General features: G+C 61.2%; 51 protein-coding genes and 2 pseudogenes (1 of these 53 only partly in view). 17 read left to right on the top strand and 36 right to left on the bottom strand.

Annotated elements, in window-relative coordinates; genetic code table 11:
• A protein-coding gene (locus tag E1N52_RS19530; RefSeq protein WP_133184375.1) for a VOC family protein crosses the window boundary here: on the bottom strand, window positions 1–359 show its 5' portion. Its footprint begins 34 nt before the window's first position; the window shows 359 of its 393 coding nt (coding positions 1–359); its start codon is at window positions 357–359; its stop codon lies off the left edge, out of view.
• Window positions 356–1,306, bottom strand: a complete 951-nt coding sequence (locus E1N52_RS19525; protein ID WP_133184374.1) for a ketopantoate reductase family protein — start codon at window positions 1,304–1,306, stop codon at window positions 356–358. The genes E1N52_RS19530 and E1N52_RS19525 overlap by 4 nt, the downstream gene beginning before the upstream one ends.
• A 106-nt stretch (window positions 1,307–1,412) precedes the next feature.
• On the opposite strand from E1N52_RS19525, the gene E1N52_RS19520 reads away from it, so the two are divergent.
• Window positions 1,413–2,318, top strand: coding sequence for a LysR family transcriptional regulator (locus tag E1N52_RS19520; protein WP_133184373.1), 906 nt, complete (start codon window positions 1,413–1,415; stop codon window positions 2,316–2,318).
• A 641-nt stretch (window positions 2,319–2,959) separates the two neighbouring features.
• Window positions 2,960–3,361, top strand: a complete 402-nt coding sequence (locus E1N52_RS19510; RefSeq protein ID WP_133184371.1) for a surface-adhesin E family protein — start codon at window positions 2,960–2,962, stop codon at window positions 3,359–3,361.
• A 167-nt stretch (window positions 3,362–3,528) separates the two neighbouring features.
• On the opposite strand, the gene gad is transcribed toward E1N52_RS19510, so the two are convergent.
• Together gad and aspT are read right to left on the bottom strand one after the other, a co-directional pair.
• Window positions 3,529–4,908 (bottom strand): glutamate decarboxylase, encoded by a 1,380-nt coding sequence (gene gad, locus E1N52_RS19505; protein WP_133184370.1) that lies wholly within the window; start codon window positions 4,906–4,908, stop codon window positions 3,529–3,531.
• An 86-nt stretch (window positions 4,909–4,994) separates the two neighbouring features.
• The gene (gene aspT, locus E1N52_RS19500) at window positions 4,995–6,743 is read right to left on the bottom strand and encodes an aspartate-alanine antiporter (RefSeq protein WP_133184369.1); all 1,749 of its coding nucleotides are present in this window, start codon (window positions 6,741–6,743) and stop codon (window positions 4,995–4,997) included.
• A gap of 928 nt (window positions 6,744–7,671) precedes the next feature.
• Between aspT and E1N52_RS19495 the strand changes: the two genes are divergently transcribed.
• From E1N52_RS19495 to E1N52_RS19485, 3 genes are all read left to right on the top strand, one after another.
• On the top strand, window positions 7,672–8,850 hold the full coding sequence (locus E1N52_RS19495) for an LssY C-terminal domain-containing protein (RefSeq protein ID WP_425468091.1): 1,179 nt from the start codon (window positions 7,672–7,674) through the stop codon (window positions 8,848–8,850).
• A 368-nt stretch (window positions 8,851–9,218) separates the two neighbouring features.
• Window positions 9,219–10,088, top strand: a complete 870-nt coding sequence (locus tag E1N52_RS19490; RefSeq protein WP_342777872.1) for an LssY C-terminal domain-containing protein — start codon at window positions 9,219–9,221, stop codon at window positions 10,086–10,088.
• A gap of 49 nt (window positions 10,089–10,137) precedes the next feature.
• Window positions 10,138–11,229, top strand: coding sequence for a lipase family protein (locus E1N52_RS19485; protein ID WP_133184530.1), 1,092 nt, complete (start codon window positions 10,138–10,140; stop codon window positions 11,227–11,229).
• Window positions 11,230–11,451: 222 nt separating this feature from the next.
• On the opposite strand, the gene E1N52_RS19480 is transcribed toward E1N52_RS19485, so the two are convergent.
• Window positions 11,452–12,366, bottom strand: a complete 915-nt coding sequence (locus E1N52_RS19480; protein ID WP_133184366.1) for a LysR substrate-binding domain-containing protein — start codon at window positions 12,364–12,366, stop codon at window positions 11,452–11,454.
• A 135-nt stretch (window positions 12,367–12,501) separates the two neighbouring features.
• Between E1N52_RS19480 and E1N52_RS19475 the strand changes: the two genes are divergently transcribed.
• Window positions 12,502–13,899 (top strand): FAD-binding oxidoreductase, encoded by a 1,398-nt coding sequence (locus tag E1N52_RS19475; RefSeq protein ID WP_133184365.1) that lies wholly within the window; start codon window positions 12,502–12,504, stop codon window positions 13,897–13,899.
• A gap of 15 nt (window positions 13,900–13,914) precedes the next feature.
• Here the strand turns inward: E1N52_RS19475 and E1N52_RS19470 are convergent, their stop codons facing one another.
• On the bottom strand, window positions 13,915–14,118 hold the full coding sequence (locus E1N52_RS19470; protein ID WP_133184364.1) for a hypothetical protein: 204 nt from the start codon (window positions 14,116–14,118) through the stop codon (window positions 13,915–13,917).
• A 550-nt stretch (window positions 14,119–14,668) separates the two neighbouring features.
• Here E1N52_RS19470 and E1N52_RS19465 point away from each other — a divergent pair.
• A complete protein-coding gene (locus tag E1N52_RS19465; RefSeq protein ID WP_133184363.1) occupies window positions 14,669–14,833 on the top strand; it encodes an FmdB family zinc ribbon protein in 165 nt (54 codons plus the stop codon).
• 15 nt (window positions 14,834–14,848) lie between these two features.
• Here the strand turns inward: E1N52_RS19465 and E1N52_RS19460 are convergent, their stop codons facing one another.
• Genes E1N52_RS19460 through E1N52_RS19450 form a run of 3 tightly spaced genes read right to left on the bottom strand, consistent with a single transcriptional unit; the run spans window position 14,849 to window position 20,680 of the window.
• The gene (locus E1N52_RS19460; protein ID WP_133184362.1) at window positions 14,849–17,902 is read right to left on the bottom strand and encodes an efflux RND transporter permease subunit; all 3,054 of its coding nucleotides are present in this window, start codon (window positions 17,900–17,902) and stop codon (window positions 14,849–14,851) included.
• A gap of 11 nt (window positions 17,903–17,913) precedes the next feature.
• The gene (locus E1N52_RS19455; protein ID WP_133184361.1) at window positions 17,914–19,065 is read right to left on the bottom strand and encodes an efflux RND transporter periplasmic adaptor subunit; all 1,152 of its coding nucleotides are present in this window, start codon (window positions 19,063–19,065) and stop codon (window positions 17,914–17,916) included.
• A 37-nt stretch (window positions 19,066–19,102) separates the two neighbouring features.
• Complete coding sequence (locus tag E1N52_RS19450) at window positions 19,103–20,680, bottom strand: efflux transporter outer membrane subunit (protein ID WP_425468090.1); 1,578 nt, start codon at window positions 20,678–20,680, stop codon at window positions 19,103–19,105.
• A gap of 172 nt (window positions 20,681–20,852) precedes the next feature.
• Between E1N52_RS19450 and E1N52_RS19445 the strand changes: the two genes are divergently transcribed.
• Window positions 20,853–22,379 carry an FAD-dependent oxidoreductase gene (locus tag E1N52_RS19445; protein WP_133184360.1) on the top strand — a complete coding sequence of 509 codons (1,527 nt, stop codon included), beginning with the start codon at window positions 20,853–20,855 and terminating at the stop codon, window positions 22,377–22,379.
• A gap of 77 nt (window positions 22,380–22,456) precedes the next feature.
• On the opposite strand, the gene E1N52_RS19440 is transcribed toward E1N52_RS19445, so the two are convergent.
• The 4 genes from E1N52_RS19440 to E1N52_RS19425 are packed head-to-tail and all read right to left on the bottom strand — an operon-like array spanning window position 22,457 to window position 23,905.
• Entirely contained in the window at window positions 22,457–22,792 is a 336-nt protein-coding gene (locus E1N52_RS19440) for a hypothetical protein (RefSeq protein ID WP_133184359.1), read from the bottom strand.
• A 6-nt stretch (window positions 22,793–22,798) separates the two neighbouring features.
• Window positions 22,799–23,203, bottom strand: coding sequence for an SRPBCC family protein (locus E1N52_RS19435; RefSeq protein WP_133184358.1), 405 nt, complete (start codon window positions 23,201–23,203; stop codon window positions 22,799–22,801).
• Window positions 23,200–23,514 (bottom strand): metalloregulator ArsR/SmtB family transcription factor, encoded by a 315-nt coding sequence (locus tag E1N52_RS19430; protein ID WP_133184357.1) that lies wholly within the window; start codon window positions 23,512–23,514, stop codon window positions 23,200–23,202. Before E1N52_RS19430 ends, E1N52_RS19435 begins: the two co-directional genes overlap by 4 nt.
• Before the next feature lie 52 nt (window positions 23,515–23,566).
• Window positions 23,567–23,905, bottom strand: a complete 339-nt coding sequence (locus tag E1N52_RS19425; protein WP_133184356.1) for an ArsR/SmtB family transcription factor — start codon at window positions 23,903–23,905, stop codon at window positions 23,567–23,569.
• Between the two features lie 90 nt (window positions 23,906–23,995).
• Between E1N52_RS19425 and E1N52_RS19420 the strand changes: the two genes are divergently transcribed.
• The gene (locus E1N52_RS19420; protein WP_165979416.1) at window positions 23,996–25,213 is read left to right on the top strand and encodes an MFS transporter; all 1,218 of its coding nucleotides are present in this window, start codon (window positions 23,996–23,998) and stop codon (window positions 25,211–25,213) included.
• Window positions 25,214–25,316: 103 nt separating this feature from the next.
• Here the strand turns inward: E1N52_RS19420 and E1N52_RS19415 are convergent, their stop codons facing one another.
• From E1N52_RS19415 to E1N52_RS19400, 4 genes are all read right to left on the bottom strand, one after another.
• Complete coding sequence (locus E1N52_RS19415) at window positions 25,317–26,069, bottom strand: hypothetical protein (RefSeq protein ID WP_133184354.1); 753 nt, start codon at window positions 26,067–26,069, stop codon at window positions 25,317–25,319.
• A 223-nt stretch (window positions 26,070–26,292) separates the two neighbouring features.
• Complete coding sequence (locus E1N52_RS19410) at window positions 26,293–28,635, bottom strand: TonB-dependent receptor (RefSeq protein ID WP_246089136.1); 2,343 nt, start codon at window positions 28,633–28,635, stop codon at window positions 26,293–26,295.
• A gap of 330 nt (window positions 28,636–28,965) precedes the next feature.
• On the bottom strand, window positions 28,966–29,952 hold the full coding sequence (locus E1N52_RS19405; RefSeq protein WP_246089135.1) for a FecR domain-containing protein: 987 nt from the start codon (window positions 29,950–29,952) through the stop codon (window positions 28,966–28,968).
• Window positions 29,953–29,979: 27 nt separating this feature from the next.
• Window positions 29,980–30,507, bottom strand: a complete 528-nt coding sequence (locus E1N52_RS19400; protein ID WP_133184528.1) for a sigma-70 family RNA polymerase sigma factor — start codon at window positions 30,505–30,507, stop codon at window positions 29,980–29,982.
• A 591-nt stretch (window positions 30,508–31,098) separates the two neighbouring features.
• Here E1N52_RS19400 and E1N52_RS19395 point away from each other — a divergent pair.
• A complete protein-coding gene (locus E1N52_RS19395) occupies window positions 31,099–33,330 on the top strand; it encodes a TonB-dependent receptor (protein WP_133184351.1) in 2,232 nt (743 codons plus the stop codon).
• A gap of 134 nt (window positions 33,331–33,464) precedes the next feature.
• Here E1N52_RS19395 and E1N52_RS19390 read toward each other — a convergent pair whose 3' ends face one another.
• On the bottom strand, window positions 33,465–33,653 hold the full coding sequence (locus tag E1N52_RS19390) for a hypothetical protein (protein ID WP_133184350.1): 189 nt from the start codon (window positions 33,651–33,653) through the stop codon (window positions 33,465–33,467).
• 171 nt (window positions 33,654–33,824) lie between these two features.
• Here E1N52_RS19390 and E1N52_RS19385 point away from each other — a divergent pair, with 171 nt between their 5' ends.
• Window positions 33,825–35,006, top strand: a complete 1,182-nt coding sequence (locus E1N52_RS19385; RefSeq protein WP_133184349.1) for a cation:proton antiporter — start codon at window positions 33,825–33,827, stop codon at window positions 35,004–35,006.
• A 25-nt stretch (window positions 35,007–35,031) separates the two neighbouring features.
• Here the strand turns inward: E1N52_RS19385 and E1N52_RS19380 are convergent, their stop codons facing one another.
• From E1N52_RS19380 to E1N52_RS19350, 7 genes are all read right to left on the bottom strand, one after another.
• Entirely contained in the window at window positions 35,032–35,448 is a 417-nt protein-coding gene (locus E1N52_RS19380; RefSeq protein WP_133184348.1) for a universal stress protein, read from the bottom strand.
• Between the two features lie 107 nt (window positions 35,449–35,555).
• Complete coding sequence (locus tag E1N52_RS19375) at window positions 35,556–36,254, bottom strand: response regulator (protein WP_133184347.1); 699 nt, start codon at window positions 36,252–36,254, stop codon at window positions 35,556–35,558.
• A 4-nt stretch (window positions 36,255–36,258) separates the two neighbouring features.
• On the bottom strand, window positions 36,259–39,069 hold the full coding sequence (locus E1N52_RS19370) for a sensor histidine kinase (protein ID WP_133184346.1): 2,811 nt from the start codon (window positions 39,067–39,069) through the stop codon (window positions 36,259–36,261).
• Window positions 39,070–39,151: 82 nt separating this feature from the next.
• Complete coding sequence (kdpC, locus tag E1N52_RS19365; protein ID WP_133184345.1) at window positions 39,152–39,733, bottom strand: potassium-transporting ATPase subunit KdpC; 582 nt, start codon at window positions 39,731–39,733, stop codon at window positions 39,152–39,154.
• Between the two features lie 3 nt (window positions 39,734–39,736).
• On the bottom strand, window positions 39,737–41,887 hold the full coding sequence (gene kdpB, locus E1N52_RS19360; protein WP_133184344.1) for a potassium-transporting ATPase subunit KdpB: 2,151 nt from the start codon (window positions 41,885–41,887) through the stop codon (window positions 39,737–39,739).
• 13 nt (window positions 41,888–41,900) lie between these two features.
• Entirely contained in the window at window positions 41,901–43,709 is a 1,809-nt protein-coding gene (kdpA, locus tag E1N52_RS19355) for a potassium-transporting ATPase subunit KdpA (protein ID WP_133184343.1), read from the bottom strand.
• Window positions 43,706–43,801 (bottom strand): potassium-transporting ATPase subunit F, encoded by a 96-nt coding sequence (locus E1N52_RS19350; RefSeq protein WP_069268979.1) that lies wholly within the window; start codon window positions 43,799–43,801, stop codon window positions 43,706–43,708. Before E1N52_RS19350 ends, kdpA begins: the two co-directional genes overlap by 4 nt.
• A gap of 432 nt (window positions 43,802–44,233) precedes the next feature.
• Here E1N52_RS19350 and E1N52_RS19345 point away from each other — a divergent pair, with 432 nt between their 5' ends.
• The gene (locus E1N52_RS19345; RefSeq protein WP_246089134.1) at window positions 44,234–46,201 is read left to right on the top strand and encodes a potassium transporter Kup; all 1,968 of its coding nucleotides are present in this window, start codon (window positions 44,234–44,236) and stop codon (window positions 46,199–46,201) included.
• A gap of 37 nt (window positions 46,202–46,238) precedes the next feature.
• Window positions 46,239–46,352, top strand: a pseudogene (locus tag E1N52_RS45765) (bestrophin-like domain); the annotation flags it as partial.
• 4 nt (window positions 46,353–46,356) lie between these two features.
• On the opposite strand, the gene E1N52_RS19340 reads toward E1N52_RS45765, so the two are convergent.
• Both E1N52_RS19340 and E1N52_RS19335 read right to left on the bottom strand, forming a co-directional pair.
• Entirely contained in the window at window positions 46,357–47,307 is a 951-nt protein-coding gene (locus E1N52_RS19340; protein ID WP_133184342.1) for an acetamidase/formamidase family protein, read from the bottom strand.
• Between the two features lie 1,210 nt (window positions 47,308–48,517).
• Entirely contained in the window at window positions 48,518–49,474 is a 957-nt protein-coding gene (locus E1N52_RS19335) for a LysR family transcriptional regulator (RefSeq protein ID WP_133184341.1), read from the bottom strand.
• Between the two features lie 169 nt (window positions 49,475–49,643).
• Between E1N52_RS19335 and E1N52_RS19330 the strand changes: the two genes are divergently transcribed.
• Both E1N52_RS19330 and E1N52_RS19325 read left to right on the top strand, forming a co-directional pair.
• Entirely contained in the window at window positions 49,644–50,204 is a 561-nt protein-coding gene (locus E1N52_RS19330; RefSeq protein ID WP_133184526.1) for a flavodoxin family protein, read from the top strand.
• A 55-nt stretch (window positions 50,205–50,259) separates the two neighbouring features.
• Window positions 50,260–50,559 carry a superoxide dismutase gene (locus E1N52_RS19325; protein ID WP_133184340.1) on the top strand — a complete coding sequence of 100 codons (300 nt, stop codon included), beginning with the start codon at window positions 50,260–50,262 and terminating at the stop codon, window positions 50,557–50,559.
• A 102-nt stretch (window positions 50,560–50,661) separates the two neighbouring features.
• Here the strand turns inward: E1N52_RS19325 and E1N52_RS19320 are convergent, their stop codons facing one another.
• The 5 genes and pseudogenes from E1N52_RS19320 to E1N52_RS19305 form a co-directional block, all read right to left on the bottom strand.
• A complete protein-coding gene (locus E1N52_RS19320; RefSeq protein ID WP_133184339.1) occupies window positions 50,662–50,889 on the bottom strand; it encodes a tautomerase family protein in 228 nt (75 codons plus the stop codon).
• A gap of 65 nt (window positions 50,890–50,954) precedes the next feature.
• A pseudogene (locus tag E1N52_RS19315) lies at window positions 50,955–51,197 on the bottom strand (SDR family oxidoreductase); the annotation flags it as partial.
• Window positions 51,198–51,671, bottom strand: coding sequence for a carboxymuconolactone decarboxylase family protein (locus E1N52_RS45440; protein ID WP_425468089.1), 474 nt, complete (start codon window positions 51,669–51,671; stop codon window positions 51,198–51,200).
• A complete protein-coding gene (locus E1N52_RS45435) occupies window positions 51,668–51,898 on the bottom strand; it encodes a carboxymuconolactone decarboxylase family protein (RefSeq protein ID WP_342777871.1) in 231 nt (76 codons plus the stop codon). The genes E1N52_RS45440 and E1N52_RS45435 overlap by 4 nt, the downstream gene beginning before the upstream one ends.
• Window positions 51,899–52,014: 116 nt before the next feature.
• On the bottom strand, window positions 52,015–52,425 hold the full coding sequence (locus E1N52_RS19305) for a (R)-mandelonitrile lyase (RefSeq protein ID WP_133184338.1): 411 nt from the start codon (window positions 52,423–52,425) through the stop codon (window positions 52,015–52,017).
• 115 nt (window positions 52,426–52,540) lie between these two features.
• On the opposite strand from E1N52_RS19305, the gene E1N52_RS19300 reads away from it, so the two are divergent.
• On the top strand, window positions 52,541–53,446 hold the full coding sequence (locus E1N52_RS19300) for a LysR family transcriptional regulator (RefSeq protein ID WP_133184337.1): 906 nt from the start codon (window positions 52,541–52,543) through the stop codon (window positions 53,444–53,446).
• Window positions 53,447–53,582: 136 nt separating this feature from the next.
• Here the strand turns inward: E1N52_RS19300 and E1N52_RS19295 are convergent, their stop codons facing one another.
• The 4 genes from E1N52_RS19295 to E1N52_RS45280 all read right to left on the bottom strand — a co-directional run bounded on the left by E1N52_RS19295 (window position 53,583) and on the right by E1N52_RS45280 (window position 56,524).
• The gene (locus E1N52_RS19295; RefSeq protein ID WP_133184336.1) at window positions 53,583–55,376 is read right to left on the bottom strand and encodes a B12-binding domain-containing radical SAM protein; all 1,794 of its coding nucleotides are present in this window, start codon (window positions 55,374–55,376) and stop codon (window positions 53,583–53,585) included.
• A gap of 157 nt (window positions 55,377–55,533) precedes the next feature.
• Window positions 55,534–55,953, bottom strand: a complete 420-nt coding sequence (locus E1N52_RS19290) for a hypothetical protein (protein WP_133184335.1) — start codon at window positions 55,951–55,953, stop codon at window positions 55,534–55,536.
• Complete coding sequence (locus tag E1N52_RS19285) at window positions 55,950–56,261, bottom strand: DUF4148 domain-containing protein (protein ID WP_133184334.1); 312 nt, start codon at window positions 56,259–56,261, stop codon at window positions 55,950–55,952. The genes E1N52_RS19290 and E1N52_RS19285 overlap by 4 nt, the downstream gene beginning before the upstream one ends.
• Window positions 56,258–56,524 carry a DUF2950 family protein gene (locus E1N52_RS45280; RefSeq protein ID WP_133184333.1) on the bottom strand — a complete coding sequence of 89 codons (267 nt, stop codon included), beginning with the start codon at window positions 56,522–56,524 and terminating at the stop codon, window positions 56,258–56,260. The genes E1N52_RS19285 and E1N52_RS45280 overlap by 4 nt, the downstream gene beginning before the upstream one ends.
• 551 nt (window positions 56,525–57,075) lie before the next feature.
• Here E1N52_RS45280 and E1N52_RS19275 point away from each other — a divergent pair.
• The coding region (locus E1N52_RS19275; RefSeq protein ID WP_133184332.1) for a transposase at window positions 57,076–57,303 on the top strand (228 nt) is incomplete at its 3' end.

Here is a 57,303-nt window from a genome sequence, read left to right as displayed (position 1 = left end):
TTCGCAACACAGGACGCGGGTCTGGCTTGAATCAGTTCGACGGCGAGGCCGTCGGGCAGACGCAGCCAGTTGCGCCCTTGCGGCATTTCGCTGACGCCAAAGGCATGGGCGGCTGCCAAAGCGGCTTCGAGGTCTTCGCACATGACGCCCAGATGCGCGAGGCGCCCTTCGGGGCCATCGTGTTGCGGCGCATGAATGAACTGAAGACCGCCGAGTGTCCAATACTGGCGCGGCGCGTCGACGGTGCCGTCGACTTCGCGCATGGTCATGCCGAGCACGTCTTCGAAGAAGCGGATATGCCACCGGATGTCCTTCACCCAGATCGCGACATGCTCCAGGTAAGCCTTCGAGCCGCTCATGCCGTCGTCTCCTTGCGCTGCTCGTCGGCCATCGCGCGCTCGATGCCCTTGATGCACGCCACCAGCGTCGCGTTGACGGGCGTCGGCACGCCGAGCCGTTGTCCCCAGCGCACCACCGAACCGTTGATGAAATCGATCTCGGTGACCGAGCCTTTTTCGAGGCTTTGCAGCATCGACGTCTTGAACGCGGGAGAGAGGCCTTCGGCCGCGAGTGTCCAGGCCTGCTCGGGGTCCGTCATCGAGAGCCTGATGCCGGCCGCCAGTGCCGCCGCGATTGCCTCGGATACGGCAGCGAGAGCCGTCGCTTTCAAGAGCGGCTCGTCATAGAGCTGGCCGTAAGTGAGGCGCGTAATGCCGGTAATCGCGCCCGTGGCGACGTTGACGAGCAGCTTGTCCCACATCGTGCCCATGATGTTGTCGCTGACTGTGGTCAGCAGCCCCGCTGCGTTGAAGGCCTCGGCGATCGTCTTCACACGGCGCGTGAGCTGGCCATCCAGTTCGCCGATGTACGTCGCCTTGCCGGTGACACCCGACTGGATATGCCCCGGACTGCGCAACACGCCGCCGACATAGGTCTTGCCCGCCAGCACACGCTCGCGGCCCACGATATCGGCGAGCACGTCTTCATGCCCGAGGCCGTTCTGCAGCGACAGCACGAGCGTTTCGGGCCCGATCAGCGCGAGTGCGCCGCGCATCGCCGCGTCGGTGTGGAAGGACTTGACGAGCACGATCACCACGTCGGCTGCACCGATTTCGCTCGCCTGGGTCGCGGCGCGCACCGCGATGCGCCGCGTGCCGTTGTCGTCGTCGACCAGCAGACCGTCGCGGCGCATCGTTTCGACATGGACGGGCGAACGGTCCAGCAGCCAGGTTTCGTGGCCGCCTTCCGTGAGCGCGGCGCCGATCGCGCAACCTAGTGCGCCGGCGCCGAGAATTGCAATCTTCACTGGGTTTCTCCTTGACGTGTAGGCACACGATAGGAGTCACCGCTCATATCGGCAATGCAATGACTACAATGGCATCATTGCGCCAGACAATAATGCCCGCTACGCCATGATGCCGACCGATTTGCCTGATCTGAAGCTGCTACAGCTGTTCGACCTTCTGTATGACACGCGCAGCGTCACGCGCGTTGCCGAGCAACTGGGGCAAAGCCAGCCCACCATCAGCATCTGGCTCGGCCGGCTGCGCGAGTGTTTGCAGGATCCGCTTTTCATCCGCACCCCCGGCGGCATGGCGCCGACGCCGCAGGCCGATGCGCTGATCGGGCCTTGCCGCGAGATTCTCGAATCACTCAGGCGCTTCGTCGCGTGGGAGATCGCGTTCGATCCTGCGACCGCGCAGCGGCGCTTTCGCATCTGCATGACGGACGCGAGCCACATCACGCTGCTGCCGAGACTGCTCGCGCACGTACGCGCCCAGGCGCCGGGCATCCGGCTCGAGGCAGCGGGAATCGACGGAAACACCGAACGGGCGCTGGAGTCGGGTGAGGCCGATCTGGCTATTGGCTACGTCCCCTGGCTGAGCGGCGGCGTCTACCAGCAGCAGCTTTATCAACAGGACTGGGTATGTCTGACGAACCGGCATCATCCGCGCGTTCGCGGGCGGCTCGGTTTGAAGCAGTATCGCTCGGCGGGACATGTCGCGATCGAATCGGGCACAGGTGCGCAATTGCTGGAACTGGCGCTTGCGCGCGAGCGGATCGAGCGTGACATCGTGCTGCAGCTGCCGGGCTTCCTGGGGCTCGGAACGATCGTCCAGACGACCGACCTGGTCGCTACGCTGCCACGCCATATTGGAGAAACGCTCGCGCAGGCCAACGATCTGGCAGTACATACCTGCCCAATCTCCGTGGATGGTTTCGCCGTCCGGCAACATTGGCATGCCCGATATCACCACGAGGCCGGGAATCGCTGGTTGCGTAGTGTGGTCCTCCAGCTGTTTGGCGTATCGCCGTGAAACTGACACTAAGGCGCCGTGCGCCATGTCACGGACAATATGACCGTTGTACCTCTGCAACCCGCCGTTGCCAGAGTCTATGAGCGAGCGTCCGGATTAACTCACATCGGACCTTGGTCCGATAGAGCAAACGTGCCCAAACGCCTAGTTTGGAAGTGGCGGCGTCGTTTCAATCGCGACAGATCCGAAGTGGCCCCTGAGGGAGTTCGTTATGAAACCTCTTTTCGCTACTGCACCGGCCGTATCATCCGCAGCGCGGCTCAGCAAAGGACACCCCGGTGATTGGGCCGTCGATAATCCAGCCGGAGACAGCCATGCCGGAATATAGGTATTTCGAAGAAAGCGGTTACTACTGCTTTTGTGAGGTACATGAAGCGACGCCTGGTGTGTGGCACGCGTCCGTGCGATTCGAACGAAAGATTTTTCATACCGAACAGAGAACCCGTATCCCTGGCATAAGGCACAAAATCAAACAAGATTTCGGCAGCAGCGACGAAGCGATGACTGCAGCTTCCGTATACGCGCTCGAGTGTGCTGCGGCGGACGAAACTGAACTGTAAATGAAGCGCGTCACCCGATCTTCGAATCGCGTGATTTCGGACAGACTATCTACGAGGTGGAAAAACATGTTACGAAACGCGATGGTCGTCGGTCTTCTGGCCAGCATCTATGCAAATGCATACGCTGCGAACTGGGACGAAATTTATTCCGGTCCGCCCGGGTCGATATGGGTCGATCGATCTACCATTTCAGAGGAACACCCGCTTGTTCATGCGTGGCTGCGCATGAAACTCAGCAAGCCCGATAACCCGGGAGATGTTACCTATGACGAACGCTCCGTCCACTTGATATTCGATTGTGAGAGTTGGCAGTACAGAGAAACTTCCGATTCAAAATGGCTTCACGGCAAACTCGTCAAGCAGTGGGAAGGTGAGACGGATTATATCGCGATAGACTCCGACAAACCGCTGGCGCAGGCCGCCAAAGCCCTGTGTCACAAAGCATATGGCTCCACGCATATTCTCGATTCACTGGAAAGTTGACGCAGCGGAACCAGCTCTTACTATCTGACGATACTCGAACAACTCAAGCCTCCAGTTGTCGATCGGCGCTCCGCCCAAAAGAACGGAGCGCAAACATGGCGTGAACCGGCGCGTCGCTGCTTGCCTCGGCCCCGCCAAATGCGGGATCATCGAATGGATGGTCTTCGTCAGCACTTAGTCAATGTCGTCTTCTCGGCCGCGTGCGCATGGAGCTTCGGCGGCGTCGCATTACCGCCATGCTCCTGGAGGAATTTGCACGCAGCGATAATATCGTCGCTCACCATCTCCGCCACATTGTGATTGACATGCGGGCGGACCACGACTCGCAGACTGCGCACAGATTCAGCGTTCGGTGGCATCGTGTACGCCGAGAGTACCCAGCCCTTTTCGCGGACCTTGTTCGAAACATCGAACTCGTTGAACTTCGTGATTTTCTTGTCGAGTGTGACTGCGACGACAGGAATACGCTGGCTCTCATTCATGATCGTAAAGTAGCCGCTGTCCACAAGCTTCTTTCGCAGCGCGATCGCATTGTCCAGCGTGTGCTGCATGATCCGCTTGTACCCCTCGAATCCGAGGCGCAGGAAAATATAGTATTGGCAGGCGATATTGAAACCGTTACGACTGAAGTTCAGCGTCGCGGTCGGCATTTCCCCACCCAGATAATTCACATAGAAAACCAGATCCTCGTTGAAGATCTTGCGCTCGCGGAAAACCACCCAGCCGCATCCGGGCGGGCACAGGCCGTACTTGTGCCCGGAGGCGTTGATCGACTGCACACGCGGCAGCCGAAAGTCCCATTTGTAATCGGGGTACAGGAACGGATTGACAAAGCCACCTGATGCGCCATCGATATGCATGGGAACCGAGATGCCCGTTCTCTTCTCGTAGTCGTCGAGCCAGTCGTGAATGCCCTGAATGTCATCGTCTTCGCCGGTAAAGGTCTGCCCGGCAATCGCCACTACCGAGATGGTGTTTTCATCCACATACTTTTCAAGCTCATCGGCGGTCAGCCGGTACTGGCCTGGGGACAGCGGCACGATCCGCGGTTCGACGTCGAAGTAGCGCAAGAACTTCTTCCACACGATCTGCACATTGCCGCCCGTCACCATGTTGGGCCGGCTCGCATCCTTGCCCTCTTTCTCCCGCTTCTGGCGCCAGTTCCATTTGTGAGCGAGGCCGGCCAGCATACACGCTTCGGACGAACCCACCGTTCCGGTACCGTACGGCTCCGCCTCCTTCGGTCCGTTCCACAGCTGATGCAACCACTTCACCATCCGCGTTTCCTGCGCATACAGCTGCGGATACATGTCGTGGTCGATATAGTTCTTGAACATGTTGCGCTTGGCAACTTCGATCACTTCCTCCTCTGCAAACGTGGTCAGGAACGACGACAAATTCTGCATCGGGTTGCAATCGGTCCACTCGTCGCTGATGACGACTGCGGCCGCAGCGCGTGCGCTCATGCCCTCCTTCGGGAACTCGTTCTCCGGAACCGGGTAGTTGAATTCGTCGTAGGGCGTGACTTTGTCGATTGGCGTGGCCATCTAAAACTCCTCGAGTTTGAAGAAACGTCACGTGAGTGAACAGCCTGCCTAACACTGCTTCGCAGGCCACGAACGGCGAGCGCCCACTAGGTCATGATCATCACGAGGACCATGCCCCAGATAGTCAGCAGGGTGTTGCCGACGGCATAGGTAACCGTGTAGCCGAGGCCGGGGATCTGACTCTTCGCGGCATCACAGATCATCCCAAGTGCGGCCGTCGTGGTTCTTGCGCCCGCACACACCCCGAGCAGAATGGCGGGATGGAACCGGAACACATACTTGGCGATCAGCATCCCGAGAATCAGCGGAACGCTCGTGGCGAAAATGCCCCACAGGAAAAGGCTCACGCCCAACTGCTGCAGACCCGAGACGAAACCAGGACCCGCGCTGATTCCGACGACGGCGATGAACATGTTCAGGCCGACGGAGTTCATGAACCAGACCGTGGGTTCGGGAATGCGGCCGAAAGTGGGGTGAATGGCGCGCAGCCAGCCAAAGATGATGCCCGCGATCAGCGCACCACCTGCAGTCGACAGCGTGATGGGAATGCCGGAGGCCTTGATGACGACCGCCCCCACAAGCGCGCCAACCGTGATCGCGAGGCTTACCCAGGCCACATCCGTCACATTGGATGGCCGGTCGAGGACGCCAAGCGCCTTCGCTGCCGCAGTCGTGTCCTGCGTACGGCCGACGATCGTTACCGTATCTCCGCGCAGCAGCCGGGTGTTCGGCAACACCGGAATCAGCGTTTCAGTCGGACCGCGCTTGATTTTCCTGAGGAAGACGCCCCGAGCCGCAGGGAGTTTCCCGAGTTCCTGCAAGGTCTTGCCGTCAACCGCCTTGTCGGTTACAAAAACGTCCACGCCTTCTGCCGGAACCGCCAGCAGTTCGGGATCGTCGACTTCCAGGGCCTTCACCCCGAGAGTCGATACGACCTGGCTGCCGCCGTTGCCGACTTCTGCGCCCTTCGCCCCGAGTAGCGACACGAGTTGTTCGCGGGGGCCGGAGACTGCCACCACGTCATCAGGCTTCAGGACGAAATCCAGCGTGGCTTCCTGTATGTTGCTACCGCGCCTGACGCGTTCGATAAATAGCCGCACGCCTTCGGGCTCGATTGCTTCCAGCTGGCTGACCGTCTTGCCGACAGCCTGCCCGTCCACAGGGATGCGAAACGCGCGCAATTCGTACCGGTGCCACGCCTGCCCCGGCCCGCCAAATTCCTTCGCGCCACCGAGAGTCGCTTCATACTCCTTGCACGCCGCGACGAGGTCGATGCGTAGCAATAGCGGCCCCAGGGTCGCGAGAATCACCGCCGAGCCGACCGTGCCAAAGATGTAGCTAACAGCGTACGCAGTCGGCATCGCATCCAGTAACGCCTTGGTCTGGTCAGCAGGTAGCCCCAGCCGGTTGATCGCGTCCGTGGCAAGACCCATCGAAGCGGAAATGGTTTGCGAACCGGCGAAGAGCCCGGCCGCTGATCCGACGCTGTAGCCGGCAAGCTTCGCAGCAACGATCGGCGCGGCGAGACACAGTACATTTAGAACGACGGTAAAGAGCGCCTGTGGCACGCCATCCTTGGCGATGCCGCGCACGAACTGCGGCCCGACGCCGTATCCCACCGCAAACAGGAACATCAGAAAGAAAACATGCTTGACGTCGGCCGAAATGATCAGGTGGGGGATCTGCCCGATCGCAACGGCTGCAAGCAACGTCGCCGTCACGGCGCCGAGGCTGAAGCCCTTGTAGCTGAAGCCTCCAACCCAGTAGCCGATGCCAAGCGCGAGAAATACGGCAATCTCAGGATATGCACGCAACGTGTCCGCAAGCCATGACATGGTGGAACCTCGCCTTGATTGATTCGCAAAACTAAATAATTTGCCATGCCTCATCAACCGAAGTAACAGTTGAAATCTTGAGGCTGCGGGCAGAAAGACGCCTGGCGTAGTGCGGTTGTTGGAGTTGTTGGAGTTGTTCCAAACACTTCGAATGCAAGCGGTGGCCGACGCAGGCCGCCGATGGCAGCATCATTGACAGCGTTGTGCGTAAGCTCGAGGGAACTGGTCGCGCGCTCCCGGTAACACAACAGCAAGCTCGATTTTTTTGTTGTTCACGCTGGGCCGTTGCTGCACGAGCGTGTTCGAAGTGGAATATCGATCACGTCGCCTCTTCCAGCAATAGGACTTTGGTCCGATGGCTACGCTACCAGCATGCAGCCAGGTACTTCAGGTAACCAACTAGTTAATTGCTATTAGCTGCTGGAAACCGAAGCGAAGACAGCGCGCGTCATCCGATTGCTGCTTGTCGATCCCGGTTTATGCGCCTGCAACCGCTTTCACCACACTATGCGCATCATCTCGACGATGGAGCATCACCACAACGATAATGGTCTAGACTCAATTCGGGCAGCGCGAGCTGGTATAGACGGAATGCTTGCCAGGCCCACGGCAGGCCCCGCACTCTACGCAGCGGCAAGCATGCCGCGACTTGCAGCCCATTTCTGAACCTGGCGGCGCTGCGCCATGAATCTGCCAGGCGCGCGACCCGAAGTCGCGCCGTTCCTGGCCCTGGCGATAGGCCACGCCATCGGCACCATCAAGTTCGGCCGGTAATCGGATACAACGCCTCCCTTGATCCCCGTGAAGAGGTGTCTCGGTGAACCGCATCGTGATGTTGATGCTGGTTGTCAGCTTCGCCGGCTGCGTACTGGCGAGCTGCACCACAACGCGGTCATCGGACTTCGTACCTGCATACAAGAATCGCGCAGTGACACGCACAGAGGGCGGCATGCAGGTGACGACGGCCGTGCTGTCGCCGGAGGAAAGCGCAGCGGTTTATGGCGTACCACTTGCCGACAGGAACATCCAGCCGGTATGGATCGAAGTCGAGAATCATGAGGATCGCAATTATTTTCTCCTGTCACCTGGTCTCGATCCGAACTTCTTTCCCGCGTCGGAGGCGGCCGAAGCATTTTCTGGCGCGCTTTCACATGATCAGCAGGCCGAACTGGATCGCCGGTTTCGTTCGCTTGCCTTTCATAATCCTGTCCACCCCGGAGAAAGAGTCGCAGGATTCGTGCTGACCAATCTCAATGAAGGCGCGAAGCTCGTACAGATCGACCTCGTCGCCCGGGAGCGCGCCCGGACGTTTTCGATTTTCGTAGCCGTGCCGGGATTCGAGGCCGACTACAAGCGCAGCCAGGTATTCAAACGTGCGGATGATCCCGACGCACCGGTCGTGAATTACACGGATGACGCGAGTTTTCGCGCCGCGCTCGAAGCCCTGCCGTGCTGCGCCACGAACGAGGACGGCTCGAAGCATGGCGATCCGCTCAACCTGGTGATCGTCGGCAGTCTCGACGACGCCTTTCCCGCGCTCGTTCGCCGGGGCTGGAGTCTGACTGAACAGAAATGGTCAGGCGCAATCAGGCACATGATCAGCGCCGCACTGTCCGGTGAACCCTATGTCAACGCACCCGTGAGTGACCTCTACCTCTTTGGCCGCGCACAGGACCTGGCGCTGCAAAAGGCGCGCGGCGACATCCACCAGCGCAACCACATGCGGCTCTGGCTCAGCAACATGCGCTACCACGACAAGCCTGTCTGGGTGGGACAGGTCAGCCGCGATATCGGTATCCGGCTGACATGGCATTCGTCGACGTTCACCACGCACAAGATCGACCCGGATGTGGATGAAGCGCGCACCGCGCTGACCGAGGACATGACATATTCGCAGAATCTCGCGAAGTTCGGTCTCGTAGCGGGTGTGGGCACTGCGCCGGAAAGCGCTCCGCGCCGCAACCTGACAACCGATCCATACTTCACGGATGGCTATCGCGTCGTGCTCGTGTTCGACCGCATGCCGACGGCGCTTTCGAATATCGAGGTCTTGCCGTGGGTCACGCCATACAGGGTCGTGCACGCTACACCTGGGGCCAAACCGTGAGCCTGTCGCCAACCGTTCATCGTGTGCGGGTGCGTGTGGGGGAATTGTTACTCGCGCTCGCACTCGCTGGCTGTACGACATGGCACGAGCCGCCCGAGGCCGACGAAACGGCGCTACGTGAGCGTGCGACCAGCACGACCAGTCATGACGTACGCGTCAGCGCGACGATACTCGACAGTGAGGATAGCAAACGAATCTATGGCGCAGATATCAACGGCACCAAAGTTCAGCCACTATGGATCGAAGTGCAGAACGGGACGTCGCAGGCGCTGTGGCTGTTGCGCTCGGGCACCGACCCGGACTACTTCTCGCCTCACGAAGTCGCCTGGTCCCACCATACGCTGTTTGGCGGCGCAACGAATTCGAGCATGGACGACTATTTCGCGAAGCTCGCATTCGGCAACCCGATCCCACCAGGCGAGACCCGCTCGGGCATCCTGTTCACCAACCCGGATCGGGGCATCAAGCTGGTCAATATCGATCTGCTCGGAAACCACACGCTGATTCCCGTCTCGCTTTTCGTGCGCGTGCCCGGTGGAACGATGGATCCGCATCTTGCACAGACGTTCCCCGAAACTGCAATCACGGACTACACCGACCTCGCGTCACTGCGCGCCGCGCTGGAACGCCTTCCGTGCTGCGCGACCGACGCAAGCGGGGCAGTGCAGGCCGATCCCCTGAACGCGGTCGGCATTGGCCAGCTCACTGACATCGGCGCGGCCCTGATACGGCGTAATTACCGGCGCGATGCACGGGCGCCCGATCTGGCGCAGCGCGTCTTCGGCCGGGAACCGGACTTCGTGATGCGCAAAGAGGCGCAAACGGGCGCACCCGCGACCTGGATACGCGGATGGCTCACCCCGATCCGCTTTCAGGGGCAACTCGTGTACATCGCGCAGGTTGGCCGACCGATAGGCGGCCGCTTTGCCCCACGCGGCAAGTCACACCTCGTCCTGCAGGGGAACGTCGATGAGGCGCGCAACTTCCTGATTCAGGACCTGATGTATTCAACCGGGCTCGACAAACTGGGATTTGTGAACGGGGTCGGCGCGGCGCCGTCGACCCACCCCCGAACCACACTCGATGGAGCGACCTACTACACGGACGGATTGCGCGCAGTCGTGTTCTTCGCGGTGAGACCGCGTAGTTTGTCGGACGTGGATTTTATCGACTGGGCGCCGTACCTCGAAAGGCGCGACACCGTTCAACGAGGAGCAACCGGCGATGCAGGTCGATGACCCGAGACTCATGGCATGGCCCTTCGCACCGAAACGCCACGACACCGTCATGGGTGTAGCGTGCCGGGCCCGCGTCGCGCTGGCGACGATAACGGCAGGAATTCTGCTGGTCGCATGCGCGACGAAACCGCTGACGCCGTATTCGACCGATACGCCACCACTGGCTCTCGTGCCCGCGTCCCAGGCCGGCGTAGTGGACAAGCGGGGGCGCTTCAGGGAGGTCTATTGCGCAGTGCTCGCAGCGCGCGGCCCGGCACTACCGGACTACCGGCCCTGTGAAGACGCACTGACCCGAGTGGGCAACGAGCCGGACGGCACCGGCAAGCCTGTCGATCTGGGGCAATCGCGACGTCACCTCATCGCAGTCGTCGTGCCGGGAATCGGCTACGGCTGTTTCAAACCGTGGCTGGATCCACCCAACTCCGTCGTGACGCATCTGCGCCAGTTCGGCTTCGACGCAACGCTGCTCGACGTCGATGCGCTGTCGAGTTCCACCCATAACGCCCGCCAGATTCGCGACGCGATCATGGCGATGCCAGCGCTCGAGGGTGCACCGCGCATCGTCCTGATTGGCTATTCAAAGGGGGCTCCCGACATTCTCGAAGCGCTGGTCGCCTACCCGGAAATTCGAAGCCGTATCGCGGCGATGGTGAGTGCAGCCGGTGCGATCGGCGGATCTCCGCTTGCCAACAACGCCAAACAATACGAGGCGGACCTGCTGCGATACTTTCCGGGGGCAACCTGCAACTCGGGCGATGGCGGCGGTGTGCAGAGCCTGAGGCCGGCCACGCGCAAGATGTGGCTCGCGCAACACCCTCTTCCAGGCGATCTGCGGTACTACTCGATCGTGACATTCCCGCAGCCGGAACGCGTCTCGTCCATCCTGAAATCGAGCTACAACAAGCTCTCACGCGTCGATTCGCGAAACGACAGCCAGGTCATCTTCTACGATGAGGTTGTACCCGGCAGCACGCTTCTCGCCTACGTGAATGCGGATCATTGGGCGCTAGCCGTGCCGGTTGCCCGCACGCATCCGACGATCGGGGCGCTCTTCGTGACACAGAATGCCTATCCACGCGAGGCGCTCGTCGAGGCGATCTTGCGCTTCGTGGAAGAGGATCTGGCAGAGCCCGCCCGGTGAGCCCTTGCCGTGCCCATGAAAGGATCGTTTGACCGCGAAGTGGTCGCTGAGTCGGTGCCGAGTCTTCTGGCTGAGTTGGGTCGATCTGGATACCCTGCAATTGATAGCAGCGGTGATGCTGACCTTGCTTTGCCATTTCGCCCAAATGGCAATCCGCCCTGATCGGCGACACGACGATGTGCAAACGGATGCACGTTGCCTTCCGCAAGAAACTGGCCGTTCCTAAGCGCGACGCGCGGCGGTGACCCACTCTACAAAGGTGCGAACTGCACTGGACGTCGCATGCTCCGCGAGATGGGCGACGTAGAAGCCATAGCCAGGCAACGCAACAGGAAGCACTTTCACGAGCGCTCCACTCAGCAATGCTCGCTCCAATACGATGTCGCTGCACAGAGCGATTCCCTGACCGGCGAGCACAGCGTCGATCGCATGGAGCTCTTCCCGAAAGCGCAAGTCACGCTTGCTGCGAAGAGGCGTGTATGCGGATACCGGCACACCCGAAGCAGAAAACCAGCGCGGCCAGGAAGGCGCTTCGGGATCTCCGTTCGTCCACTCGTAATGGATCAGGGGAAATCGAAGCAGGTCGATTGCCGCTATCGGGCGTGGATTTTCTGTCCCGAGGAGGCCGGGGCTAGCCACAGGGTAGAACGCGTCTCGCGCGATCTCTTTACAGACCAGACCTTTTGGCGCCGCGTGTGCGTAGCGTATCGCGACGTCGGCCTCGCCCGCGTCCAGGTCGAGGACCGCATCGGTGCCGATAATCTGCAGCGGAATGTCGGGGTGCAACTCGTGCCATTGTGACAACCGCGGAACCAGCCAACGGCTCGCGAAGGCGTTTGGGCTGGTGATCCGTAGCGCGACCGTGCCGCCCGTTTCGGCAACCGTCGAGAGCGCGTCTGCGAATGAATCGAATCCCCTGCGCAGCGCCGGATACAGAAGTTGTCCGGCAGTAGTGAGTCGAATGGGGCGCGGCCGACGCGCAAAGAGTTGACGGCCACACGCTTCTTCCAGCGTGCGGATCTGGTGACTCAGGGCCGTCGGCGTCACGTTCAGCTCTTGCGCGGCGTCCTTGAAACTGCGATGCCGCGCTACCGCCTCGAACGCCTGCAACGAGCGCAAGGGAGGCAACTTTCGCATCTGTTCAGTCTAGGTGAAATTTTCTCATCTGAAAGCTGAATTCTTTCATTTTGCTTCGACGCGTGGGGAGTGCAACGATCAAGCGACCGAACCTTGAATTTCGGCTTCAGCGCGAGCGAGCACGAAGGAGGCAAGATGAGCACCGAAACAAATTCGTCACCTGTCTTGAAGGGCGAAATCGACGCTGCCTCGCGTCAATGCGAGCAATTGCGTCGCACGCTTCACGGCACGCTGGTCATGCCTCGCGATCCGGACTACGACGAGGCGCGCCGGGTATGGAACGGGACAGTCGACAAGCGGCCGGCAATGATCGTCTACTGTGCTGACGCCGACGACGTGGTCGCAGCCGTGCGCTTTGCCAGGTCGATTGATGTGCGGGTTGCAGTGCGCAGCGGCGGTCACAACGTGGCGGGACTTTCAGTCTGCGATGCCGGTATTGTCATCGACCTCTCCCGCATGAAGCGGATTGACGTCGACGCTGATCGGCGCGTGGTGCGCGCGGAGGCGGGCCTGAACCTCGGAGAGTTCGATCGGGCCACAATGGCCCACGGCCTCGCGACGACAACGGGTGTGATCAGCGACACGGGCCTTGCCGGCCTGACGTTGGGTGGCGGATTCGGCAAGCTCGGCCGCAAATACGGACTGACTTGCGACAACCTCGTCGCCGTCGAAATGGTCACGGCCGACGGACAAAAACTGGTGGCCAGCGACCGCGAACATTCCGACCTGTTCTGGGCTGTCCGGGGCGGCGGAGGCAACTTCGGCATAGCGACAGCTTTTCATTTGCGGCTGCACCCGCTGGATCCCGAGTTGCTCGTCTGCTCTTTGCTGTACCCGTTCGAGCAGGCACGCGCCGCGTTGCGCTTTTACGATCAGTTTGCGCGGAGTGCACCGGATGAGGTCAGCGCAGACGCTGCGTTCGTCGCCAATCCTTCCGGAGAGCGATTCTTCAGCATATCGGCGTGCTATGTCGGCGCCCCCGATTCCGGTCGACAGGTTCTCGATGCACTGATGCAGTCAGGCTCTTCCGTCGACTGCCGCCTCGAGCGTGTGCCCTACCTGCAGATTCAATCGAACGGCGACAGCGTGTTTCCGCGAGGCCGGAGGTACTACTGGAAGGCGCAATTCCTGAGAGAGATCGAAGACGGAGCGATCGACGCTGTATTGGACGCCTATGAACGCTCGCCTTCGCCGTCATCGCTTTTGGTCTTTCAGCACGTAGGGGGCGCCATTGCCCGCGTCGCCGGGTCCGCGACCGCGTACCCGCATCGCAACGCGAGCTTTGACTGCTTTCCCGTCGCCATCTGGAACGATGCCGCCGAAGATGCGGCGAACGTCCAATGGGCGCGCAGCATATGGGACGCGCTAAGGCCGTATTCATCCGGAGGCGTCTATGCAAACAACCTCGGTGATGAAGGCGACGAACGCGTGAAGGAAGCCTACGGCAATAATTATGCGCGGCTGGCTTCCATCAAACGCCGGTACGATCCCGACAACGTCTTCCACATGAATCAGAACATTACACCCGCCTGAGTGGGCCCTGCGCAGTTACTGATCGTGTGCGAGCGCTTCGAGACGAGCATTGCCCGCGTCTCTCGCCGCGCGCTCCGTGGCGAAGGGTTCTTCGGCTACGAGCGAGCGCCGCACTTCACGCGCATCGAAGTCGACGAGCGAGATAACCCACACCCATCCGCCGATCTGTTCGGCCGTCTGCACGAATGCACGCACGTTGCCTTTGTCCTTGGTGTTCATTTGACCTCCTCGATAGGAAAACATCGGTAGCGTCGCCCGCGCAGCGCAGCGAGCGCTCATATGCCCTGATCAGTGAATTGTGCAAGCACTACATAACTCGCCACCATCACGGTAACGTTCGGGAGAGCCGCGTGGGGTACGGCCCTGCTGCCCCGGCCCTCGCAACACTTCATTTTAGGCAATGGGAATCGACATACCACTGGGTCCGGCGGACGCGATCCCTGCTGAGCGCCACAACAACTTTCGAGGCGAATTCCGCCGCCTCGGCACTAGAATTCAGGCATGGTCGCATTCCCGAAGGAGGCTGCCATGACTCAGTCAATGATCAGTTTTTGGGTTGGCCTTGTGGTTCTCGTTGTCGTTGCCATGGCCTTGTCCCGTCGCTACAGGCGCGAACACCAGGGAGAGAGCCTGAGCGAGTGGCTCGACACGCACCATATGAGCTGGATGCATCGCAAGCACTAGCTTGCGGCTCGGATTGACACCGAAGAGCGCTCCCATTTCCTGCACTAGAATGGGTTGTCGCCCGGATTCTCGTTAGAGGAATACCATGCCGACTTACCAGTACAGGTGCGAGAAATGTGGTGAGATGTTCGAGCATGCCGAGCATCTTGCTGAACATGCATCCGCTCATCCGCCTTGCCCGAAGTGTGGCAGCGAGAAGGTTCAGCACATCCCCACACCATTTGTGGCGAAAACGTCCAGAAAATCCTGAACTCTCTTCGGTTGCTCAGGCCTGCTCCGGATGCTCCCTGTCCCGATGATGGTCCGCGGCGAGGAACATATACATCGCGGGCACGACGAACAGCGTGAACAGCGTGCCGATCGACATCCCCGTGAAAATCACGAGTCCCATCGCGTTGCGGCCGGCCGCACCCGCACCCGATGCGATCACGAGCGGCACGACGCCCAGCACCATCGCGGCCGTCGTCATCAGGATCGGCCGCAAGCGCACGCCGGCCGCTTCTTCGAGTGCTTCGCGCTTGCCGCGTCCCGCACGTTGCAGTTCATTCGCGAACTGCACGATCAGAATGCCGTGTTTGCTGACGAGACCCATCAGCGTGACGAGGCCCACCTGCGTGTAAATGTTGAGCGTGGTGAGTCCCACGTTGATGAAGATCAGCGCGCCGAACAGCGCCATCGGCACCGACACGAGAATCACGACCGGATCGCGAAAGCTCTCGAACTGAGCGGCGAGCGCGAGAAACACGATGATCGTCGCCAACAGCAGCGTGGTCACGAAGCCGCCGGACTCCTGCACGAACTGTCGCGACAGACCCGAATAATCGGCCGTGTATCCCGCGGGCGCGACGTCCGTGGTGGCCTTGCGCAGGAAGTCGAGCACTTCGCCCTGAGAGATGCCCGGCGCGAGCACCCCGGAGATCGTGGCCGAATTCAGCTGCTGGAAGTGATTGATCGACTCGGGCACGACGTTGCGCTTCAGATGCGTAACCGTCGAAGCGGGAATCACACTGCCATCGGGCGTGCGCAAGTAATAGTCGAGCACTTGCGACGGATTCAGCCGGTCCGTTTGCAGCACCTGCGGAATCACCTTGTACGAGCGGCCGGCAATCGAAAAGTAGTTGACGAAGTTCCCACCGAGCGCCGCGCCCAACGTCTGCCCAACATCGCTCTGCGTGAGGCCGAGCGAAGCGACTTTGTCGCGGTCCACGAGCAGTACACTTTCCGGCTTGTCGATCTTCAGATCGCTGTCGACGAAGAAGAACATGCCGCTTTCGCGCGCCTTTTGCAGCACGGCTTGCGACACTTCGTTGAGGTTCTCGAACGGCTCCGTCGTGCTGATGACGAATTGCACGGGCAATCCTTGCGCGCCCGGCAGGGGCGGAAACTGAAATGCGGCGATACGCGCGCCCGCGATGCCGTTCCACTTCTGCTGCAATTCCTGCTGTAATTGCGTCGCCCCCTTCTTGCGCTTGTCCCACGTCTTGAAGAGCACGCCGCCGATGCCCTGGTTCAGCGTCGGCACGCCCGTGAGCTGGAACATCTGCGCGTATTCCGGCAACTGCTTCGAGATATCGAAGACCTGATCCGCGTAAGTCTGCATCTGCTGGATCGTCGCGTTCGGCGGCCCCTGGACCTGGGACAGCACGATGCCCTGATCCTCCTGAGGGGCAAGCTCCGTTTGCGACGTCATGAAGAGATAGACGGTGCCGCACAGGAGCAGCGCGCCCATCACGACGAACACGGGCCACGTGTCGAGCATCGCATGCAACAGACGCCGGTAGCCATGATGCACACGTTCGAACTGCCGGTCGACGAAGCGCGGGAAGCGGCCCGACTGCTGGTCCATGCGGAAAAAGCGCGAGCACATCATGGGCGAGAGCGTCAGCGCGATCACGCCCGACACGGTGACGGCGCCCGCGAGCGTGAACGCGAACTCGGTGAACAGCGCGCCGGTCAGTCCACCCTGAAAGCCGATCGGCACGTACACCGCGATCAGCACGACCGTCATCGCGAGAATCGGGCCACCGAGTTCGCGCGCCGCGATCAGTGCGGCTTCGAAAGGCTGCCTGCCCTCCTCCTTCATATGCCGGTCGACGTTCTCGACCACGATGATCGCATCGTCGACGACGAGGCCGATGGCGAGCACGAGCGCAAGCAGTGTCAGCAGATTGATCGAATAGCCGAGCACCTGCATCACGAAGAACGTGCCGATCAGCGAGAGCGGCATCGCGATCACGGGCACGATCACCGCACGCAGACTGCCAAGAAAAAGGAAGATCACAACAGTCACGATCAACAGCGCCTCGACTAACGTCTTCACTACTTCCACGATCGCCGTGTTGATGAAGTCGGTCGCGTCGTAGACGATGTCGCCCGTCATGCCCGTCGGGAACTGCCTCTGCAGATCCGGGAAGATCGTTTTCACGCGCTTCGCGACGTCGAGCACGTTCGCATCGGGCGCCACCTTGATGCCGATGAACACCGATCGCTTGCCGCTGAACGCGACGTTGAAGTCGTAATTGTCCGCGCCGAGCACGACGTTCGCGACGTCTTCGAGGCGCACGATCGCGCCGTTCTTCTGCGTGACGACGAGCTTCTTGAAGTCCTCGACGGAATGCAGGTCGGTGCCCGCATTGAGATCGACGCTTATCATCTGGCCTCTCGTTGTGCCAAGCGTCGCCAGATAGTTGTTGTTGCCGAGCGCCGTGAAGACGTCGGCGGCCGTCACGTTGTGTGCGGCGAGCCTGCTCGAGTCGAGCCATGCACGCAGCGCGAACTGACGGCCACCGAGCACTTCCGCCGTCTGCACGCCCTGGACCGAATCGAGCTTCGGCTTCACGACACGCAGCAGATAATCCGTGACGTTGTTGCTCGGCAGCACGTCGCTGTAAAAACCCATGTACATCGCGTCGGTGGTTTGCCCCACTTGCACGGTCAGCACGGGCTGTTGCGCCTGCGGCGGCAACTGGTTGCGCACCGATGCGATCTGCGTGTTGATCTCTGTGAGCGCGCGGTTGGAGTCGTAGTTGAGCCGCAGCGTCGCGGTGATCGTCGAGACACCCGTGGTGCTCGTCGACGACATGTAGTCTATTCCCTGTGCCTGTGCGATCGCGGCTTCGAGCGGCTGCGTGATGAAGCCCGCCATCGTGTCGGCGCTCGCGCCATAGTACGCGGTGGTGATCGTCACCACGCCGTTTTCGGTTTGCGGATACTCGCTGACCTTCAGCGCCGCGAGCGAGCGCAAGCCGAGCACGAGTATCAGCAGACTCACCACCGAAGCGAGGACCGGCCGTTCAATGAAGATGTCGGTGAATTTCATCGCGCGCTCTTCTATTGTTCCTGGGGCGTCGGATTCGGGCTGTTCGCAGGCAGCACGCGGTTGTCGATCACGAGGGGCGTGCCGTTTTTCAGTTTCAGCTGCCCGCTCGTCACGACCTGCGTACCTTCGCTGATGCCCTTGAGAATCGCGACCTGGTCGCCGCGCGTCGGCCCCGGCGTGACGAACACCTGTTGCGCGACGGGCATGATCTTGCCTTGTGCATTCTTATGTTCGCCGGGCTTCACGATGAACACGGTCGCGCCATACGGGTTATAGGTAATCGCCGTTTGCGGCAAGGTCAGATAGCGCTGCGCGCCACCCGCATCGATCTTCACGTTCGCATACATGCCAGGCAGCAGCTTGCGCTCGCTATTGTCGACAGTCGCCTCGATCTGGACGTTGCGCGTGCTACTGTCCACGCGCGGATTGATCGAGCGGATCTTGCCGTCGAACGTGCGGTTGCCGAATGCATCCGTATCGACGACGATGGCCTGGCCAACCTGCAATTGGCCGAGCTGCTGCTGCGGCAGAAAGAAGTCGGCGTAGATCGGGTCGATGGCTTGCAGCGTGACGATGGCATCGCCCGGATTGAGGTACTGGCCGGGATTGACCGTCGTGATGCCGACGCGTCCCGCGAACGGTGCGCGTATCGTCTTCTTTATGACGAGGGCGGCCTGTTGATCGACCTGGGCTCTTTTACTCTTGAGATCGGCGGCGTCGGCGTCGAGCTGCGCCTTGGCAATCGCCTGAATGTCGAACTGCGCCTTGTCGCGCTTGTAGACCGTTTGCGCAAGGTCCGCGGCTGCTTGCAACGACGCGAGCTGCGCGCGGTCCGAATCGTCGTTCAGGCGCACGAGCACCTGGCCAGTCTTCACCTCCTGCCCCGAGTTGAACGCGATCTCGCGCACGAGCCCGGCCACTTCCGTCGTCACGTCGACGCCGCGCACCGCGCGCAGGCTGCCCACTGCGACAAGCTGCGGCTGCCATGTTTGATAGCCTGCGATAGCGGCCGTGACGGTGGCGGGCGGCGCAGCGTTGCTCGCCATGAACTTCTGGATCATGTGCGCCCTGAACAGATTGAAGCCGACCAGCGCGGCGAGCAGTATGCCCACGCAGATCAGCATGATGATCATCCGCTTTGCCATCGGCTTTTTCGTCGTCATCGTCATGTCCTGGCCGGGGCGGCCACTGCAAAAGGATTCATTTCGGCGTAACCGGGGTCGGCTGGGCTGCCTGGCTCGTCGCCGTGTCGTTCCACCATCCGCCGCCGAGCGCCTGAAACAGCGCCGCCGTGTCCGCATAGCGCGCGGCCTGCGCCTGCGCGAGATTCACAACCGTCTGCTGGTATTGGCGCTGTGCATCGAGCAGCGCCAGATAGCTGACGCCGCCGATGCGAAACTGGCCGCGCGTGAGGTCGAGAGAATCGCCGGCAGCTCGCCATGCTTGCGTCTGTGCGCTCAGTCCGGTTGCATCGTGCTCGAGCGCGCGTAACGTATCGGCGACGTTCTGGAATGCGAGCAGCACTGTTTGACGGTATTGCGCGTTGGCCTCGTCGAACGCCGCTTCTGCCGCGCGCTTTTGCGCGCTCAACTGGCCGCCGTGAAAGATCGGCTGTGTGATGCCTGCGCCGATGCTCCAGATCATGTCGGCGTACTTAAGAAGGCCCGCGGGTGTCAGCGCCTGCGGGCCGTAACTCGCGGAGAGCGTGAGCTGCGGATACATGTTCGCCGTCGCGACGCCAACCTGGGCGCTCGCCTGATGCAGCGTGGCGTCGGCGGCGAGAATGTCGGGGCGCTGCCGCACGAGCGAAGACGGCACGCTGACGGGCAACGTTTGCGGCAGCGTGAACATCGACAGCCTGAACTCGGGCACGTCCGTATCGCTCGGCGGCTTGCCGGCCAGGACCGCGAGCTGGTGACGCGTCTGGTCGAGCGACTGATGCAACGGCGGCAAGGTCGCGCGCGTCTGCGCCACCAGCGTTTCCTGTGCAAGCACCGCTGCGCGACTCACGCCGCCCAGCGCGAGTTGCTTGCGCATGATGCCGAGCTGCGCGTCTTCGTCGTCGGCAATGCTTGCGGTCGCTTCGATTTGCTCCCGCAGCGAGGCTTCCTTGATGGCCGCCGTCACGATGTTCGCGGACAACGCGAGATACGCAGCCTGCAACTGATAGCCCTGATAATCGACCTGCGAGCGCAACGATTCGAGCTCTCGCCTTCCGCCTCCGAACACATCGAGGTTGTACGAGACGTTCACCGATGCGTTATAGAGGTTCAGCAGTTCCGTGAGCTGCGGCTCGCCGAACGTGACGCCGCTGAACTTCTCGCGCGTCGCATTGGCCGTCGCGTCGACGGACGGATACAGCGTGGTGCCCATTTGCGCACGAAGATTTTCGCCGGCCTGCCTGAGCGCCGCTTGCGCCGCGGCAACGTTGGGGCTGTTGGCAAGCGCTTCGCGGATCAGCACGTCGAGCGGCTCGCAATGAAAGAGCGTCCACCACTGGGCGGGAATGTCCAGGCCGGCGACGAATTGTTGCGGGACACCCGATGCGCCCGGCGCCGAGGCCGTTTGATCGGGTAGCGGCGTGGACGTGTACGTGCCGGTCGTGGGCGGCGTGGGCGTATGGTAGTTCGGTCCGACCGTGCAACCGGACAGGGCGATCAGGACAGTGCCCCATGCAGCACGCGTGAGCATCTCGCAGGCTGCATGGTGGCGCGCCGCACTGCGCGAATGCCAGTGCGAACGGCTGCGTCGGAAACCGTGGTTGACGTCATCGATCATCGATCCACCTTGTTTCAGCGGAATACGAACGAAACGGCAGATGCAGAGTTTGAAATCATGCCACAACATGTTCGCGTGACCCGCGAACGAAGACTAACATTGAAAGTAGCGGCCTCAGCCGAGGACGCCGGTGGTGATGCATTAGCTGGGTCACGTGCCCGTGGAGGTCGACATGAGTAGTGACGCATCGAATGAAAATGGTCCTGATCTGGCAAAAGGCGTGCCCATCGAATCTCTCGGCGAAGCTGGCCTGTTGTCGGGACACGTCGGTGATGATGCGGTGCTGATTGCACGGCTCGGTGATGAATTCGTCGCTATCGACGCTGCCTGTACTCACTACCACGGCCCGCTCGCCGAAGGGTTGATCGTCGGGGAGACGGTACGGTGCCCATGGCATCACGCGTGCTTCAGCCTGCGCACGGGCGAAGCGGTGCGGGCGCCTGCGCTCAGCCCTGTCGCCTGCTGGTCTACGGAGATCCGGGGCGACAAGATTGTCGTACTGCACAAAAAAGCGCCGGCCGCCGGTTCCGTGACCTCGCCGGCCGGCGCGCCACAGAAGATCGTGATCGTCGGCGCAGGCGCTGCAGGTTTCGCTGCTGCCGAGCGTCTGCGGCGCCTTGGCTACGCGGGCAGTCTCACGATGCTGAGCGACGACGCGGCGCCTCCTGTGGACCGTCCCAACCTCTCCAAAGACTATTTGGCCGGCAGCGCACCTGAGGAGTGGGTGCCGCTTCGAAATGATGCTTTTTACGCAGACCAGCGCATCGATCTGCGGCTGAACGTCGGCGTCTCGCGTCTTCACGTCGCCGCGCAGGAAGTGGAGCTCGCAGATGGGAGCAAGGTCCCCTACGACCGTCTACTTTTAGCCACGGGAGCCGAAGCGGTTCGCTTGCCTGGCCCCGGCATGGATTTGCCGCATGTGCATACCCTTCGCACGTTGGCCGATTCCCGCGCCATCATCGCTCGCGCAGAGAACTCGCGACGCGCGGTTGTCATCGGAGCCAGCTTCATCGGACTGGAAGTGGCCGCGTCGTTGCGCGCGCGTGGACTCGAAGTACACGTCGTAGCACCGGAGCAGCGCCCGATGGAGCGTGTGCTGGGGCCACAGATGGGGGAATTCGTGCAGCGGTTGCATGAAGAACATGGCGTCGTCTTCCACCTCGGGAACACCGCCAGCGCGATCGATGCGCAGCAGGTATCGCTCAAAGCGGGCGGCAGCCTGGAGGCCGATCTGGTGGTGGTCGGTGTCGGCGTGCGGCCGCGACTGGCACTGGCTGAGCAAGCCGGCCTCGCGATCGACCGTGGCGTGGTGGTCGACGCCTGCTTGCAGACCAGCGCACCTGGCGTCTTCGCTGCTGGCGACATTGCTCGCTGGCCCGATCCGCACAGTGGTACGGCAATTCGCGTGGAGCACTGGGTCGTCGCGCAGCGCCAGGGACAGACGGCGGCGATGAACTTGATTGGCGGACGTGAGCAGTTCGACGCCGTGCCATTCTTCTGGAGCCAGCACTACGATGTCCCGATCAACTATCTCGGGCACGCGGAGAGCTGGGACGAGATTTCAGTTGACGGCGATATTGCAGGACGCGACTGTTTCCTGCGCTACAAGCGCGACGGACGTGTCGTCGCCGTAGCCTCTATTTATCGCGATATCGAAAATCTGCGGGCAGAAGTCGAGATGGAACACGTCTTCCGTTGACGCGGGAACGAATCGCAAAGGGATGCCTCGCCAGGCCGGGATCGTTCGCAGCAGACAGCCGGGGATTGACGCACCGGTCACCGCCCGGTTAGACCCTTAAGGATTTTCCGAACGATGCGCTCGTGCCGCGCGAGCGCCTCTTCGAGCGTGCTGGCGCCATAGCTCTCGTTGTCATCCCCCACTTCCATTCCGGCGATTCGCGTCACGAAGAGCGCGGGTTCGCCGGCCCTCGTGTCGGCCACACCGCGAAAGCGTGTCGTGACCGTCACGCCGGATTCTTCGAGCAACGTGCGGCGAAAGATCAATTCGTTCTCTGCCATCCAGCGCGACCACTCGCTGCGGTCGAACACCTCGACAGGCCTGTTCTTCGCATCGAGGACGTAGAAGCGACTAGAGGTAGGCGCCGGTGCCATAGCGCCTCATGCGCCGAGGACGTCCTGAAGCCGCTGAACGACGTCCGGCCATCCTTTGCCCATGCCTTGGAATGCCGCCTTGCCGAGCGGCGAATCGAGATCGAAGCCCTTGTGCTCGAGTGACAGGCGCGTACCGCTTCCTTCGGCTTCGAGCCGCCACGTGATCGTCGTGTTCAGCGTGCCCGGTGCGAAGGAATAGGACAGCAGCCGTTCATGCTCGACGGCAACGACTTCACAGGGCTGCACGCCCCACGGTCCCATATCCAGCGTGAAGCGATGCCCGACGACCGCGCGTACGTCGCCAGCCGCCCACCATCTGGCGTGAATCGCAGGGTCGGTCAGGGCAGTCCAGACCCTGGCCGGCGGGTGCGGAATGAAACGCGTGAGCTGGATGAGTCCGGGTTCTGTCATTGCGTATCCTTGTCGAGTATTTCAGTGAGGGCATCGAGGCGCTGCTCCCAATACCCCTCGAACGGATGCAGCCACTCCGCGAGCTCTCTCAGCCTGCCTGCGTTCAATCCATAAAGGCGCTGACGTCCACTCGCCTGCTCTGTGACGAGGCCGGCAAGGCGCAAGACTTGCAGGTGCTCGGAAATCGCCGGGCGGTTCACGGCGAACGAGGACGCGATCTCCCCGGCTGCACGCGGGCCACCGCGCAGCATTTCGAGGATGCGCCTGCGCGTCGGGTTCGCAATCGCCCCAAAGACATCAGTCGTAGTCATACGCAGAGGATACGTCGGAAATCTCCGACGCGTCAAATGGCTTATGTGCTGATCAGGTAGGACGTAGCGCGCGATCCAGGTCGCCGAGCAAGCGGTCGATCACCGCGCGATCAGGCTTGTAGTACACCCAGTTTTTGATCTTCTTCGAGGTGACCAACCCTGCCGTTGCCAGCGTTTGCATATGCGTGGTTACCGTGGGCTGCGTCAGACCGATCTTCTCGGTGATGAAACTCACACAGACACCGTCCTTCACAAGGTCAGCGTCCCGCTGCGGCGGGAAATGCTTTTCCGGCTCCGTTAGCCAGATCAGTATCGTCAGGCGATGGCGGTTTGAGAGTGCATTCAGCGCGTCCTGCAGCCAGCTCTCGTAGAGGTTGTCGATTTTCGGCATGGCTCAAAATCCCCTTGACGTGAGCTAACTATATCGTATTCTTTCTATATAGACATTTCTCGATATAGGTCAGCTATGACGACAACCGCGATGGCTTCCACAACCACGCAGTCGATCACGCGCACGATGAGTGTTGCCGTCGTCTTCACGCTCTTCGTAGCGGTCGCGTTCGGTTTTGGGCTCTATCTTTTCGCCCTGATCGTGCCGGTGATGCGGCACAGTCTCGGGTTCGAATATACGGCGATTGGCATCGTCACCGGCGGAGCGCAGACCGCGTACCTCATTGCGGCGCTGGTTTGTCCGCGCCTCGTCAAGCGGTTCGGCGAGGGTCAGGTTATCGTGGGCGCCGTCGCTGCGGCGGCATTGTTGCTGCTGTTCTTTGCAGGGGTCCAGAGCGTCTTGTCAGTCGGCCTCGTTCTTGCGGGCCTTGGCGCCACTGCGGCTTTCATGATGGTCCCGACCGTCGGCGCAATTTCAGAGACGGTCCCATTTTGCTACCGGTCCCGCGTCAACGGTCTTGTATCCAGCGGTACGGCCTATGGGCAATTCGCGAACGGCATGCTGGTGACGTGGTTGTTGCCGAGGCACAGCTGGCAGTGGATATGGATCGTGGCAGGCTCGACATCGCTCGCCATTGCGCTTGGCGGACTGCTTGCGCTTCGGCGGTTCGCTCCACAGGTCTTCGTCCGTAAGGCGCCACAGCGCACAGAGACTCGCCGCCCATCCGGCAGCCGGTGGCATCTGGTGACGCGCAGCAATCTGACCGTCTGGACACTGCTGGCATTGAGCGGAATGGCGTGCGGGCCGTGGCAAAACTACCTGTCGAGCTTCCTGGTCGATGAGCAGGCGCACTCCCTGGAAACGATCGGGCAAGTCTGGTCGATCATCGGTGTGGTCGGGCTTTTCAGCGGATTTGCGGCGGGCATGGCTGCTGACAAGGCCGGCGTGCGGATTGCCCTCGCGCTCTCCTACGCTGCGCTCGCCGGCTCCGGCCTCCTGATCGCTTTCCATACGGCAGTCTGGCAATTGCGAGCGGCCGCCTTGTGTTTCGGCCTGTCGTTCTACGCAATCTACGGACTGATTCCCGCCTATATCAGCAAGACTGTCGACCCTCGCTCAGCGACTACGGTGTTTGCTGTTGCCAATGTCTTTTTGGGTCTTGGCACGACATTGGGCAACGTGACTGGAGGAAGTTTTCCAGGCTGGTTAGGATCGCTTAAGACTGTCTACATCACCGCATCGGCACTTGCATGCGTGGGGATGGTACTCACCACGGTCCTACGTGACGAACGAAGAGTCGGCTCCTGATACGCAAGGCAGGCCGCTGGCACCGACGACCTGGCAGCGGCGCGGCTTGAATTGCCCCGTTGGAAAGGGGCATCGCCACATAGTGCATGCCGTGCCCGTGATGTCATTGAGCAGATTTACGCGCTACCGGCAGCGCTGCCGGGCTGAGCGCCCAGTCCGTCGCCGCATCGAACAATGTCTCGCCGTCAGCACTCAACTTTTCGAATGACCGGTTACCAAGGAATAGCGCGACTCGACGAGCCGGCGCGATAAAGTCGTAATCCATGGTGGCGCCCTTCTCATAGGCGAACACGACGGCGTGCGACGGTTCACCGGGAACGGTCGCGATCACCGTCGCGCCGGGTCCAGGCTTGCCCCAGCCCATTTCGTCGTCGCGTGGATAGACCCAACGCTTTCCTGCGGGTACGCCACCGGCGATCGGGCTCGGCGCATTGACCACGTTGATGTAGTGCTCCTTCTCCAGTTCGCCGAAATCTTCGCCCTTCTTCTGGCCGGTGAACCGCAACGAATCGTAGAGATCGGATTCCCAGGTGAGAAGCGGAACCGGCACGTCGCGAAACGCCGTGCCCACCATGTCGCGGGCGCTGACCACCGAAGAGATGATCACCAGATCCATGCCATTCGCTGCGCTTGCCGGCGTGCTTTCGTCCACCATGGTGACCGACATGCCGCGAGATTCCAGGTGGGTTCGTACCTTGTCATCTTCCTCGCGATCACGGTGGGAAAGCCTGGTCACATAGAGAACACGCTTGTGTAGCGCGATGCCCGCCGACGAGTCTGCTGGAGCGGACTGCGCCATGACGTCATGCGAAAAGCCCGCCGCACCCACAGCAAACACAAGCGCGGCAACCAGCATGCCCCGATGAAGAGACGTCGTTGAAGTGTGGGAACTGCGAGTCGCAGCGGACCGGGCACGAAGAGCGAAAGTGAACATGATGAACAGGAGCAGGTTTATGCCGGCACGTTGGCCAGCCCGTTTCAGAAGTCGAAGGTCGAGGTGAGAATGACGGTGCGTACGAGTCCGATACCCAGTTGGCTCGCCCCCGCCGATGCCAGGTAGCCAGCCTCCGCGTTATTCCTCAGAAGTCAGCCGACGCCGACACCCAGAACGTGCGTGGCATCCCGCTGATGACATAGCCCGTCGGGTTGGCCTGCCAGTAGTACCTGTTGAACAGGTTCGTCACGTTGGCTCTGAGGGTGATGTCGCGACCGCCGATTTTGGTCGTATAGCGGCCGCCGAGATCAACGCGCGTCCAGCTCGGCACGTGCTGGAGGTTGTCCTGGCTGACATAGGCTTCGCCGGTGTAGATGACCCGCCCAGTCAGCGTAAAACCCGGAATGAACGGCGTGTCCCATTCCGCGCCCACGTTGGCCTGGAATGACGGCGCGCCAACCGCGTGGTTGCCGTCGTACGCGCCGCCCTGCGTACGTTCGAGCCGGGCGTCGAGCCACGTTGCGCCGCCGAGAACGCGCACGCGTTGCCCGAGCTTTCCGAAGCCCGAAAGCTCGATGCCTCGGTTGCGCTGCTCGCCGTCGAGACTGTAGATCTTCGTGACCGGGTCGACCACGCCGCTTGGCACCTTGATCTGGAAAAAGCTCAGCGTCGCGCCGAAGTTGCCGAGATCGAGCTTGGATCCCACTTCGACCTGCTTCGACTTGTACGGTGCGAAGACTGCGTTTGGATTGGCGGCATCTGCGGGCGGTGAGGAGCCAGGTGTCAGCGCTTCGATATAGTTCGCGTAGAACGACAGCTGGTCGATCGGTCGGATCAGGAGCGCAAACGAAGGCGTCACCGCCGACTGGTTGTAGTGGTAAGTCGTCGCGCCAGAGACCGCGTAGTTGCTGCTGTCGACCCACTGCTGGCGCACGCCCGCCGTGAACTGCACCATGCCGCTCATGACCGACAGCGTATCGGCGACGGCAATGCTGCGCAGCGTTTGCGAGCTGTCCTTGGCTTCCGGCGACGAGGACACGGCATCGCCCGGGCTCGACACGCGCACCGGCGAATAGATATTCGTCAGGTAGCTGCCATAGGTGGTCTGACCGAACCAGGTCGTCTGTTGCAGCGAGCTTCCGCTGACCACGAACTGATGATCCACCGGCCCCGTCTTGAAGCGCGCCCTCACGCCGGCCTCAGCGGAAACCGCGCGCGATTTGCCCTCCTGGTAGCGCGAAGTGGAGCGCGCATCGCCCTGCGCGTTCAGCAGCGTCGCACCCGGATCTTCGAGTTTGTCGTAGCCGAACTGGTTGGCGCCGACCGCACCGAACAACGTCACGTTCGATGTCAGGTCGTATTCCACGCGCCCCATTGCCGTGAGGCTGTGCGAATTCGAATACGAGAAGGTCTGCGCAAGATTGATCGTCGGGTCGGGCGCGCCGGGCATCGCGATCCCGGTCAGCGGCGTGTAGCCCCGCGCGGCCGCACGCATGTAGTCCTCCTGGTAAATGACGTCGCCCGATGCGCGCAGCCGCTGGCCGCGATAGTCGAGCCCCACGGAGAAGGCGTTGTTCCTGCGATATTGCTCGTCGATGGGTGTATCGCCCTCGCGATGCGCCGCGTTGACACGAATGCCGAATGCGTTGTCCGGCCCGAAGCGCCGACCGATATCGGCGTGAGCGCCGAACACGGAGTTCGATATGTACTCACCCGTCAGGCGCGTGAGCGGCTCATCGTCGGCCCGCTTCGTGACCAGATTGACGCTTCCGCCCACGCTGCCTTGCGGCAGCATGCCATTGAGCAGCGCGCCCGGTCCCTTGAGGATTTCCACGCGCTCGATCGGGTCCGGACCGACGCGATAGTCAGGTACGAGACCATACAGACCGTTGAGCGACATCTCGTCGTTTTCGACGCGCAGCCCACGAATCGTCAGCGCGTCGTAACGGTTGCTGCTGTCGATCGCCGCGCGCACTGAAGGGTCCGTGGTCGTGAGCAGTTCGGCGACACTTGTCGACTGCTCGTCGCGAATCAGCTTTTCGGTGTAACTCGCGATGCTGAACGGCGTGTCCATGTAGTCGCGCTCGCCAAGCAAGCCGACGCTCGCCCCACGTGCGACCTGGCCGCCAGCATAGGGCGCCGTCACTGATTCGGCGACCCGGCTGGCAACAACCGCCATTGTCGGAAGCACGGCTTCGGGCGCGCCAGTGGAGGCGGAACGAAACGAGTAGCTCCCGTCGGTCTGCCTCACCGCTTCGAGGCCCGTGCCGGACAGCAGCTTCTGGAAGGCTTCGTCGACGGAGTACGTACCCGACACGCCATTGCTGGTCTTACCCGCAGTCAGTTCACCCGGCACGCTGATCAATACGTCGGCCTGATCGGCCAGACGGTTCAAGGCACCCGAAAGCGGGCCGCGCGGCACATCGTATCGCCGCACAGTTGCGCTCGTTGCCGCATTGCCGGTTGTTTGCGCATGGGCCAACGACATGCCGCCGCCCGCTCCCGCGAGCAGGGCGCCAAGCACGGCGAGGCAAATTACGCGCGGCGCCGGGCGCCTTGTCTTTGCAAGCGCGGGTTCTTTTTGTTTGCTGCTCCGAACTGTGCCGGGGATGTTCCGGCGGCGGTCTAACGGCTGGCGACGCATAAGGCGCTTCTTCCTCGAGATGAATATGAACTCGGGAGGCCCATCGCACGGTATCGTCGTCCGCTCCCCTGCTGCACTCGCGCGCGTTTGACGGTCCGATGAGTCCTCTTTCATCTACAAATCGAACGAGGACGAAAAAAGCGAACTCATCTGGAAATTTTTTTCGACTGCGGCTCATCGCGGTTCGATGGTCGTCCACCACGGCAGCGTTCTTCGAATCGAAATCGGCAGGTCGCGAGCGAGCATCGCCAATGTCTGATCCGGGTTACCGGTCGGGAAACGTCCCACGACGCGAATGTCCGCCACGCGCGGATCGACGCCAATGTGGCCGCGCTGATAGCGGCCAAGTTCATCGATCAACATGGCCAGTGAAATGTCGTCGGCGAGAATCACGCCATGGGACCAGGCCTCGCGTGCGGGATCCGCCGCGACCGCGCTGGAAATGGTGTCGCCGGTAAACGAGCGCTGCTTGCCGGCGCCGACGCGTTCCGTGATGCCGGAGCGTGTTCGGATCTCCACCAGTCCTTCGAAGACTGACAGTTCGGTGAAGGAAGACGTCTGACGCACCGTGAAACGTGTGCCGAGAGCCTGCATCCGCCCATGTCGGGTGTCGACGTAGAACGGCCTGGCGCGCGGGTCCGTGCCGGTGTCGACCAGGATTTCACCGGCCTTCAGCGTGAGCAGGCGGCGTGTATCGTCATAGTCGACATCGAGCGCGCTATCCGTGTTGATCCAGACACGCGTGCCGTCGGCAAGCACGACATCCCGCTGCTCCCCAACCCCTGTGTGGTAATCCGAACGCCAGGCGACGACCAGTGCTGGCACGGGCGTGAATCGCCATGTCAGCCACGCCGTCAGCCCTGCTCCGCTCAACGCCGTGAGGCACGCAAGCACGCGCCTGCGGCTGGCTGCCTGCTTCGCAGAGACGCGCACCGCGACGGCGGCCGCCTCGCGCTCAGCCTCGCTCTGCGCCCGCAAAGGAGCGAACCGGCGGCTGACCGATTCGATATGCGCCCACGCGCGGCGATGCCGGGGAGAAGCAGCAAGCCACTCACTCCAGGCCCTACGCTGCTGGCCGCCTTCCCCAGCGGCCTGCAACGCGGCGTACCAGTTGGCAGCCTCCTCGAGGCTCTCGAAGTCGGCCTCGACGGCGTCCGTCACGGGCAAACGAGGCGTGCTCCCCATGTTCTAGTGCGTCAAACCCGCGTCGAACAGCGCGAGGTGCAGCATTGCCTGGGCCAGGTACTTCTGGACCATGCGATCGGAGACGCCAAGCTCGGCCGATATTTCACGCGTAGTCATGCCGTGAATCTGCGCCATGATGAACGCCGTGCGCACCTTCTCCGACAGGCGTGCAATGAGCGCCCCAACTTCCATCAACGATTCGATGATGACGGCGCGATATTCAGGCGACGGTTCGAAAGGTTCCGGCTGCGCGGCGAGCGTATCGAGCCACGCCTGCTCGACCTGGCGCCTGCGCCAGAGATCAATGCACATGCCCTGCGCCATTGTCCGCAGGTAGGCGCGCGCCTCACCCTGACTGGCGAAGCTCATGGTGGCCGGCTTGACGATCAGGCGCAGAAAGGCGTCGTGAGCGAGGTCCGCCGCATCGGCCGCGTCGCCCAGGCGCCGACGCAACCAACCCTGCAGCCAGCCATGGTGGGCCTGATAGAGGTCCTGCACCTCGCCATGGACAGTCGGTTGTACGGCGCTCATCGCGCTACCCTTTTCAACAATTCGCGGGACGCGCGGTTCGCGCAAACCCCTTTGGAGTCCGAATTCATTACGCTGGCTTGCGGCTGAAGATGTGCGCGCTGAACCACCCGCGCTGCCGGCATTCCACCGGGTTCGTCTTACACGTCGTTCTACCGACGATCCCCCACTATGCGTAACGAGAATTGTTCGCATTGTAAGTAGCGTTTACAAATATTGCAATCGGCCTTCGCTTAGGAGCGAGCGAATTTATAGGGGGCAAATCAAGCGCCTGTCGGCATCCGATCGACATTACATGACAATGCTTCTTGTTTAACTAGAGTGAATGTCGTCGAAATCCCATCCAATTTCTGCGATCTGCACGCGTGGCTTCAGAAAACGCTTGACATAACCTTACATTTGCGAATAATTCTCATTCTCCTGTGAGTGCTTAAATCGGGGACGGCAGCAAGAGAGCATGGAGCGTCACACCTGAATCCGGGTGCCCCAGAGCGTCGCGCGCGACTACGGTCGGCAGGGATATCCGGACACGGTGAATCCGCATCGAGCGTCATGAGGTCCGCCATAACAATGATGAGAACAAGGAAGCAACCAATGATTAGCAGTACGTATTGCCACCACACAGAATTTCTACGACATCCCGCCCGGCCTCGACCCAGAATCCTCGTGACCGCGGCGCAGCTAGTCTTTACGGGGGCGCTCACCGTTGCTTTCTCACCGGCTTCGCATGCGGAGGAACCCGCGCAAGCTACACCCGAGGCAAAGGATTCGCAGCAGACGCTCCCCGCAGTCGTCGTAAAGGCTGCCGCGCAACCCGATCAACTCCCGGCACCCTACGCTGGTGGACAGGTGGCAAAGGGAGGCCGCGTCGGTCTCCTCGGCAACAAGAACGTCATGGACACGCCCTTCAGCATGACCAGTTACACCTCGAAGCGGATACAGGATCAGGAAGCCGCGACGATTGCCGACGTGCTGAACAAGGATCCGTCGATCCGCTTCACGGGCCAGACGGGCGGCGTGACCGACTCATTCTTTATTCGCGGATTCCCGATCAACGAAGGCAACATCAGCGAATTCGCGTTCGATGGCGTTTACGGCGTCGTGCCGAACTATCACGTCTTTCCCGAATACGTCGAGCGCGTCGAGGTGATCAAGGGGCCGGCCGCCCTGCTCTACGGCATGTCGCCGAACAGCGGCGTGGGCGGCGTGGTCAACATCGTGCCGAAGCGTCCGCTCGATCAGGACCTCACGCGCGTGGGCCTCGACTACACCTCGGATTCGCAGGTCGGCGGACACGTCGACATCAGCCGCCGGTTCGGCAACGAACGCCAGTTCGGCATCCGTTTCAACGGATTGCATCGGCAAGGCGGCACGCCGCTCGACAACCAGAAGTCACGCGCGGAAGTGGGTGCGCTTTCGCTTGACTATCAGGGAGAACGCTTTCGCGCGACGCTCGATTTCATTGAGCAGTACCAATGGATCGACGCGCCGACGCGTCCATTCCTGCTCGCGTCTGGCATCGCGGTGCCGCCTGCGCCCGATGGCGCGCGCAATGTCACGCAGTCGTGGGGATGGTGGAAGTCGCTCGATCAGTCCGTGCTGCTGCATACCGAATATGACGCGACGCAAAACGTCACGGTCTTCGCGGATGCCGGCACCGCAAAAACCGATGTTTCGCGCCTCTCCGACCAGACACCGACGATCCTGAACGCAGCAGGCGACACGCGCTCGACGCCGCAGAACTGGAAATTCCAGGTCAATCGCTGGAGCGCGGACACAGGCGCGCGTGCACACTTCGACACCGGCCCGGTCTCGCATTCGCTCACGCTAATGGCGAGCATTTACGGCGATCGCATCGCCAACGGCAGCAATTCGGGTACCGCGATCCTGTCGAACATCTACTCGCCGATCGCCAGTCCGGAACAGGACATCGCCTCGCCCTCGCGCGTGCCCAAGGTCTCGTCCTCGCAGCTCTACGGTGTGGCGCTCGCCGATACGCTGAGCGTGCTGAACGATCGTGTGCAGCTTACGGCAGGCGTGAGGCAGCAGCAGGTCCAGTCGGACAACTTCAACACGACCACGGGCGCGAAGTCGTCTTCGTACGACAAGGGCGCGGTGACGCCGCTCGTCGGCATCGTGTTCAAGCCGGTCGAGCATGTGTCGCTGTACGCGAACTACGTCGAAGGTCTGAGCCGCGGCGACATCGCGCCGACCACGGCCTCGAACGCGGGCCAGGTATTCGCACCGTACAAGGCAAAGCAGGAAGAAGTTGGCGTGAAGCTCGACTATCACAGCCTCATGGCGACGCTCGCGGCTTTCCGTATCACGAAGCCGAGCGGGCAGCTCTACGGCACGCTTTACGCAGTAGACAGCGAGCAGCGCAACCAGGGGCTCGAATTGACGTTTGCAGGCGAGCCTGTGAAGGGCATCCGGTTGCTCGGCGGCGTCACGTACATCAATGCTGAGCTCACGAAGACCAACAGCGCTTCGACTGTCGGGAACCGCCCCGTCGGCGTGCCCCAATGGATGGCCAACGTGGGCACCGAATGGGATCTTCCGTGGGTATCTGGCCTCACGCTGACCGGCGGCGTCAATTTCACGGGACAGGAATACTTCGATCAAGCGAACACACAGTCGGTGCCTTCGTGGACGACCGTGGATCTCGGCGCGCGCTACACCATGTCGATCCATGGAAAGTCGACGACGTTCCGCGCCGGCCTACTCAACGCGTTCAATCGCAAGTACTGGTCGGGTGTCGCCTCGTACGGCACGATCTCGCTTGGGGCGCCGCGCACGGTGTTTGCATCCGCCACAGTGGACTTCTGAAGCGGATGGGCGAATTGCCTTTTGGTAGGGACGATCCCGCTCGATGCGCGGTGTGCGAATCTCGCGCACCGTCCATCTGCCTTTCATTGGTCCGGCAATCTGTAATAGGACCGCAAGGCAATGGTCGCAGATGTCTACTTGCCGCTGCTTTTGCCACCGACGCCGACCTTGCCGCGCCCGACCTTGCGATGCGGCGCAGAGGGGCGCTGCCCTTTCCTGGAGCCAGCCGCCAACGAGATGTGCTCCACAGGGTAGCGTGTTGTCCTGTGCGATGCGGCCTGATGAGCGGGATCGTGCGGATCGATGCGTTTGATACCCGACATGACTGGAACCTCCTCAGAGGCGTAGGTGTCGCTAAAACTGCCCTCAATGATTTCAACGATCTGATAACAGGGTAACGCATATACTGCGGGATTCACCCAACAGCGCAACACACAGGCAGAATCAGGACAGACGCAGCGAAACTTCCGTGCCCCCCGACCGGAGCCGTCCGGATGGACTTTAACGTCGGCCTCTTCGAAGTCCTGTTGCTCGTTTCAGCATTGGTGGCAATGCTCGTGCGGCGCTTGCATATGCCGTACAGCGTCGGTCTGGTCATCGCTGGAATCGCCCTCTCGTTCCTGGCTTCTTCCCGATTTCCCGTTATCCCTCTCAACGAAGATTTCATCTACAACGTACTGCTGCCGCCGCTCATTTTCGAGGCGGCGTTTCATATGCGCTGGGGTGAAATTCGCAGGGACTTCGTCGTAGTCCAGACGTTAGCTATCGTCGGCGTGCTCGTATCAGCCGGCGTAACGGCAATGGGCATGCATTACTTGTTGCACTGGGAATGGATTTCCGGCCTGCTCTTCGGCATGCTGATTGCCGCCACGGATCCCGTCTCTGTTCTGGCGAGTTTCAGGGAAGCCCGCGTGGCGGGACGCTTCAGGCATTTGATGGAGGCAGAAAGCCTCTTCAACGACGGGACGGCAGCGGCAGGCTTTCGCGTTGTGCTGGCATTCGTGGGTGGCGCGCACGTTCATCCGCTCGACGTGCTGAGAATATCCGGCATCGTGCTTCTCGGATCGGTCCTTTGTGGCTTGCTGATCGGCAACGTGGTGCTGTCACTGCTACACCGCACCGACGATCACCTCGTCGAGATTGCATTTGCGATGATCGCGGCCTATGGGTCGTTTCTGCTCGCCGAAAACCTTCACCTGTCCGGTGTGCTGGCGACGCTGGTTGCGGGTCTCGTGATGGGGACGCGCAATGCGGTCAATCCGATGACGAAGAGAGGCCGGGAAGCCGTCGAGAACGTGCTTGAATACGCGGTATTTTCCGCAAATTCATTCATCTTTCTCTTCATTGGCATTCAGCAGGCTCAGCGGGAGTACGAAACGGTGTGGGCTTCGATCGGCATCGCCGTGGTAATCGTGATGTTGGCCCGCGCTGTGGCTGTCTACCCGTGCTGCATGCTCTTCTCGCGCACGTCGCTGCGCATCGACGTGCGGCATCAACATATCCTGTTCTGGGGCGGAATGCGCGGTGCTCTCGCCCTGGCGCTCGCAATGGGCTTGCCGCCCGGCGTGCCGCGTCGCGAAGAAATCGTCACCGTGTCCTTTGCCGTAGTCGCCTTTTCGATTTTCGTTCAGGGCACGACGATGACCGTGCTCCTGCGGCGATTGCGAATCGTGTAACGCTACGCCCAGCGCGATGCAGACTTCAGTGGAGCATCGTGACTGGTGTGGAAGTCAGTCGCCATAGCCTGGCGAGGACCGCCCATCTGTGGAAAAAGCCGAGGTGGCTTGCGTCAAGCACCACGATATCCGCATGGCCCTTCTCCGCACACTGTGCGATGGTGCGCTCCGCAGGCCCGAACACGCGTTTCCATGTGTACGGGACGCCAGCATCATCGAGAATCGCCCGCGTCTGCATGAGCGCATCGAGCGCCGCCTGCTTCTCCCGTCGGTGCAGTGCCGCCGGTGAATGAAACGCTACGGCGCGGCCTTGCGCGACATCGTCGAGCACTTCGACGATCTCGACCTCGGATACGCATCGCTCCGCAAACAGGAACGCTCCGTGACGCGCCGCTTCGGTTGCCCCTTTGGTCCCGAGCACGGGGATAAGCAGTTTCAGCACAGCCAACCTCACCGGTAAGTCAATTTCAGCTTGATTGAATCACGGACCTCGCCAGGATCACGTAAAAGTACGAGGAGCGCGTGTAAAAATCCCGTTAACATCGCTGCTCACCTGACACCGACCAGGCAATACCCAACGCCCGTCTCCGTCACGATGTGTTCTGGCCGCGCCGGGTTCCGCTCGAGTTTGTGGCGGAGGTTTCCCATATAGATCCGCAGATAGTTCGCGTTTTGCGCATGGGCGGGCCCCCACACCTGCTCCAGCAGTTGGCGATGGGTGAGCACACAGCCTGCATGGCGAACGAGCGTGACCAGCAGGCGATACTCGATGGGCGACAAATGGATCGTCTCGCCGTTGCGCTGTACCGACCTCGCCGCCAGATCGATCGTCACCGCGCCGAACGATACCCTCGCCGAATCCGGGGTCACCAAGCGATCCTGTCTGCGCAGGTGCGCCCGGATTCGCGCCAGCAATTCGGCGATACCGAATGGCGTGGTCATGTAGTCGTCAGCCCCGGCATCGAGCGCCATCACCTTGTCGTTTTCCCGCGAGCGGGCCGACAGCACGATGACCGGCACAGCGGACCAGCCGCGCAGTTGCCGGATCACCTCCACACCATCGATATCCGGCAACACCGGATCGATGATCACCAGATCCGGTCTGGCGGTGGCGGTGATGGCGAGCCCCTCCTGCCCGGTGCTCGCATCGAACACGCGCATTACCTCGCTTTCCAGTGCAGCTCGCACATACCGGCGAATCTGCCTGTCATCCTCGATCAGGACAACCGTAACGGCCGGATCGCTCATGACATCACAGGCGATTCACGGTACCGCCGGAGACGTCCGACGACGGGCTCTGGGACGTCCCCGTGCCGGGCAGTTCCGGGACGTCGGTTTCCGTCGGCGGAGTTTCATCCGCGGGCAGCATGAACCAGAAACAGGCGCCAAGCACTTTACCGTTCATATCGGTGCGGTTCGACGCACCTATCCTGCCCCCGTGCGCTTCGACGATCGCGCGGCTGATGGCAAGTCCCAGCCCCATGCCCGGCTGCGCCGACTCCTTCTCGCCACGGGTGAACTTGTCGAACACCCGTGATTCCATTCCCGCAGGCAGCCCCGGCCCGCTATCAGAGACCTCGACCCGCACGTACCGGTGTGCCTCTTCCTGCAGCATGGACGCATCAATGGTTAGCGGCGTCCCGGCGGGCGTATATTTGGCCGCGTTCTCGAGCAGATTCGCGCAGAGCCGTTCGACGAGTACCGCGTCGAGCTGCAGAAGGGGGAGATCCGCGGGCACCCGTGCCTGAACCTCGCGGTCCCCCAGCAAGCGCCGGCAGCCGGCCAGCGCAGCGCCGATCACCTCCTCGATCGACGACCACTGCCGGTTCAGCCGCATGCTGCCTTCCTGAAGACGCGCCATGTCGAGCAGATTGATGACGAGTCCATTCATCCTCAGCGCCTCCTCGCGGATCGCCTCCGACAGATCCTGTGCCCTGGGGCCGCCCGACACGGCCACGCCCTGCTCGGCAAGCACCGATGCGAACCCCACGATAGCCGTGAGCGGCGTGCGCAGGTCATGGGAAATCGCGGACAGCAACGAGTTGCGCAGTCGTTCCGATTCCATGCTGACGAGTGCGTCCTGCGCGATCTCGACGTAGTGCACCCGTTCGAGCGCGAGCGCGATCTGCGCGACGAAGCTCTCGAGCATGCGCCGCTGCTCGGGCACTGCGAACTCCGCCATGCGCTCAGACAGCAACGCGATCACGCCGCGCGTGCGCATCGGCGCCTTGAGCGGCAGGTACAGCGCCGTCGCGGCAGGAAGGGTCTCCGTACCGTGACCCGCCTGTTTCTGCTGGTCATAAACCCATTGCGCGATATCGAGATCGACCTCGTTGAGCGCGGTCGCCGGATCGGGATTCTCGACCTTGGGCCGCACCTTCTCCAGGCTATCCGGCAACAGGATCGCCGTGCGCGCCTGGAACACTTCGCTCACGTGACGCATGCCGATCTCGATGATCTGATCCGTCATCAATGCGCCACCCAGTTCGCGCGTCATCGCGAACATCGCCCCCGTGCGGCGCTCGCGCAGCGTGGCGAGATGCGCCTGGCGCTTGAGGCTCGCCGTCAGGTGACTGATCATCAGCGACGTCACCAGCATCACGCCGAACGTGAGCAGATATTGTGTATCGGCGACCGTGAACGACATGCGCGGCGGCACGAAAAAGAAGTCGAACGCCGCCACGCCAAGAAACGAGAACAGCACACCTGGCCCGCGCCCGAGCCGTGCGGCCGTGAAAACAGCGCCGAGCAGGTAGAGCATCACGAGATTGGTCTGCGCGATCCGGTCAAGCAGCATGCTGGCGATTGCCGTAATGGCCGCACAGATCGCGAATGCGTAGGCGTACGAAGCGGGCGTGGAGCGGTGGGCTCCCGAATCGGGGCCCGCAAACCCGCTCACGGCATCGTGGCGCTCCGCGGCTTCGCGCACCGCACCGGAGTTGACGAGCGTGAGGTCGATATCGCGAACCGACCAGACCATTTGCTGAGCAACGGACGGACTGAGGCGCGCGCGCCATCCCCTCACCGATGACGCGCCCACCACCAGCTTCGATACGTTGCGCATGCGAGCATAGGCCAGCACCGTGGGCGCGACCTCGTCGCCCTGCAGCGTGACAGTTTCCGCGCCCAGCTCAGAAGCGAGCTTGAGCGCGTCGAGCGTGCGCTTGCGAACGGCATCGGGCAGCCGCGCAAGCCTGGGCGTCTCGACGTAGACCGCCAGCCAATCCGCTTTCTGGTTCGCAGCGAGGCGCGCCGCCGCTCGCACGAGATTGCTGCTCTCCTGGCCCGCGCCGACGCACACGATGATGCGCTCGCGCGCCTGCCAGATCCGCTCGATCGACTGATCGGCGCGGTACTCGCGCATCTGCGCATCGACGCGGTCAGCCGTGCGGCGCAACGCAAGTTCGCGCAGCGCGATCAGATTGCCCTTGCGAAAGAAATTGCGGACCGCATGCTCCGCCTGCTGCGGCATGTAAACCTTGCCTTCGCGCAGCCGGTCAAGCAGTTCCTCAGGCGGCAGATCGACCAGCGTCACCTCGTCGGCGAGATCGAACACGCGATCGGGTACTGTCTCCCATACGCGGATGCCCGTGATCTGGCCGACCACGTCGTTCAGGCTCTCGAGATGCTGGACGTTGACCGTTGTGAACACATCGATGCCGGCATCCAGCAGTTCCTGCACGTCCTGCCAGCGCTTCGGATGCCGGCTGCCCTGGACGTTCGAATGCGCGAGTTCGTCGACGAGGATCAGTTGCGGCTTGCGCGCAAGCGCGGCGTCGAGATCGAACTCGGCAAGCAGACGGCCGCGATACTCAATGCGCGCCGGTGCGATGACCTCCAGGCCTTCGATCAGTGCGACCGTCTCCTTGCGACCATGCGTTTCGACGATCCCCACGACGACGTCGGCGCCTTCGTCCTTGCGGCGCCGCGCAGCCTGCAGCATCGCAAACGTCTTGCCGACGCCGGCCGAGGCGCCAAAGAATATCTTGAGCCGTCCTCGCTGACTTCTCTCTTCATCGCGCTGCATCCGGTCCAGCAGTTCGTCGGGATCGGGCCGGTTCATCGCACGTCTCCTTGCGAGTCATCCCATTTTCCTTCTATTGATGGCACGCGCGCTGGCCGGGTCACGCCGTGCCAGCAAAACCTCAATGCATCGGCTTGATCCCGTCGAGCGCGAGATTCAGCGTCAACACATTCACTCGAGGCTCCCCGAATATGCCGAACTGCCGCCTGGAAGTGTTCTGTGCGATCAGTCCGTTGATCTGCTCGAGCGTCAGCCCACGGGCTTTAGCCACGCGCGCCGCCTGATACGCCGCCGCAGCCGGGGTGATGTCGGGGTCCAGCCCGCTGCCCGAAGAAGTCACGAGATCCACCGGAGGCGGCGTCGTGTTCGACGGGTCGGCATCGTGCAGCGCCGCGATGCGCCCCTTCACTTCGTCGGCAAGAGCCGGGTTCGTCGGACCGAGGTTCGAGCCGCCGGAATTCTGTGCGTTATAAGGGTTCGGTGTCGTAGCCGAGACGCGGCCCCAGAAGTAGTACGGTGCGTCGAACTGCTGGCCGATCAGCTCGGAGCCGACCGGCTTGCCGCTCTTTTCTATCAGGCTGCCGTTGGCCTGGTGCGAAAACACGGCCTGGGACACTGCCGTCACCACGAGCGGGTAGATGCCGCCCGTGATTACCGTCAGCAACACAAACAACACCAGCACGGGGCGCAAGGAATTGTTCATGGTTCAGACCCATCCAAATGCGGTAAGCACGACATCGATCAGCTTGATGAACGGGAATGGCAACAGGATGCCGCCAAGCCCGTAGATCAGCAGGTTCCGGCGCAAAACAGCGGCTGCGCCGAGCGCGCGATATTGAACGCCCTTGAGCGCAAGCGGGATGAGCGCGACGATGATCAGCGCGTTGAAGATCACCGCGGACAAAATGGCCGATGACGGCGAGGTGAGATGCATCACGTCCAGGACGCGCAGCTTCGGGTAAGTCGAGGCGAAGGCCGCCGGAATGATCGCGAAATACTTCGCGACGTCGTTCGCAATAGAGAACGTCGTAAGCGAGCCGCGCGTCATCAGCATTTGCTTGCCGATCTCGACGATTTCGATCAGCTTCGTCGGGTTCGAATCGAGATCGACCATGTTGCCCGCTTCCTTCGCCGCCTGCGTGCCGCTGTTCATCGCCACTGCGACGTCAGCCTGTGCGAGCGCCGGCGCGTCGTTGGTGCCGTCGCCCGTCATCGCTACGAGGCGCCCGGCCGACTGATGTTCGCGGATCATCTTGAGCTTCGCCTCGGGTGTCGCTTCGGCGAGGAAGTCATCGACGCCGGCCTCTGCGGCAATGGCTGCGGCCGTGAGCCGGTTGTCGCCGGTAATCATGACCGTCCGGATGCCCATTTTGCGCAATTCGGCAAAGCGCTCCTTGATACCCCCCTTGACGATGTCCTTCAGCTCGATCACGCCGAGCACGCGTGCTGGGCCACCTTCAGTAGTTCCGTGTGCGCCTGGCTTCTCGGCAACCACCAGGGGCGTGCTCCCGCGCCTCGCGACATCGGTCACCGCATTGTTGACTTCTCCAGGGTAGCGGCCGCCGGTGGACTCGACATACAGCTTGATCGCCTCCGATGCGCCCTTGCGGATTTCACGCTCCGGCAGATCGACACCGCTCATCCGCGTCTGCGCCGTGAAGCCGAGGAACGTGGCGTGCAACGCGCTCATGTCGCGCTCACGAATATTGAAGCGCTGCTTGGCGAGCACGACGATGCTGCGGCCTTCGGGCGTTTCGTCAGCAAGTGACGCCAGTTGGGCCGCGTCGGCGAGGTCTTGCTCCGAAACACCGGGACCCGGAATAAACGTCGATGCCTGCCGGTTGCCCAGCGTGATGGTGCCGGTCTTGTCCAGCAGCAGCACATCGACGTCGCCCGCAGCCTCCACGGCGCGCCCGGAGGTTGCGATTACGTTCGCCTGCATCATGCGGCTCATGCCTGCCACGCCAATGGCGGAGAGCAGCCCGCCGATGGTCGTGGGAATCAGGCAAACCAGCAGCGCCACGAGTGCCGTAATGGTCACGACGTGGCCTGCCTGCGCGGCTGACACGGAGAAAATCGAAAACGGCAGCAACGTCGCCGTGGCGAACAGCAGCACGAGTGTCAGCGCCACCAGCAGGATCGTCAGCGCGATCTCGTTTGGCGTTTTCTGCCGCTTGGCTCCTTCGACCATTGCGATCATCCGGTCGAGGAATGCCTCCCCGGGATTGACCGAGACCCGCACGACGATCCAGTCCGACAGCACGCGCGTGCCGCCCGTCACCGACGAAAAGTCGCCACCCGATTCGCGGATCACCGGCGCGGACTCGCCCGTAATGGCCGATTCGTCAACGGACGCGACGCCCTCGATCACCTCGCCATCGGCCGGAATCGTGTCTCCCGTCTCGATCAGCACGACGTCGCCTTTCCTCAGATCGGTGGAGGCCATGACCGTGACGGGCGATTTCGGATGCGCGTCGTTGAGCTTTTTCGCCATCACGTTGTGCTTCGCGCTGCGCAGCGATGCTGCCTGTGCCTTGGAGCGGCCTTCGGCGAGCGCTTCCGCGAAGTTAGCGAAGAGCACGGTAAACCACAGCCACAGCGCAATGGCCAGGATGAAGCCTGCCGGCGCCTCGGCTTGACCCGCGAGCGCGGCAAACCAGAGTATCGTCGTCAGGATGCTGCCCACGTACACGCAAAACATCACGGGATTGCGCAATTGCGTACGCGGCTTGAGCTTTCTGAAGGACTCGGCGATCGCGGGCTTCACGAGCACCGGATCGAACATCGAGCGTGCAGCCGTGCGTGCCTGGCCAAGATTGTCGGGACGGTGGGCAGGCGGTTGAGCGGGCGTAGTCATACTTTCCTCGTACTCAGTGACCTGCAATCATCGACAGATGCTCGGCGACGGGCCCAAGCGCAAGCGCGGGCACAAACGTCAGCGCGCCAATCAGGAGCACGGCCCCGAGCAGCAGCACAACGAACAGCGGGCCGTGGGTCGGTAAGGTCCCTTCGGTCACTGCAATGCGCTTCTTTTCGGCGAGCGAGCCCGCGACGGCGAGCACCGCGACCGCCGGCACGAACCGGCCAAACCACATCGCGATTGCCAGCAGCACGTTATAGAACGGCGTGTTGACGGAGAGCCCCGCAAATGCGCTGCCATTGTTGTTCGTCGCCGAAGTGAACGCGTAGAGAATCTCGGAGAAACCGTGCGGTCCGGGATTGGCAATGCCCGCGGTGCCGAGCGGAGACAGCACGCCGATCGACGTGCCGACGAGCACGATCATCGGCATGATGAGGACCGCGATCGATACCATTTTCATCTCGTACGATTCGATCTTCTTGCCGATGTATTCAGGTGTGCGACCGATCATCAACCCGGCGATGAACACCGCAAGAAGCGCGAATACCAGCATCCCGTAGAGCCCCGAGCCTACGCCGCCATAGACGACCTCGCCCAGCTGCATCATCAGGATCGGCACGAAGCCGCCCATCGGCGTTAAAGAGTCGTGCGCATTGTTGACCGCGCCGCACGAGGCCGAAGTGGTGGCAACTGTGAAAATGCCGGAATCGGCAATGCCGAATCGCACTTCCTTGCCTTCCATGTTGCCGCCTGGCTGCTGCGCCGACCTGGCCTGGTCGACGCGCAGCGAAGTGAACAGCGGATTGCCGGCCTGCTCCGCCGAGATCTCGCCCCAGCAGCCAATCGCAAACGCGATGGTCATGGCCGCAAGCACTGCATAGCCCTGCCGGATGTCGCCGACCATCCGTCCGAAGACGATGCACAGCGCGGCGCCAATGCACAGCATGGCGATCATCTGGACAATATTCGCTAGGGGCGTCGGGTTCTCATACGGATGCGCGGAATTGGCATTGAAAAATCCGCCGCCATTGGTGCCGAGCATCTTGATCGCTTCCTGAGACGCTAGCGGGCCCATCGCAATGGTCTGCTTGTCCGCCTTCATGTCCTGCATCACGGGGTTACCCTTTGCATCCTTGATCGGGTTGCCCTGCGCGTCGGTCTTCGGCGCCTGGTAGGTCGTGACCTGCAGCGTGGGCACGTCCACGTACGCCTTGAAGTTCTGGATCGCTCCCTGACTCACGAGCACGAGCGCGATGACGAACGAGATCGGTATGAGGATGTACAGCGTAGAGCGTGTCAGGTCGACCCAGAAATTGCCGATCGTCTTTGTCGTATGGCGCGCAAACCCCCGTATGAGCGCGACGGCCACGGCAATGCCGGTCGCCGCGGAAAGGAAGTTCTGAACAGCGAGCGCCGTCATCTGCGTGAGATAGCTCACCGTTGTCTCCGGCGTGTAGTTCTGCCAGTTCGTGTTGGTGATGAAGCTCACCGCCGTATTGAATGCGGCATCGGGCGTCATGGGGCCGAAGCCCTGCGGGTTCGCTGGCAGCCATTGTTGCAGGCGCAGAAAGCCATACACCGCCAATGCGCCGAGCGCATTGAACAGCAGCACCGCGAACGCGTACTGTTTCCACGACATCTCGCCTTCGGGATCCACCCCGGCAAGCTGATACAGCGAATGCTCGACTGGCCGCCCGATCTTGCGCACGACGACGGACGTGCCGTCGAGCACCGAGGTCATGTAATGACCAAGCGGAATGGCGACAGCAGTCAGGACTACGATGAAAAGCAGGACGTGAAGGATGTTGTAGGTATTCATTCGAGTTCCTCCGCGCGCAGGAGCGCATACACGAGGTACACGAGCAGGAGCAGCGTCGCAGCAGCGGCGAGCCAGATCATCCATGTGGTCATGGCCGGCCTCCCGGTCCACGCCCGTAAAGCTTCTCGCAACCAATGACAAGCGCGACACTGAGCCCGAGGAAAATCACAATGCCGGCAATATAGATGAGGTCCATTTCTGCCCCCTGGCGGATCGGAAATGACGACGTGAAGTCGGACCCTCGTAATGGTCATGACAAGACTAGGCAGCCGCGAATAAAAAAGGTGTAAATATCGAATAGGTGGTGAAGGCGACCATCGACAAATCTGCGGCCGGTGTGTCACCTGGGGCGATTGCATAAGCTGCTTAATTCATCGCCCCCGGATCTCGATATAACGGGTTCGCCTGCAAAATCTTTTGCGTGTGACCTACGCTACGAACAGCGGCGTCACGGAACTGATGCAAAATCCGCGCACTGATGGCTGCGATTTGCAGTGTTTCAAAACCACAAGACCTTAGCGAACATGTCGAACCCGACCAACGCCAGCGTCGATCCGGCTGACCAGCGCGGGATAAACGCGAGTCCTCCCCATGCGCCACCGTCTGCTGGGGGCGGCACCGCAATGGCATCGCTGGCGCTCGCCGCGCTCGGCATTGTCTTCGGTGACCTTGGGACGAGTCCCTTGTATGCATTGCAGGAAGCTTTCAATGGCGCGCGTGGCGTGCACGCGACGCCGGAAAACGTGGTGGGAATCGTCTCGCTGTTCCTGTGGTCCCTGATCCTGATGGTGAGCGTCAAGTACGTGCTCGTTCTGATGCAGGCCGACAACCATGGCGAAGGCGGGTTGCTGGCGCTCCTCGCGCTGCTGGTGGGAGAGCGGACAGGGCGGGAAATGCGGCGGGCCGCCCTACGTTGGGTGTTCCTCGCCATGTTCGGTACGGCCATGCTGTATGGCGATGGCGTCATCACGCCCGCGATATCCGTGCTGAGTGCGGTCGAGGGGATCGAGGTCGCCACACCGGCCTTCTCCCACTATGTCGTGCCCATCACAGTGGTGATCCTCGTGGCGCTGTTCGCCGTCCAGCCCCTTGGGTCGGGCAGGGTCGGTGTGGCGTTCGGGCCGATACTGGCCGTCTGGTTTGTCGTGATCTTTGTTCTCGGCGTCGCGTCCATTGCGGGAACGCCTGGCATTCTTGCGGCATTCAACCCGATCAACGGCATCACGTTCTTCATGCACAACGGCTTCAGAGGCTTTCTCGCGCTGGGGGCCGTCGTGCTGTGCCTGACCGGCGGCGAGGCGCTGTACGCCGACATGGGGCACTTTGGCGCCAGACCCATACGTCTGGCGTGGTACGGGTTGGCACTCCCTGCCCTGACCGCCAGCTACCTTGGACAGGGAGCGCTTTTGCTGCGCGACCCCAGCGCAGCATCGCGGCCCTTCTATACGACCGTACCCACGTGGGGGCTGTATCCCATGGTGGTTCTGGCGACGCTCGCCACCATTGTCGCGTCGCAGGCCCTGATCTCCGCCGTGTTTTCACTCACGCGACAAGCGGGACAGCTCGGCCTCTCGCCTCGCGTGACAGTCAGGCACACTTCGTCGAGCACGGCTGGACAGATCTATCTGCCGGGTCTGAACTGGCTTCTCATGGCCGCCACGATTGGGGTAGTGCTGCTCTTCCGCACGTCAGACAGTCTTGCGGCCGCTTTTGGCATTGCGGTATCCACCACCATGGCGATTACCACCATGCTGTTTGCCGCGTTTGCCCACGTGCGGTGGAAGTGGCCTGTGTGGCGCATCGCACTCGTCGCCGGCATTTTCATGGTGGTGGACGCATCGTTTGTCGCCGCCAATGCAATGAAATTCGCGGATGGTGGCTGGTTGCCACTGGCGATCGGCGGTCTCACGTTTCTGGTATCGACGTCCTGGCTGGTTGGACAACGGACAATGCGCCGTTCACGGGGGGATTCGGGCTTGCCGCTCGACGTCTTTATCGCAAGTCTCGCGAAAGACGCGCCATACAGGGTGACGGGAACAGCTGTGTTCCTGATGGCTGCTGGTAACTCGGTGCCCACGACGCTGCTTCATCACCTGAAGCACAATCAGGTCCTCCACCGGCGTGTGATTCTGCTCACGTTGCTGACCGAAGAAATCCCGCGCGTGGCGCCGGAAGAGCGATTCGACGTGCATTGCTTCGAGCAGGGATTCGTTCGCGTTGTGGGGCGCTACGGCTATCTGGAGTCGCTCGATGTGCCGGAACTCCTCCGGCAAGCCATGCAGAAAGCTGGACAGGAAGCCTATGACGCCATGACTACGTCGTTCTACCTTGGGCGCGAATCGCTCACCGTATGTCCGGGCCTGAACTTCGGACGGCGGTTGCTGTTGAGTCTGTTTATCCTGCTGCGCAGGAACGAACTGGACGCGACCACCCACCTGCGCGTGCCGCCTAATCGCGTGGTCGAGATGGGGGCAAGGCTCGACCTCGATTAAAGCCTCTCGCGTGCGCAGCAAGAGCGGGCGACGCGTACTGCTGTTCGTTTTGCCAATTACCGTATCGTTCTCGCTCTCTCTGATCGCCGACATCGACAGTCCGCGTGGCGGTCTCATTCGCGTGGCGGGACGAGCGGCGCACCGCTTTTGAGAACTCATTCGAATACGATTCGCGGGAAGTAGAGGGAGACAATCCAGTTAGGCCGGTCGACGATCTCGCTGATGCGCAGGTCGGCGCAAACGCTGCACAACAGGTAAGCATCGATTGCGCTGATGTGATGTTCTCGCGTCAGAACGTCGATCATGCCGGAGACGGCAGCCCGAGCACCTTCCATCAGATCTGGACCGATGCCGGTGGTGACTTCGTAGCCCTTCGTATCGAGATGACGGCTGACAGGGCCCGGCGTTGTAAAGCGAGGAAACGCGAGGTTCGCCTTTTTGACCAGTTCGAATTTCGCCGTCAGTGCTACGGGGCTCTCGATGGCCGTCCCGCAGACCTCGCCGTCACCTTGTGCGGCGTGCGTGTCACCCACCGAGAATAGCGCGCCCTCCACCTCCACGGGGAGATAGAGTTCTGTGCCCGCGCCGATGTCGCGGATATCCATGTTGCCGCCGACGCGACGTGGTGGAATCACGCTGTGCAAACCCGGTTCTCCCGGGGCGAGGCCGATCGTGCCGCAAAACGGCTTTAAGGGAACACGTCCACCGGGGCCATACATGGCCGGTGTTTTCAGATCCGCCTCGTATTTCCAGATGTGCAGGGCTGGCTCGGGAAACTTGTCTGCGAGCAAGCCAAAGCCGGGAATGTTTGCAGTCCACCCCCAGCCCGAAGGAGCAAACGACAAAAGTGTGACCTTGACGGCGTCGCCCGGTTCAGCTCCGTCGATATACATCGGGCCAACAACCGGGTTCACCCTCGCAAAGTCCAGCCGTGCAATGTCGTCGACGGTCGAACTGGCAGTGAACTGCCCACCCGATGCGTCGACGGGAAAGAACTCGACCGTGTCACCAGGCGCCACGGTCAACACAGGCTTTAGTGTCTGGTCCCAACCAAGGTGGCTCTGATGCTCATGAATTGAGTAGCGTGCCCAAGGTATTCCACTCATTACCCACTCCCTGGCAGTCCGGCGAATTCAAAAAGCCTCAGCCAGAATCTGCACGACAAAGTGCGCTGGTTCGCGCAGCACATCGAGATGGTTGCCGACGCACCCACCCAAGCTGCGGCCTGAGGCACCGCATATCTCGCACTGACGTCATGCCGCCCTTTCTGCTGTCGATAGGTGCGAACAATGGTCCCTCAGAAAGGTGTGTAGCTTGGGCTGGCCAGGATGCCCGCTATATGCGCCATGACGTTCTCCTTCCCGATAGCAACACTGTGCCACGGCGGATATTCGAGCGCCTCCATCAGATGATGGAGGTCAAATTGACTAGTTGTGCATACGATTAAAAAGCACGGCAAGGATGGTAGCAGGCAGCTCCAGGTGGGGCATGTTTGCCGACGTAAATCACGAGCATTTTCGGACGGCGAGCATCGCTGTGTGAACATCCCCTCCCAAGTTCCCGCTTTCGAGGCTGCAAGACTGGAATGAGTAGCTAATGGGAGAAAACCATGATGCGACTATGCCTGCTCGGAACGGGTGTTCTGCTTCTCGGATGCCTGTGCGGCTGACCTCCGGCACCCCAACCTGGAGCGCCAGAGGCAAGTCCAACGATAACGTGGAGAATTACCGTCTACGCGCCGAATGGGACGGTGGAGATTCCGCTGAATTCGGCAACCGCAAGCTATAGCTTGAGCGGACAGACAGAGTTCGTCGTGGGCTTCGAGGTAGACGACCCGAGCGGAATCGGTTCGCTGAATGTAGGCGGCGCCAAGTCAAACATTGTCTGCTTCTTCTATGCAGGCGGTCGATACAACGGGAGAGGCGGAGGTCCCATTTCGGCAACAACCGACGGCGGAACTCACGCGCTCCAGCAGACGACGGAATCGTTCAGCGGCACACAGGTGACGACACATCAGTCCGTTTTGTTCTGGTTTAACCAGACGGGCAGTGACCGGGTGTGCCCAGCGACCGTCGAGTTGAATGGAAAGACTTATGGTCCCGTTACCCCGCAAAGCGGAAGCATTATATTTAATGCAGAAGCGGCAGATGCGGCAAACCCGTCACTCACAACTAGCGGAGTCCTGACAATTCACATTGATCCAAACGCTAGCCCATAGGGTGTGTCGGCGCGGGTTAGACATCGAAACGTTCCAAGCCCCTGCGGTATCCAATCTTGAATGCTGTCAGGTCTCCCGGTATCCCGAACAGAAAAGCATCAAGCAACGTAAGCGTTCAACGCGTCCAATGGCACATGCAGGTTTTCATCTGCCGCGAATGCCTCCAGCAGATGTTTCAGTGTGACCTGCACACGTGGAGCCATCAGCGCCCGATGGGGGTACTGCATCACCATCTCGTATGTTCCAGGCTGGTGGGACTTGTGGAGGACGACCTTCAACGCACCAGAAAGCAGATGTTCCCAGGCAAGATGGACGCCGACCTGGGCAATCCCGACGCCGTCGCATGCTGCCTGAGCGAGCGATTCCGGCGCAGACAGCGTCAACGACGCTCTGCTCGCGGGGTCCACTGTGGTAATGCTTCCGTCCTCGGCTGTGAAGCTCCATGGAACAACCTGGCCGCTCAGGAACCGTCGCGCTATGAGCTGATGGGATTGCAACGCGCCTGGAGCTTGCGGCACTCCATGCCGTGCCAGGTACGCGGGTGAGGCAACAAGCACCGCGTTCAAGCGGCAGACCGGACGGGTCACGAGGGCAGAATCCTGGATGTTGCCGCCCCTCACAGCGATGTCGTAGCCATCCCGCACGATATCGACGACTCGATCATCGAAATCGACTTCGACTGACAGGGCTGGGTAGCGGGCCAATAGCTCCGGTAGCGCCGGTAGTACATAGCTGTGCCCGAAGGCTGAACTTGTCGAGATGCGAACCCTTCCGCCAGGTACGGCGCGCCGTGCCGCAATCGCGTCCACTGCGGCATCCAGCGCCTCCAGCGCAACACGAGCCTGTCTGAGAAAGGCCTCTCCCTCTTCGGTGAGCTTCAGCGTCCGGGTTGTGCGGTTCATCAGCCGCACGCCTAACGCTTTCTCCAGGCTGGCTACGTTCTTGCCTATAGCGGCCGATGTGACGCCAAGCACACGGCCCGCGGCCGCAAAACTGCCTGCATCCACTGCTTGTACAAGCGACATGATCGCTCGAACGCGTTGCGATGAATCCACGCCATCCTCCCGTTACCCGATACGAGCTTCGTGCACGCTGTCATTGCCGCGGCTGGCAATTCTAAACTTCCAGTTGAGGTTGATCCAACCCAATCGCGACTTCTGGCAATGGCTACGGCTGGCGACAATGGCGATCACTTCACTAACTTATCAATGGCGCGGATCCAAAATGCTCATAGCTATCGTTTACGACAGTGGCTACGGTCACACGAAAAAACAGGCCCAGGCAGTTGCCGGCGGTGTTCGACGCGTCCCCGGAGCCGAAGCGCAGTTGATCGCGGTTGCCGATGGCGAAACACCATGGGAAACGCTGGCTGCCAGCGATGCCATCATTTTCGGCTCGCCCACGTACAACGGCTCACTTTCGTCCAGATTGAAGAAGTTCATGGAGGATTCGACAAAGCCGGCCTGGGTATCCATGAAGTGGCGCAACAAGATCGCCGCAGGCTTCACCAACTCAGGCGCAATGCACGGCGACAAGCTTGGTTCGCTCATCTCCATGGCTTTGTTTGCTGCACAACACGGAATGATCTGGGTTGGCCTTGATCTCTTTGCCAGCACCGACAAGAACGACATGAACCGGATCGGCGGTTGGCTCGGCGCCATGGCCCAGTCGGACGATGCAGCGCCTGACGTAACCCCGATCGAGAGCGATCTGCTGACTGCTGCCCACCTTGGCCAGCGCGTGGCAGAAGTGGCTGCCCAGTTCAAGGCTGGAGCCGGAGTTTGACCGGGCAAGCAGCGATCGCAACATTCAACGGCTGACTGACTCCAGGGAGCTTTCGATGAGACTGCTTTGTCTCGACATTCCGCTGCCGGGCGCGAGCCCGGAAAAGTATCGACCTCATCTGCTGGAAGAAGTGCGTCACGCCTGGCAGCTCTATCAATCCGGCTTTGTGCGCGACATTTACTTCCGCGAGGACCGGCCCGGCGTTGCCATCATTGCCGAGAGCGATTCGGTCAATAGCGCCAGGCAAATCCTGGCGACGTTTCCACTTGCCGAGTTCGGTTTGATCGACTGGGAGGTTATTCCGCTTGGCCCATTCGTTGGTTGGGAATCGCTTTTTGCATCTCGTGATGCTTGAGCGATTGAATGGTCGATGCAGGCTACAACACCGGCATCAGTGTCGCAACAACGAACGGCACGGCGGCTTCCGCCAAAGTTGACTTGCACTTGAACGGTGCCTCTACATCCTGTATCCGGGTTTCTTGTATAGCGTTTGAGAGCGTGCCTCAATGTCCGGACGATAGACTTCCACCTTCCATCGATCAGAAGGGACTTCTTCGAAGCCGACCGAGACGGATTCTTCGCCATAGCCAAGGATCTCCATCACATCACGGGTGATGGCCTCGGCCAGACGTCGTTTCTGCTCTTCCGTCTTCCCTGGCCATGCTTTAACGATGACATGGGGCATGACAACTTTCTCCTGTGATCGATAAGACGGGGCAAGCGAGAGTCGTGAGCCCCGCCGGGTAACGCTCAATACGCTTGCGTAGTCGGCCGGAAAAGCACTTCGTTGATGTCCACGTCTTCCGGCTGGCTAATGGCAAAAGCCACCACACGCGCGAACGAGCTGGCCGGAATGGCCTTCTCGTATGTTTTGGCCATGCCCGCGGCTACATCCTGATCTGTGATCGTCTCGATCAGTTCGGTCGCGACCGCCCCCGGCGAAACGATGGTTGTACGGATGTTCCAGGGTTTGACCTCCTGGCGCAGCCCTTGTTACGTCGCGCGCTTCGCGAATACATCCTTGAATACGGGCATCGCCGAAAAAACGTTTGGCCAGCCTGCGTAAAAGGCGAGCTGTGTCAGCGCTTCGGACGCCTCGTCCTTCGTCAGTCCGTTGTCCATGGCACGGCCGAGGTGATAGGGAATTTGCGCGACCTGACCGCTGGCGACCAGGGCGCTCACCGTGACCAGGCTTCGGTCGCGCGGCGCGAGTCCCGGACGCAGCCAGAGGTCGTGGAAAAGTACGTCAGTCGTGTATTGAACGACGCCGGGAGCGACCGAGCCGAAGTTCACTTCGACCGCCTGCTCACGTTGCCGCTCTGCGATTGCATCCAGCGGCAGCGGGTCGACATCGGCACGAGGGACCTGATCGGTGCCAATGCCGCGTTCATCGAAAATGCGCTTCGCGACGACAGCCGCTCCGGTTGCATTTCCCCAGCCGGAATAGAAGGCGAGATGCGTGATCATTTCCGAAATCTCGCAGGCTTCACACCGCTATCCAGTGCCAACCGGAAGTAGAACGGCATCTCGATCGTCTGGTTGCGGACGATGAGCACCGACAGGGTCACGATGCTCCGGTCGCGCGGTGACAATTGAGGTCGCTTCCAGAGGCCACCGAGCACGGTCTGATTCGTATAACGCGCGAAAGCCGGAGAAACGGGAGCGAGGTCATCTTGTGATAGCGGAGTTTGCATGTTTCCAGTCCTTACTATTGATGTACAGGCAGCGAAGGAGAGCGCCACCGCTGTCGCCGCAGCGACGCGCGCCAGGAGACGCATCCCGGTTTGATGGCGCGCTCTCGAGACCTGCGTTACATCTGCTCGCCGCTGCCGAGGTACTGCTCGTCCGTCACCCTCTCCAGCCATTCGACGTTCTTGCCGTCGAGCGCTTCCTGAATGGCGATATGCGTCATTGCGGTCGTCGAGGTCGCGCCATGCCAGTGCTTGTGGCCAGGCGGGCACCAGATCACGTCACCGGCGCGGATTTCGACTCGCGGCTCGCCTTCGCATTGGGTCCAGCCGCAGCCCGCCGTAACGATCAAGGTTTGGCCGAGCGGATGGGTATGCCAGTTGGTCCGCGCGCCAGGCTCAAAGGTGACGCTCGCGCACGATACGCGTGCCGGCGGAGGCGGAGCGTTCAGCGGGTCCAGCCGCACCGTGCCCGTAAACCATTCTTCAGGGCCTTTTTTCGAGGGCTGGGAGCCCGCGCGTTTCAGTTCCATGACTGTTCCTCGTCGGTATTGTTTGGAGCGATATGCAGCTGCCGTTAATCTAGCGCCTGGCAATTGATGCGACTAGGTGGCAATATCGGCATGCCCTTATGCTGTGGAGCATTAATTGAAAGAAGATTTCAACGATCTGGTCGGCTTCATGAACGTCGCGCGTGAGCGCAACTTCACGCGCGCGGCGGCGCAACTGGGGGTCTCGCAGTCGGCGTTGAGCCGGACCGTGTCCGCCCTTGAAAAGCGGATGGGCCTTCAGTTGCTGACGCGCACCACCCGGAGTGTTTCCTTGACGGAGGCAGGCGAACGGCTCATGGCGGCCATTGCGCCCCGCTTCCAGGAAATCGAAGCGGAGGTCGAGTCTTTGCGCGCGATGTCGAACAGCCCGGGCGGAACCGTCCGTATCACGACCACCGACTACGCTGCAAACACGTACGTCTGGCCGCGTCTGCAACCATTGCTGCGCCAGTATCCAGACCTGAAGATTGAATTGGTCAATGACTACGGGTTAGCCGACATCGTCGCGGATCGGTACGACATCGGCGTGCGGCTGGGCGACCAGGTGGCCAAAGACATGATCGCCGTGCGAATCGCGCCTGACATGACGATGGCAATCGTGGGCGCTCCAGCCTATCTGCAATCGAGCGCACCAGCGAAGACGCCGCAGGATCTGACGCTGCACAACTGCATCAATCTCAGACTTCCGACGCGGGATTCACTGCTCCCGTGGGAACTGTGCAAGGGGCGGCGAGAATTGCAGGTGCGGGTTGAAGGGCAGCTCACCTTCAACAATGTCTACCAGATGCTGGACGCGGCCCTTGGCGGGTTTGGGCTCGCGTACGTGCCCAAAGATCTGGTTGAGGCGGATGTCCGGGCCGGTCGCCTGCGTTGGGTGCTGGAAGACTGGTTCCCCACGTTCGTTGGACATCACGCCTATTATCCGAGTCGCCGCAAATCGTCTCGGGCAGTCGAGCTTGTTGTCGACGCGTTGAAGAGTGGTTATAAGCGGCAAGCGCAGTGACTGGCATGACGGCGGTCGCAACCCAGATTTTCACGATGCCGGGTCATACAGACTTCGTTGAATCTGGTGCGGACCGGGGTAGCCATCATTCTCGCCCGATCTTGACTCTAACAACCGGATGAGATTGTCAGCGATATCACACTGCAGACGGTCCCGTTGACCGGATGGCAATACGCCGGTGGTGGACAGCCAGCGCTGCCTCGCCGCCGCTTGTTGCGTGAAAGAGTCCAAGCTGCTCGAACTCCTCTTCCTGCAGCGGCGTGATGGCGATATCCGTGTAGGCGTAGCGTTCCGGCGCCTTCATGACTTCCCTCAGGACAGCCTCTGTCCTGAGGTAGAAGCGCAGATACTTTGTCAACTTGACAGCGGTCTCACTCCAGTATCGCGGATAGAAGCGAAACGGCGATTCGACCGGCAGCCCCCAACGGCGGTCACGGCGGTGCTTCCTTCGCAAGGCTCCCCCTTCGAGCGGATGCACACCCTCGTGTTCGATCATCAGTCTGAACCAGGCGATTGTGCGCATGATCGTCTTCGGTCGGCCGTTCGGGATCTGCGCTGCCCGCTTGACGATCGTGCGGATATGCTCGTACGAGTAAAACGCACGCCAGGCGCACCGATACGCTTCTTCCCATTCAGCGTCCGACATTTTCGGGTGGTGCGTGACCCGGTGGTTGGTGTCATATTTATTGATGTCCGGGTCCATCCATTCAGCGTTCCTTACCATCGTCTGGTGATCCTCGGAGCCCGGAAGCGGGGTGAGCATGAAGAATTCGAGAATGTCGATTGGCAATTCACGCTTGATGATTTCGATGTCGCGCAGGATCGATTCTTTCGTGTCTGCCGGGAATCCGATGATATAGCCGGCGTAGGTAATCGCGCCGTGGGCGCGCCACTTCTGCAGCATGGCGCGGTATTCGGTGATCTTGTTCTGCCGCTTCTTGGCCGCGATCAGATTCTCGGGATTGATATTCTCAAGCCCGATGAACACGCGACGCACACCCGCGCGCGTTGCCTTCTCGATGAAATTTGGAATCTTGTGACAGAGCGTGTCGACCTGGATCGTGAAGCCGCAGTGAATGCCTTTCTTTTCCCGAAGTTCAATGACGCGGTCGAGAAGGATTTCCCAGTCGTGGTTGCGGGCGAAGTTATCATCCGTGACGAAGAACCGGTCGATGCCCTGCGTTGCGTTCTCGCGGATGATCCTTTCAAGATCGTCAGGAGTGCGAAAGCGACTCTTGTGCCCCTGCACATTGATGATGGTACAAAACGAGCACTGATACGGGCAACCACGGCCGAGGTCAACCGAGGTATAGGTACCTGCCGTGCGTTCGATATGCTTGCGCGGCAAGAACGGCTGGGGAGCACCTTCGAGCGAAGGTAAAGTGTCCATGAAGTTATACAAGGGCTTCATTGCACCATTCCATGCGTCGAGCAAGACCTCGTCAAGACGCCGTTCCTCGGCCTCCCCAGCAAAGAGCGCCACACCCATTGCTTGCGCTTCCGTAAGCTCAGCGGGCATCTCGGGCAGCATGGAGATGCAGCCAGAAACGTGGAAGCCACCGATCGCAACCGGCAAGCCTGCGGCACGGAACTGGCGGGCGAGGTCGAGTGCGCGCGGGTACTGGTTCGACTGGACGCCGACCAGACCAATCATCGATCTTCCGCCCTTTGCCTTCAGGTCACGAATGATGCGCTCTGGCCACACCCGCTGGTTGGTTTCGTCGCATGTTTCGATCTCAAAGCTGACGCCAGGGCCCAGCAGGTTTCGCTTTCGCGCGTCATCAGCGAGCGCATACATACAAGCGAGTGTATTGGAAGGCATAACCGAGCGGAGCCACTGGATCGGGTAGCCGTCGTCGTCGTAATGGGTCGGCTTGATGAGCACGAGAGAGAATCGGAAACCGTCAGCAATCGAGCACGTCTTATCCATAGTCTGCTCTGTAGCCCTGTCTAGTGGTCACAAAACCGTGAAGGTCGTCCGCCTACCGATAATAGGAGATGAATCGTGAACTGGCTGAAGGTGAATAAGCGAGACCGGCCCGGTGCTCGTCCGTCGAGTCGTCGTACCTTCTCGCTGGAATGCCGGGTTAACCGCCATCTGGCGGCGAGGAAATCTGTGTCCCCGGCTGGATCAGTGCCGCCGGCGGCGACACCAAGGTGCCAAGCCGCTGTGCGTCCCGCAGGCGACGCTCGGTCAGATGTGTCCGCATGATCGACTCCCACGCAATGTAAGCGCCAACCGCGTAATCCTGGCATGCTCTACGCGTCACCTCTGAAGAAGCGTCATGGGCTTTTTTCAACTGTCGAGTGATCTCTGCTTCAACCGCGGCTGTGAGCTCGCCGTAACTCCAGGTTTGGTGTTCATCCATCGTCCCCTCCACCCAGCGGCCCGCAACGGGGCTGGCCAATACATCGATTCGAACGTCCGTAATCCGGCTCTCAGACCCTTGACCAAGTTGCAGCCGCTCGCGGTCCGGGTCGAGGGGCGCCATCACAGGGTTGCTCATCCGGGTGGAACCTGGTGGCAATCCGTTTCGATCCAGTGGTCGACGAGGCGCTGCGCCGCATGGAGATCATCCGGGTAGTTCGGGTCGTCGTTCCATGGCGACGGGTCGTAGCCCGCTTTCCTCAAGGCTGCGATTTCGCTTTGACGTTGCGCCTTCGTGCCAGGCGGGTTGCTCTTGAGCGCGGCAAGGTCACTGCACTCCGTTTGGCTCAGATGTGGCCCGCTTTGCGGCACGCCGCCCGCTGCACATCCGGTCAGCACGAGCGCCAACGCAGAGAGCGCCTTGCGGTTTCTCAGGAGGTTTTTCATCGCGCAACTCCACGCATCGAATTACTGCCGCCAAACGTGCAATACACCCGATCAGAACACACGACAGAAAGTCCTGGCGCATCGGTTCGCACCGTCGATTCGAGCGCGTCGAAAATCGCCGGCATCGCCTGAATCACCGCCGGCTCGTTGCGGCCGACGCGCCGCAAGCGCATATCCCCTGCGCCCGCCCGCGTATCGAAATGCCATCCCTGGTCGTTCCTCCTGCGCGCGCGCAGAGGGTACCGTGGCGACCGCCAGCACAACGCCTACCTCGACGTTCGCGAACGTCAGCGCAAGGACTGTGTGCACACCGCGTGGGTTTGCGTTCATGGTGTTCTCCTCAGCGCCTGCCACCGCGTTCAACACCATCGTGCATGCCACCTCCGCCGGCGCCCGCCATCCGCAAAGGCAGGAGCCGCTGCCAGCAGGATCAGCCCCATGCGTGCGGCTTTCACCCATCGTTCGTTCCAGTTGGCCAGCTCCCCTCCTTCCCGCGGATCGTGGCGCGCAAAGCGATGCGGTCCATGCGGTGAGCAGAGCAGCCGGCAGTGGCTTGGCTGACTTATTCGCCGCTCGCGGCGTCAGCTCCGGTTCGAATCTCCAATGGTCTCCGCGCGTCAGTCTCCCGACGGGAGGTTTTAGCCTATGCGCTATCCCGTCCGTCGGGTATCGGACCTTGGTCCGATCCCTGGGATAGCGGTGTCACCACGCGAGTCGATCCCATGTAATGTACGTGAGACTGAAATCGGCCGAGGCTGTGTAAAAACGCATCGATCGCCTAGACTGAATCAACCCGTTGTTGCGAGAGGCGAAGATGGGGCGATTTGTCGAAGGTGCGGACCGCAATCAGGCGACGCTGCTGCCGGAATGTCTCGAGGACTTCATCGCAGAAGACAATCCGGTCAGAATCGTCGACGCATTCGTTGAAGAACTCGATCTGGCTTCTTTGGGATTTGAAGGGGCCACGCCTGCGACCACAGGCCGGCCGTCTTACCACCCGGCAGTGCTACTCAAGATCTACATCTACGGCTATCTCAATCGC

The organism is Paraburkholderia guartelaensis (assembly GCF_004353905.1).
In the GTDB taxonomy this organism is placed as follows: Bacteria; Pseudomonadota; Gammaproteobacteria; order Burkholderiales; family Burkholderiaceae; genus Paraburkholderia; species Paraburkholderia guartelaensis.
The sequence above is the reverse complement of the archived record's forward strand: the minus strand, read 5'-3'. Positions and strand labels throughout refer to the sequence as shown.

Excerpts from the sequence above, each read along its gene's own strand:
- E1N52_RS19400 (WP_133184528.1), bottom strand. The coding sequence starts at position 30,507 with ATGAGCGCCGTACAACCGACTGTCCATGGCGAGGTGCAGGACCTCTAT.
- E1N52_RS19305 (WP_133184338.1), bottom strand. The coding sequence starts at position 52,425 with ATGGAACTGAAACGCGCGGGCTCCCAGCCCTCGAAAAAAGGCCCTGAA.
- E1N52_RS19325 (WP_133184340.1), top strand. The coding sequence starts at position 50,260 with ATGAGACTGCTTTGTCTCGACATTCCGCTGCCGGGCGCGAGCCCGGAA.
- E1N52_RS19375 (WP_133184347.1), bottom strand. The coding sequence starts at position 36,254 with ATGAGCGATCCGGCCGTTACGGTTGTCCTGATCGAGGATGACAGGCAG.
- aspT (WP_133184369.1), bottom strand. The coding sequence starts at position 6,743 with ATGTCATGGCTTGCGGACACGTTGCGTGCATATCCTGAGATTGCCGTA.
- E1N52_RS19440 (WP_133184359.1), bottom strand. The coding sequence starts at position 22,792 with ATGGCACCGGCGCCTACCTCTAGTCGCTTCTACGTCCTCGATGCGAAG.
- E1N52_RS19470 (WP_133184364.1), bottom strand. The coding sequence starts at position 14,118 with ATGAACACCAAGGACAAAGGCAACGTGCGTGCATTCGTGCAGACGGCC.
- E1N52_RS19285 (WP_133184334.1), bottom strand. The coding sequence starts at position 56,261 with ATGAAAAACCTCCTGAGAAACCGCAAGGCGCTCTCTGCGTTGGCGCTC.
- E1N52_RS19485 (WP_133184530.1), top strand. The coding sequence starts at position 10,138 with ATGGGTGTAGCGTGCCGGGCCCGCGTCGCGCTGGCGACGATAACGGCA.
- E1N52_RS19395 (WP_133184351.1), top strand. The coding sequence starts at position 31,099 with ATGATTAGCAGTACGTATTGCCACCACACAGAATTTCTACGACATCCC.
- E1N52_RS19480 (WP_133184366.1), bottom strand. The coding sequence starts at position 12,366 with ATGCGAAAGTTGCCTCCCTTGCGCTCGTTGCAGGCGTTCGAGGCGGTA.
- E1N52_RS19450 (WP_425468090.1), bottom strand. The coding sequence starts at position 20,680 with ATGATCGATGACGTCAACCACGGTTTCCGACGCAGCCGTTCGCACTGG.
- E1N52_RS19455 (WP_133184361.1), bottom strand. The coding sequence starts at position 19,065 with ATGACGACGAAAAAGCCGATGGCAAAGCGGATGATCATCATGCTGATC.
- E1N52_RS19330 (WP_133184526.1), top strand. The coding sequence starts at position 49,644 with ATGCTCATAGCTATCGTTTACGACAGTGGCTACGGTCACACGAAAAAA.
- E1N52_RS19445 (WP_133184360.1), top strand. The coding sequence starts at position 20,853 with ATGAGTAGTGACGCATCGAATGAAAATGGTCCTGATCTGGCAAAAGGC.
- E1N52_RS19350 (WP_069268979.1), bottom strand. The coding sequence starts at position 43,801 with ATGACCACATGGATGATCTGGCTCGCCGCTGCTGCGACGCTGCTCCTG.
- E1N52_RS19520 (WP_133184373.1), top strand. The coding sequence starts at position 1,413 with ATGATGCCGACCGATTTGCCTGATCTGAAGCTGCTACAGCTGTTCGAC.
- kdpB (WP_133184344.1), bottom strand. The coding sequence starts at position 41,887 with ATGACTACGCCCGCTCAACCGCCTGCCCACCGTCCCGACAATCTTGGC.
- kdpC (WP_133184345.1), bottom strand. The coding sequence starts at position 39,733 with ATGAACAATTCCTTGCGCCCCGTGCTGGTGTTGTTTGTGTTGCTGACG.
- kdpA (WP_133184343.1), bottom strand. The coding sequence starts at position 43,709 with ATGAATACCTACAACATCCTTCACGTCCTGCTTTTCATCGTAGTCCTG.
- E1N52_RS19475 (WP_133184365.1), top strand. The coding sequence starts at position 12,502 with ATGAGCACCGAAACAAATTCGTCACCTGTCTTGAAGGGCGAAATCGAC.
- E1N52_RS19370 (WP_133184346.1), bottom strand. The coding sequence starts at position 39,069 with ATGAACCGGCCCGATCCCGACGAACTGCTGGACCGGATGCAGCGCGAT.
- gad (WP_133184370.1), bottom strand. The coding sequence starts at position 4,908 with ATGGCCACGCCAATCGACAAAGTCACGCCCTACGACGAATTCAACTAC.
- E1N52_RS19510 (WP_133184371.1), top strand. The coding sequence starts at position 2,960 with ATGGTCGTCGGTCTTCTGGCCAGCATCTATGCAAATGCATACGCTGCG.
- E1N52_RS19490 (WP_342777872.1), top strand. The coding sequence starts at position 9,219 with ATGGACGACTATTTCGCGAAGCTCGCATTCGGCAACCCGATCCCACCA.
- E1N52_RS19465 (WP_133184363.1), top strand. The coding sequence starts at position 14,669 with ATGCCGACTTACCAGTACAGGTGCGAGAAATGTGGTGAGATGTTCGAG.
- E1N52_RS19295 (WP_133184336.1), bottom strand. The coding sequence starts at position 55,376 with ATGGATAAGACGTGCTCGATTGCTGACGGTTTCCGATTCTCTCTCGTG.
- E1N52_RS19410 (WP_246089136.1), bottom strand. The coding sequence starts at position 28,635 with ATGTCGTTGGCCCATGCGCAAACAACCGGCAATGCGGCAACGAGCGCA.
- E1N52_RS19340 (WP_133184342.1), bottom strand. The coding sequence starts at position 47,307 with ATGAGTGGAATACCTTGGGCACGCTACTCAATTCATGAGCATCAGAGC.
- E1N52_RS19415 (WP_133184354.1), bottom strand. The coding sequence starts at position 26,069 with ATGCTGGTTGCCGCGCTTGTGTTTGCTGTGGGTGCGGCGGGCTTTTCG.
- E1N52_RS19320 (WP_133184339.1), bottom strand. The coding sequence starts at position 50,889 with ATGCCCCATGTCATCGTTAAAGCATGGCCAGGGAAGACGGAAGAGCAG.
- E1N52_RS45435 (WP_342777871.1), bottom strand. The coding sequence starts at position 51,898 with ATGCAAACTCCGCTATCACAAGATGACCTCGCTCCCGTTTCTCCGGCT.
- E1N52_RS45440 (WP_425468089.1), bottom strand. The coding sequence starts at position 51,671 with ATGATCACGCATCTCGCCTTCTATTCCGGCTGGGGAAATGCAACCGGA.
- E1N52_RS19420 (WP_165979416.1), top strand. The coding sequence starts at position 23,996 with ATGGCTTCCACAACCACGCAGTCGATCACGCGCACGATGAGTGTTGCC.
- E1N52_RS19435 (WP_133184358.1), bottom strand. The coding sequence starts at position 23,203 with ATGACAGAACCCGGACTCATCCAGCTCACGCGTTTCATTCCGCACCCG.
- E1N52_RS19460 (WP_133184362.1), bottom strand. The coding sequence starts at position 17,902 with ATGAAATTCACCGACATCTTCATTGAACGGCCGGTCCTCGCTTCGGTG.
- E1N52_RS19385 (WP_133184349.1), top strand. The coding sequence starts at position 33,825 with ATGGACTTTAACGTCGGCCTCTTCGAAGTCCTGTTGCTCGTTTCAGCA.
- E1N52_RS19430 (WP_133184357.1), bottom strand. The coding sequence starts at position 23,514 with ATGACTACGACTGATGTCTTTGGGGCGATTGCGAACCCGACGCGCAGG.
- E1N52_RS19290 (WP_133184335.1), bottom strand. The coding sequence starts at position 55,953 with ATGAGCAACCCTGTGATGGCGCCCCTCGACCCGGACCGCGAGCGGCTG.
- E1N52_RS19425 (WP_133184356.1), bottom strand. The coding sequence starts at position 23,905 with ATGCCGAAAATCGACAACCTCTACGAGAGCTGGCTGCAGGACGCGCTG.
- E1N52_RS19345 (WP_246089134.1), top strand. The coding sequence starts at position 44,234 with ATGTCGAACCCGACCAACGCCAGCGTCGATCCGGCTGACCAGCGCGGG.
- E1N52_RS19390 (WP_133184350.1), bottom strand. The coding sequence starts at position 33,653 with ATGTCGGGTATCAAACGCATCGATCCGCACGATCCCGCTCATCAGGCC.